Consider the following 57,671-nt stretch of genomic DNA (forward strand, 5'->3'; position numbering starts at 1 on the left):
AGAGCCGCCGACAGATCTCAGCCAAGACAGCAACCGCGTCGGTCAGCACACCGGGTCAGACGACCCCCGATGACGCCACCCCCATCCTCACTGTCAGCCGGACAGTCCCGCCAGCCGCCGGACCACCAGCAGCCCCGCGTCCCCGCCGGGCCAGTGCCGCACCAGGGCCTCGTCCCCGGCGCGGCGGACCACCGAGCGCAGCGCCCAGGCGACCACCACCACGTCGTCGGCGTAGCCCAGCACCGGGACCACGTCGGGCACCAGGTCCACCGGGGAGAGCAGGTAGGCCACCAGCAGCCACAGCCGGACCCGCACACCCCGCGGCAGCGTCCGGTCGCCGGCCAGTCGGCGCACCAGCCGGACCAGGTCGGGCAGCAGACGCAGCGCGTCCCGCACGGTCAACCCGTCGGGCCGGCGCACCCACAGCAGGGCGAGCGCCACGAGCCACAGGGAGAGCAGACCACCCAGCAGGGCGAGCGCGCCCAACCACCAGGTCACCGGTCCGCCGCCGGTCGCTGCAGCGGCTGTGACGGGCTGCCGCACGCGCCGCGGCACGTGACGTGCCGGGACCCGACCCCGGCGCGGGTGCGGTGGATGGCGGGGCGGGCGGGCAGCACGTGGTGAGCATGACGGCCCACGGGCCCCAGGGGGCACACCACACCCCGGGGACTCGATGTGTCGGGGCACCCGCCGTAAGGTCCTCACCCGTGCCAACCATCGCCCCGCTGAAGGTCCAGGTCGTCGCGCAGACGCAGTTCACCCCGCCGGCCGACGTGCCGTGGGAGACCGACGTCGACGGGGGACAGGCCCTGGCCGAGTTCGCCGGCCGCGCCTGCTACCAGTCCTGGACCAAGCCGAACCCGGCCACCGCCAGCAACGCCGGGTACCTGAGGCACATCCTCGAGGTCGGCCACCTGTCGGTGCTCGAGCACGGCACGGTGTCCATGTACCTCACCGGTGTCTCCCGCTCGCTGACCCACGAGCTCATCCGGCACCGGCACTTCTCCTACAGCCAGCTCTCCCAGCGGTACGTCCCCGAGCGGGACGCCGCGTTCGTCGAGCCCGGCGTCATCGCCGAGGACCCCGAGCTGCACCGGCTGTTCACCGAGGCGGCCGACGCGTCGCTGAAGGCCTACACCGACCTGCTGGAGGGCCTGGAGACCCGGTTCGCCGACGTCCCCAACGCCACGCTGCGCCGCAAGCAGGCCCGCCAGGCCGCCCGCTCGGTGCTGCCCAACGCCACCGAGACCCGCATCGTCGTCACCGGCAACTACCGCGCGTGGCGGCACTTCGTCGCCATGCGCGCCAGCGAGCACGCCGACGTGGAGATCCGTGAGCTCGCCGTCCTGTGCCTGCGCGAGCTGCAGCGGGTCGCCGGCAACGTGTTCGACGACTTCCGGATCAGCTCGCTGGCCGACGGGACCGAGGTCGCCGCCAGCCCGTACGTCAGCGAGGGCTGAGCCGGCGGCTCACCGGGTGGGGACGGCGGCTCCGGCCGCAGCCCACAGCGCCTCCACCCGGGCCGCGACCTCGGTCGCGGTGCCGGAGGCGTCCACCTCGGCGTCGACGTCCCGGACCACGGCGCTCTCCGCGTGCAGGGCCTCCAGCTCGGGCCCGGTGAACGGGGAGCCGGCCGAACGGGCGCGGGCGACGTCCAGGGGCACCCGCAGCGCCACGACGAACGGCGTGGCCGCAGACGTCCGGTAGACCTCGGCGACGGGAGCCCGGACGACGTCGACGAGGACGACCTCGACGCCCGCGGCGACGAACGAGGACGCGAGCAGGCACGCCTGCACCGCGGCCAGCCGGTGCTGGCCCTCGCCGGCGCCGGGGCGCCACGGGTCGACCGCCCCGGTGCGCACCAGGGCGCGGACGTCGTCGACCTCCACGACGGCGCACAGTGCGCGGCCGGCGGCGAGGGTCGCCGCGAGCGTCGACTTGCCCGCCGACGGGGGGCCGGTGACCAGCAGTGGCCGGCGCAGCGGCGGCACCGGCGTCCCGCCGTCGGTGGTGGGGGCGGCGGGGGCGTCCGGGGGGAGGGTCACGGCCGCATCCTGCCCGGGGCGTCCGAGGGCCGCCCGCCCGGGCAGGAGCGGCCAGCTGCCCGGCAGCGGCCCGGCAGCGGCCCGCGACCGGTCGGTAAGTTCGACCCATGTCCTCACCCGTCCCGGCCACCGGAGCCCGCGACCCCCGGCGGCCCTTCGGTCGCGTGCTCAGCGCCATGGTCACGCCGATGACCGAGGACGGCACGGTCGACCTGGCCGGCGCCCAGGAGCTGGCCGCGCACCTGGTGGACCGCTGCGCGCACGACGGCCTGGTGGTCAACGGCACGACGGGGGAGTCCCCGACGCTCAGCGACGCCGAACAGCGCTCGGTGCTCGAGGTGGTGCTCGACGCCGTGGGCGACCGGGCGGTCGTCGTCGCCGGGGTGGGCACCAACGACACCGCGCACTCGATCGACAAGGCGCGGGACGCCGAGCGTCTCGGGGCGCACGCGCTGATGGCCGTGACGCCGTACTACAACAAGCCGCCACAGTCCGGGCTGCTCCGGCACTTCACCTCGATCGCGGACAGCACCGACCTGCCGGTGATGCTCTACGACATCCCGCCGCGTTCGGTGGTGCCGATCGAGGTGGCGACCCTGGTCCGGGCCGCTGAGCACCCGCGGATCGTCGCGGTCAAGGACGCCAAGGGCGACCTGCCGGCCGTTGCCTGGACGCTGGCCCGCACCGACCTCGCCTACTACAGCGGTGAGGACGCGCTGAACCTCCCGCTGCTGGCCCTCGGTGCGGTCGGCGTGGTGAGCGTCGTCGGGCACCTCGTGGGGCCGCGGCTGGCCGAGCTGATCGCTGCCGTCGAGGCCGGGGACCTGGTGCGGGCTCGCGAGGTCAACACCTCGCTGCTGCCGGTCTACACCGGGGTCTTCCGCACCCAGGGCGCGATCCTGGTCAAGGCCGCGCTGCGGCTGCAGGGCCTGCCCTCGGGTCCGGTCCGCCCGCCCCTGGTCGACGCCACCGAGGAGGAGGTGGCCCAGCTCCGCCGCGACCTCGCCGAGGGCGGCGTGCAGCTGTGAGCGGCCCGCTGCCCAGCACGGCCCACCTGGGGCTGACCGACCCGCCACCGCTGCCCACGGGCGCGTTGCGGGTCGTCCCCGTCGGCGGGCTGGGCGAGATCGGCCGGAACATGGCCGTGCTCGAGTTCGACGGCGCGCTGCTGGTCATCGACTGCGGCCTGCTGTTCCCCGAGGCCGACCAGCCCGGCATCGACCTGGTGCTGCCCGACTTCAGCGTCATCGCCGACCGGATCGACGACGTCGTGGGCGTCGTCCTCACCCACGGGCACGAGGACCACATCGGCGCGGTGCCCTACCTGCTGCGGCTGCGGGCGGACCTGCCGCTGATCGGCTCACGGTTCACCCTGGCCCTGGTGGCGGCGAAGCTCCGCGAGCACCGGATCGAGCCGGTTCTCGTCGAGGTCACCGCCGGTGACCACCATCAAGCCGGGCCGTTCGACACCGAGTACGTCTGCGTCAACCACTCCATCCCCGACGCGCTGGCCGTCGCCGTGCACACCCCGGCCGGCACGCTGGTGCACACCGGTGACTTCAAGATGGACCAGCTGCCGCTGGACGGCCGGGTCACCGACCTGGCCACCTTCGCCCGGCTCGGGGACGCCGGGGTCGACCTGCTGCTCAGCGACTCGACCAACGCCGAGGTGCCCGGCTTCGTCACCAGCGAGCGGTCCATCGGCCCGGTCGTGGACGGCGTGTTCGCCCGCGCCGGGCAGCGGCTGATCGTCTCCAGCTTCGCCAGCCACGTGCACCGCATCCAGCAGGTGCTCGACAGTGCCGTCCGGCACCGGCGCAAGGTCGCCCTCGTCGGACGCTCGATGGTGCGCAACATGGGCCTGGCCCAGGAGCTGGGGCTGCTGCACGTCGAGGCGGGCCTGGTGGTCACCCTCGAGGAGGCCCTGCAGATGCCGCCGGCCCAGGTGGTGCTGGTCAGCACCGGCTCCCAGGGTGAGCCGCTGAGCGCACTGGGCCGGATGGCCCGCGGCGACCACGCCCAGGTCACGATCACCGCCGGGGACACCGTGCTGCTGGCCAGCTCGCTGGTGCCCGGCAACGAGACCGCGGTCTACGGCGTCATCAACGGGCTGACCCGGCTGGGCGCGACCGTGGTGCACAAGGAGACCGCCCGGGTGCACGTGTCCGGCCACGCGCCCGCGGGGGAGCTGCGCACCCTGCTGCAGGTCACCCGGCCCAGGCACCTGCTGCCCGTCCACGGGGAGTGGCGGCACCTGCGGGCGCATGCCGCGATCGCCGCCGAGACCGGGATGCGGGCCGACCAGGTGCTGCTGGCCGAGGACGGCGTCGTCGTCGACCTGGTGGACGGCCGGGCCTCGATCGTCGGCCGGGTGCCCATCGGCGACGTCTACGTCGACGGGCTCGGCGTCGGCGAGGTGGGCGAGGAGTCGCTGCAGGCCCGCCGGATCCTCGGGGAGGAGGGCTTCGTCGCCATCACCGTGGTGGTGGAGCCCACGACGGGCACCCTGGTGCGACCGGTGCACCTGACCGCCCGCGGGTTCGCCGACGACCCCACGGCCTTCGACCCCGCGCTGGCCCTGGTGGAGACGGCGCTGCGGGCGGCGCTGGCCGACGGCCCGGTGGAGGCCCAGAAGCTGTCCCGGGTCGTCCGCCGCACCGTCGGCACCTGGGTGGCCCAGACCCACCGCCGCCGGCCGATGATCGTGCCGACGGTGCTCGAGGTCTGACCCGGGGTCTGACCGCCCCCGACCTCAGCGGACCGTGATCGGGGTGATCCCCTCGGCCGCGGGCAGCTCGAAGCCGAAAACCTGAGCGTAGAAGGACAGCTCGCCGTCCAGCGCCGCCCGGATGTTGGCAGCCTGCCGGAAGCCGTGCTGCTCCCCGGGGAAGAGCAGGTAGGCGTGCGGCACCCCCTTGTCCCGCAGGGCCGCGACCATGGTCTCGGCCTGCTCGGGCGGCACGATCCGGTCCTCCGCACCCTGGAAGACCGCCAGCGGGGTGGAGAGCCGGTCGACCGCGTGGATGGGGGAGCGCTCGGTGTAGACGGCCTCGCCCGCCGGCCAGGGGGCGATCAGCCCGTCGAGGTACCGGGACTCGAACGAGTGCGTGTCCGCGGCCAGGGCCGCCAGGTCGGCCACGCCGTAGTGGCTGGCACCCGCGGCGAACACCCCGGGGCGGAAGGTGAGCGCGGCCAGCGTCGTGTACCCACCGGCCGAGCCGCCGCGGACGACCGCCCGGGCCGGGTCGACGCGCAGCGCCCCGGGCGCGTCGGGGGAGGACAGGTACCGCACGCAGGCCACGACGTCGTCCAGGTCGGCGATGCCCCACCGGCCCTGCAGCGCGTCCCGGTAGGCCCGGCCGTAGCCGGTGGACCCGCGGTAGTCGACGTCGGCGACGGCGAACCCGCGCGAGGTCCAGTACTGGGTGCCCAGCGTGAGCACCGGCGAGGCCGCGGACGTCGGACCGCCGTGCACGACCACCACCAGCGGCGGGAGCTCGCCGGGCGGCGCGGTGACGTCGGGGTTGGTGGGCGGGTAGACCAGCGCGTGCGCCTCCGTGACGCCGGAGCCGTCGTCGGTGGTCGGGAAGGTGACGTGCACCGGCCGGGAGAACCACGCCGGGTCCAGCTCCTGCGGGGCCGGGCGGAGTTCCTCGACCGTGCCCGCGTCGACGTCGACCCGGGCGACGACGGGCTTCGTCGTGGGGCCGCCGGCGACACACACCACGGCGGTGCCGTCGGCGCGCAGCTGGCCGAAGGAGGCGTACGGGGTGTCGACCTCGCGCAGCCGCCCGTCGGCGGTCAGGACGGCGAGCCGGTCGGCGCCGTCCCGGCCGACGGCCAGCACCAGCCGGCCGTCGGGCAGCTCGGTGAAGCGGCTGGCACCGAACACCCACTGCGGACCGGTCAGGTCGCTGCCGGTGTCCAGCAGCAGCTCGGGTCCCGTCCCCGGGCGCCACCGGTACAGCGCCCACACCCCGGTGCGGTCGGCGGTGAAGAGCAGTGAGCCGTCCGCGGACCAGACCGGCTGCACGACGGACTCCGGACGGGCCCCCGACCGACCGCCGGCGACGACGGTGTCCCGCCCGTCCGGTGCGCGCACGACGAGCTCGGCGGCGTCCCAGGGCATGTCCGGGTGCTGCCACTGCAACCAGCACAGCGACCCGTCCGGGCCCAGCCGCGGGTCGGACACGAAGTCGGGGCCGGTGACCAGCACGTCGACGGTGCCGTCGAGTGCGACGGTGACGACCTCGTGCACCACCTCGGCGGCGTCCCCGGAGGCCGTGTGGGTCTCCCGCACGGCGAGCACCAGGCCGCCGGGGGTGACCGTCAGGTCGGCGAAGCGCACCCCGGCCGGGATCTCCGGGGCCGCGGTCAGCGCCTCGGGCTCCCCGCCGCCGGGCAGGACCCGGTACAGCCGCTGGTCGCCGAAGTCGGTGAAGAAGACCGTGCCCCCGTCGACCGCCCAGGAGCCACCGCCGTACTCGTGCACCCGGGTGCGGGCGTTCCAGGGCGCCGGCAGCAGGTCGGTGGTCGTCCCGTCGGCCGCACGGTGCACCAGCACCGTGCGCCCGCCCTCGGACGCCCGGCCCTCCGCCCACCAGACGCCGTCGTCCACCACGGCCACCTCGCCGAGGCGCGCCGCGCCCTGCACCACCAGCTCGGAGGTGATCGGGGTGGGCCAGCTGCCGAACGGGTGCGTCTGCATGCCGCGACGGTAGCCAGCGGGTCCGACAGGAGCGCCCGGCAGACACGCAGTCCCGCCTGCCACACGAGCACCACGCACTCGCCTACCGTCGGCGACATGCCTGCGCGCGCGTCCACCCCGAGCCGGCGGCCGGCGGCCGGCGGCTCGTCGCGGAGCCGCCCGGCCACCACGTCCGCCAAGAAGAAGGCGCCCGCCAAGCGGGCCACGGGCACCCGTGCCCCGGCCAAGCGCGGCTCCACCACCGCGGCCCGTCGTCCGGCCGCGAAGCCGCGCCGCTCGATCGGCGCCGGGCTCTGGTCGGCCGCCAGCGGCAGCTGGTCGTTGCTGGCCCGCGGCGCCGGTGGCCTCGCCCGCTCCGTCGCCCGGCCCGACGAGGCCGAGCCGCTGGCCCCCGAACACCGCCGTGACGGCGTCGGCCTCGCCGTCCTCGGGCTGGCGATCGTGCTGGGCGTCACCGCCTACGTCGGCGACGTCGGCCCGGTCGGGTCCGGCATCGCCGGTGCCTTCCGCTGGGCCTTCGGCGCGCTCACCTACGTGCTGCCCGTGGTCCTGCTGGTGGGTGCGGTGCGGCTGCTGCGCCACGGGCCCAAGCCCGAGGCGCGCGGCCGGCTGGTCATCGGCTGGGTCTGCGTGGTGCTGCCGGTGCTGGGCATCGCGCACCTGGTCACCGGTTCCCCGGCCGACGACGCCGGTCGCGACGCCGGCGGCGGTCTGGTCGGCTGGGCCATCGGCAACCCGGTGGGGGCCGGCGTCGGCCCCGTCGTGGGCGTCGCCCTGCTGCTGCTCGCGGTCTTCTTCGGCGTCCTGGTCATCACCGCCACCCCCGTGCACCAGGTGCCCGAGCGGTTGCGCGGCTGGCTGGACCGGGTCACCGGTCGCGCCGAGGACGACGAGGAGTACGACGAGGACGAGTACGAGGAGTTCGACGACGGCCTGGACGTCGTCGAGCCCGAGCCGGTCGTCAAGCCCCGCCGCAGCCGCGCCAAGGCCGCACTGGAGACCCTGACCGGGGCCGACTCGACGGACACCGGCGTCGTGGACACCGGCGCCCTGGACGGCGCGGCGGACGCCGTCGCCGTCGAGCCGGTGGGCACCGCCTCGCTGCGCCGTCCCCCCGTGGTCGACCGCACGCTCAAGCCCGTCGAGCTGGAGCCGATGCCGCAGGGCGACTCCGAGCAGCTGCAGATCGAGCCGGTCGAGGGCGACTACGTCCTGCCCTCGCTGAACACGCTGCGCGCCGGCACCCCGCCGCGCGCCCGCTCCAAGTCCAACGACGTCGCCATCGAGGCGATCACCGGGGTGCTGGAGCAGTTCAACGTCGACGCTGCGGTCACCGGGTTCACCCGCGGACCGACCGTCACCCGCTACGAGGTCGAGCTGGGGCCCGCGGTCAAGGTCGAGAAGATCACCGCGCTGACCCGCAACCTGGCCTACGCCGTCGCCAACGACAACATCCGGATCCTGGCGCCGATCCCCGGAAAGTCCGCCGTGGGCATCGAGGTGCCCAACACCGACCGCGAGACCGTCAGCCTCGGCGACGTCATGCGCTCGGGGGCGGCCAAGCAGGACCCGCACCCGATGCTGGTCGGGCTGGGCAAGGACATCGAGGGCGGCTTCGTCTGCGCCAACCTGGCGAAGATGCCGCACCTGCTGGTGGCCGGTGCCACCGGTGCCGGCAAGTCCTCCTGCATCAACTCGCTGCTGACCTCGCTGCTGCTGCGGGCCACGCCCGACCAGCTGCGGATGATCCTCATCGACCCCAAGATGGTCGAGCTCACGCCCTACGACGGCATCCCGCACCTGATCACGCCGATCATCACCGACCCCAAGAAGGCCGCCACCGCGCTGGCCTGGCTGGTCGAGGAGATGGAGCAGCGCTACCAGGACATGCGCGCCACCGGCGTCCGGCACATCGACGACTTCAACAAGAAGGTCGAGCGCGGGGAGATCACCGCGCCGCCCGGGTCCGAGCGGGTCTACCGGCCCTACCCCTACATCCTGGCGATCGTCGACGAGCTGGCCGACCTGATGATGGTCGCTCCCCGCGACGTCGAGGAGTCGATCGTCCGGATCACCCAGAAGGCCCGTGCGGCCGGCATCCACCTGGTGCTGGCGACCCAGCGGCCCTCGGTCGACGTCGTCACCGGGCTGATCAAGGCCAACGTGCCCTCGCGGCTGGCCTTCTCCACCTCCAGCCTCACCGACAGCCGGGTCATCCTCGACCAGCCCGGCGCGGAGAAGCTGATCGGCATGGGCGACGCCCTGTTCCTGCCGATCGGCGCCGGCAAGCCCATCCGCGTGCAGGGCGCCTACGTCTCCGACAGCGAGATCGAGGCGGTCGTCGAGTTCACCAAGCGGCAGGCCGAGCCCGACTACCGGCAGGAGGTCGTCGAGAAGGCCGGCGGCGAGCAGAAGGAGATCGACGAGGACATCGGCGGGGACCTGGAGCTGCTGGTCCAGGCCGTCGAGCTCGTCGTCACCAGCCAGTTCGGGTCGACCTCGATGCTGCAGCGCAAGCTCCGGGTCGGGTTCGCCAAGGCCGGCCGGCTGATGGACCTGATGGAGAGCCGCGGGATCGTCGGCCCGTCGGAGGGTTCCAAGGCCCGCGACGTGCTGCTCAAGCCCGATGACCTGCCCGGCACCCTCATGCTGCTCCGCGGCGGCGGAGAAGGATGACAGCGGCGCCTACGATGTCCGGGTGACTGTTGTGCCCGCTGGACCTGCCCTGCCTCTCGCCGACCTCCCCGCCGGAGCCCGCAAGGTCGCCATGGTGACCCTGGGCTGTGCCCGCAACGAGGTCGACTCCGAGGAGCTGGCCGGCCGGCTGTCGGCCGACGGGTACGAGCTGGTCACCGACGCCGAGGACGCCGACGCCGTCCTGGTCAACACCTGCGGCTTCATCGAGACGGCCAAGAAGGACTCCGTCGACGCGATCCTGGAGGCCACCGGCAGCGGTGCGCACGTGGTCGCGGTGGGCTGCATGGCCGAGCGGTACGGCACCGAGCTGGCCGGGGCGCTGCCCGAGGCCACGGTGCTGGGCTTCGACGACTACGAGGCCATCGGCGACCGACTGGACGACGTCCTGGCCGGGCGTCCGCTGGTGCCGCACACCCCGCGTGACCGTCGCACCCTGCTGCCGATCAGCCCGGCCGACCGCACCCGGGCCGCGATCTCGCCGGAGGCACCCGCCATCCCCGGGCACGACTGGCTCAAGCGCACCCGGCTGGCCAGCGGCCCCTCGGCCGCGCTGAAGCTGGCCAGCGGCTGCGACCGGCGCTGCGCCTTCTGCGCCATCCCCACCTTCCGTGGCGCGTTCGTCTCCCGCCCGGTCGCCGAGGTCCTCGGCGAGGCGCACTGGCTGGCGGGCCAGGGCGTGACCGAGCTGGTCCTGGTGAGCGAGAACTCGACCTCCTACGGCAAGGACATCGGCGACCTGCGCACGCTGGAGAAGCTGCTGCCCCAGCTGGCCGCGATCGAGGGCCTGGTCCGGGTGCGGGTGGCCTACCTGCAGCCGGCCGAGCTGCGGCCGGGCCTGCTGGAGACCATCGCCGGCACCCCGGGCATCGCGCCCTACTTCGACCTGTCCTTCCAGCACAGCTCGCCGACCCTGCTGCGCCGGATGCGCCGCTTCGGCGGCACCGAGGACTTCCTCGCCCTCATCGACCGGGCCCGCGCCATCGCCCCCACCGCCGGCTTCCGCACCAACGTCATCCTCGGGTTCCCCGGCGAGACCGAGGCCGACGTCGCCGAGCTGGAGCGCTTCCTGACCGCGGGCCGCCTGGACGCCGTCGGGGTGTTCGGCTACTCCGACGAGGAGGGCACCGAGGGTGCCCGCCTGGACGGCCACCTGCCCCAGCACGAGGTCGACGCACGGGTCGCCCGGATCACCGACCTGGTCGAGGAGCTCACCGCGCAGCGCGCCGAGGAGCGGATCGGCGAGGACGTCGAGGTGCTGCTCACCGAGCCGCTGGCCGGGGAGCCCGGCAGCTGGACCGGCCACGCCGCCCACCAGGACCCCGACGCCGACGGCCAGACCACCGTCGTCGGCGTCCCGCTGGACGCGACCCCCGGCCAGGTCGTGCCGGCCCGGGTCACCGGCACCGAGGGCGTCGACCTCGTGGCCGCCTGTCTCGTCCCCGCGGCCGCCTGACCCGGCAGTGACCCCCCGATGAGCAGCGTCGTCCCGGACCCGGCCGCCACCCCGCCCTCCACGGCGCGGTTGGTGAACCTGCCCAACGCACTGACCGTGCTGCGGCTGGCCGTGGTCCCGCTGTTCGCCTGGCTGCTGCTGGCCGACGGCGGCATGGACGAGGCCCGCCGCTGGTGGGCGACGCTGTTCTTCGCCCTGGCGATCATCACCGACCGCTACGACGGGATGATCGCCCGCCGACGCAACCAGGTCACCGAGTTCGGCAAGCTGGCCGATCCGATCGCGGACAAGGCGCTGACCGGGTCCGCGCTCATCGGGCTCTCGGTGCTGGACCTGCTGCCGTGGTGGGTGACGCTGGCGATCCTGGTCCGGGAACTGGGCGTCACCGTGCTCCGGTTCTGGGTCATCCGGCACGGGGTGATCGCCAGCAGCCGCGGCGGCAAGGCCAAGACGGTGCTGCAGGCGCTGGCCATCGGCTTCTACCTGTCCCCGCTGACCGGGTTCATGGGCACGGTGCGCTGGTGGCTGATGGCTGCGGCGCTGGCCCTGACCCTGGTCACCGGGTTCGACTACGTCGTCCGGGCGCTGCGGCTGCGGCGGACCAGCGCCCGCGCCATGCGGTCCGCGGCTGCGCGGCGCGCCGCAGCGGCCGGCGAGAACGCCACCGAGCGCCGCGACACCGCGGCCTGAGCCCGTGACCACGCCGACCGCCGCCGACCTGCACGCCGCCCTGCTGGGCCGGGGCGAGACCGTCGCGGCCGCCGAGTCGCTCACCGCCGGGCTGTTCTGCGCGACGCTGGCCGGCGTGCCCGGGGCCAGTGCCACGCTGCGCGGGGGAGCGGTGGTCTACGCGACGGACCTCAAGGCCACCCTCGCCGGGGTCGACGCCGACCTGCTGTCCCGGGTGGGCCCGGTGGCCCGGGAGACCGCGGCCGCGCTGGCCGAGGGGATCGCCGCCCGCTGCGGGGCGACCTGGGGCGTGGGGCTGACCGGGGTCGCCGGCCCCGACCCCGTCGACGACCACCCGCCGGGCACCGTGTTCCTCGGTCTGGCCGGGCCCGGGGGCACCATCGTGTCGCTGCTGCGCCTGACCGGCGACCGGGCCGCGGTGCGCGAGGCCACCGTCCAGGCCGCCGTCGCGGGGCTGCTCGACCGGCTGGGGTGAGGGCGGGAACGCCCGCCCCCGCCGTGGCGTTACGCCATCAGCGGACGCGGCACGGCCCACCGGGTCGAGGACCCGTCGTCCGCGTAGCGTGAGAGCACGGTGACACCGACGGCCCGACCGTCGTGTCGCCACTGCATCCAGCGAGACAGGAGACGGCCATGACGCTGCTGCGCACCCAGCTCGGCGACACCCTGCGCGGCCACCGCCTGCGTCAGCGCCGCACCCTGCGCGACGTCTCCGGCGCGGCGCGGGTCAGCCTCGGCTACCTCTCGGAGGTCGAGCGGGGCCAGAAGGAGGCCTCCTCGGAGCTGCTGGCCTCCATCTGCGACGCCCTCGACGTCGAGCTCGCCGACCTGCTCGCCCAGGTCAGCCAGGAGCTCCGCACCGCCGACGAGGCCCGCCGCCCGGTCCGCCCGCTGGTCCCCGCGGCGACCCCCGCCCCCGAGCCTGCGCTCGCGCTGGTCGGTGTGGACGGTCCGGTCACCACCCGGCGCCGCGGCGCGGTCGCGCTCGCCGCCTGAGTGGTCAGGTCGAGGTCATCCGGCCAGTGACACCGCCAGGTCGGGGTCGAACTGCCCCGACACGGTGCCCGCGCCGATGCCGCAGTCCCCGTCGGACTCCCCGGGGGGCTTGACCCACAGCAGTGCGTCGACGTCGTCCCCCAGGCCGGGGGAGGACGTGGGCGGCTGACCGGTCCGCTGGCCCGCGGGGTTGCACCACACCCGGGTGCCCGTGCCGTTGCGGCTGGTGTCCACGACGAGGCCCAGCCGCTGCCCGGTCCGGTCGGCGAGCTCCCGGGCGGTGGCCCGGCCGAACTCCACCGCTGTCGACGTCTCGGTGTAGTTGGACACGCCGAGTGCGATGCCGTGGGCGTCGGCGATGCCCGCTGCGACCAGCCGGTCGGCCAGCTCGGCGGCGGCGATGGACCAGTTGGCGGCCGAACCGTCCAGGTAGACCCGTGCCCGCGGTGCCCGCTGCGCCAGGACGGCGGTGGCGTCGGCCAGCAGGGCCTCCCGCTCGGTGACCTGGTCGCCGGTCAGGCAGTCGAAGTGCACCAGGGAGTCCGGCTCCAGGACCACGACGGCCCGACGGCCGCCCAACCCGTCGGCAAAGGACCGGATCCAGGCGCGGTAGGTGTCGGCGTCGGCGGCCCCGCCGGAGGAGTACTGGCCGCAGTCCCGGTCGGGGATCGCGTAGGCGACCAGGGTGGGGGTGGCGCCGACGATGGAGGCCGCGTCGACGTAGGCGTCGACCTGTGAGCGCACGGCCTCGGTGGGGTCGGTGAACCAGCGGGCGACCGGCCGGGCGGCGACGGCGTCGGCGACGGCCGGGGTGCGCGGGTCGTCCGGGTGGGCGGCCACCCACTGGAGGGCCTGGGCGTCGGGGTTGCCGTAGAGCCGGGTGCCCGGGGCCAGGGTGGGGGAGTCCCCGCCGGCGAGCTGGCGCAGGGCGAAGGCCCCGGTGTCCGGGCGGGTGCCGAACCACCCGAGGGTCCCCAGGACCGCCACCAGCAGCAGCACCAGGAGCCGGCGTCGGGGACGGCGGCCGTGGTCGGGACGCCGCTGCGGACGGCGACGGTCGGTGCGGGACACGGGGCTCCTCCGGGGGCGCCCGTGGCCGGTCCACCGAGCCCACCCACGCTAGGTGAGCGGGCCCGCTGGGCGCGCCACCCGGGCGGGTGACCCCGTCCCGGGCGGTCGGCCGGGGCCGCGACACGGTCGTCGTCCGAGGCCCCGGTCCTTGACCCTGGGTAGGGGCAATGAGACACAGGGTGCATGCAGCCGATCCCGTTGCCCGACCGCTACGCCCCGCGCCCCGTGGCCGACGCCTCGACGGGCGTGCTCTCGGCCGTCCGCGACCTCGACGGGCCCGCCACCGACGCCGGCGAGGACGCCCCCACCGGCACCCACGCCACCGTCGTCTTCGAAGGCCTCCCGCCGCTGCGCCCGGCCGCCCCCGGCCACCGGGCCGGGGAGCACACCCGCTCCGGCAACGCCATGGGCCGCACCCGCCGCGGCCTGCTCGCCGGCGCCGCCACCGCCTTCGCCGACCAGGGCCTGCGCAAGACCACGATGCAGCACGTCGCCGCCGCCGCCGGCGTCGCCAAGGCCACGCTGTACAACCACTTCCGCACCAAGGACGACGTCGCCGCGGCCCTGCTCGACGACGAGCTGCAGCGCCTGGTCGGCCTGGCCGGCGAGCTGCCCCGTGGGGCGGCCCTGGGCCGGCTGGCCGAGGAGGTCGGCGCGCACCCGGTGCTGCGTCGGCTCGCGGTGAGCGAGCCCGAGGTGCTGGCCCGGCTGCTGCTGGCCGAGGACCGGCTCGTGGTGGCCGACCTGGCCCGCGCCCTGCAGGTCGAGCGGGACGCCGCCACGCTGGTGCTGCGCTGGCTGTCGGGCCTGGTGCTCCGCCCGGGCACCGCCGCCGAGCGGGCCCGGCAGGCCGCGGCGCTGGAGCACGTGCTCGGCTGACCCGCGCACCGCGCGCACCGGGCCCGGGCGGCAGCTGCCGCCCGGGCCCGTGACGTGGCACCGTCGTCCCGGGCCCCGTTCGACCGGCCCGTTCGACCGGCCCGTGCGGCCGGCCCCGTCCGACCGACCCCGGAGTCCCCATGCGCTTCCTGTTCCGACCGCCGGCGACGGAGGCAGCGGCCCTGCTGCACCTGCCCTGGGACTCCCCGTTGTCCGAGTGGGACCCCTCGGTGCTCCTGGACGTGCCGCAACGGGGCATCTCCCGGCACGTGGTCCGCTTCGTGGCCACCGAGGGCCGGGTGTACGCGCTCAAGGAGATCACCGAGTCCCTCGCCCGGCGGGAGTACCGCCTGCTGGGGGAGTTCGAGTCCGACGGGCTGCCCTCGGTCTCGGTGCTGGGGATCTGCGTGGACCGCCCCGACGACCAGGAGGCGATCCTGGTGACCCGGTACCTCGAGTACTCGATGTCCTACCGGCACCTGTTCTCCAGCCCCCGCAGCCAGCACTCGACGTCCCAGCTGCTGGACACCCTGGTCGTGCTGCTGGTCCGGCTGCACCTGTCGGGGGTGTTCTGGGGCGACTGCTCGCTGTCCAACACGCTCTTCCGGCCCGACGCCGACGGGCTGACCGCGTACCTGGTCGACGCCGAGACGGCCGAGCGGCACCCGCAGCTGTCCCGCGGGATGCGCCAGCACGACGTCGAGCTGGCCCGGGAACGGGTGGGCGCGGAGCTGCTGGACCTGCAGTTCGGCGGGCTGCTGTCCCCGGAGATCAGCCCGGTCGACGTCGCCGACGCCCTGCCGGAGCGCTACGCCGCGCTGTGGGACGCCGTCACCCGTGAGGAGGTGTTCCGGCTCGACGAGCAGCGGTACCGGGTGGCCGAGCGGCTGCAGTGGCTCAACGAGCTGGGCTTCGACGCCGGTGAGGTGGAGCTGGTGCACACCCCCGAGGGCGCCCGGCTCCGGGTGGACACCCGGGTCGCCGAGCCGGGCCAGAACCGTCGCGAGCTGCTGCGGCTCACCGGCCTGGAGGTGCAGGAGAACCAGGCGCGGCGGCTGCTCAACGACGTCCGCAGCCACCGGGCGTGGCTGGAGCAGAAGGAGGGCCGCCCGGTGCCGGAGGCGGTGGCCGCGCACCGTTGGCTCGCCGACGTCTACGTGCCCGTGGTGGAGGCGATCCCCCCGCACCTGGCCGGTCGCCTCGCCCCCGCGCAGGTCTTCCACGAGGTGCTGGAGCACCGGTGGTTCCTGTCCGAGCAGGCCGGCCGGGACGTCGGGACGACGGCCGCGCTCGCCTCCTACCTGGACCACGAACTGCCCAAGACCCCCGCGGACCAGACGACGCCGTCGGTGCTGGCCTCGCCCGGTGGCGCGTCGTCCTGACCTGACCGATCAACCGGGTCGACGCCCGGCGCGCAGCGTGATCGACAGCTCCGGACGGGGCTCTGACCAGGCCGGACCGAGCACACCCGGACGGGTCCCCACGGACTCCCACACGGCGCTGGCAACGAACTGGCAACAGCCTGGACTCCAGCTTGACGGCGCACTTGACCTGGGTCACAGTCGCCGGACCGGGTGGTGATCAACACGCCGCCCGGCCCGCCGCGGCCCACCGGCCGCTGGACGTCGACGGAGGCGGTTGCAGGGTGCCTGAGAGCGCAGACCAGACCAGGGGACGGCGAACCGCCGTGCCGCGGGGGAGGGCCCGGCGGGCGTTGGGGGCGGGCGCTGCGGCGGTCGTCCTGGCGTCCGGGCTGGCCGCCTGCGGCAGCGGCGACAGCGGGGTCCCCGAGCTCGTCTGGTACACGAACCCCGACTCCGGCGGGCAGGCCGAGCTGGCCGCCCGGTGCACGGAGGCCGCTGGTGGTCGGTACACGATCACCACCTCGGTGCTGCCCCGCGAGGCCAGCGCGCAGCGCGAGCAGCTGGTCCGCCGGCTGGCGGCCAACGACGCCTCGATCGACATCATGAGCCTGGACCCGCCGTTCATCCCGGAGTTCGCCCAGGCCGGCTTCCTGGCCCCGGTGCCCGAGGACGTCGCCGAGCGGGTCACCGAGGACGTCGTGGAGAGCGCCATCGAGGGCTCCACCTGGGACGACGAGCTGGTCGCCGTCCCGTGGTGGGCCAACACCCAGGTGCTCTGGTACCGCACGTCGGTCGCCGAGGCCGCCGGGCTGGACATGACCCAGCCGGTCACCTGGGACCAGCTGATCACCGCCGCGCAGGACCAGGACGTGCTGCTGGGTGTGCAGGGCATCCGGGCCGAGGCGCTGACCGTGTGGTTCAACGCCCTCATCGAGAGCGCCGGCGGTTCGATCATCGCCGAGAACTCCACCGACCCCGAGCAGATCCAGCTGGGCCTGACGTCGGAGGAGGGCATCCGGGCCGCCGAGGTCATGCGCGACATCTCGACCTCCGGCCAGGTCGGGCCGGCACTGTCGACCGCCAACGAGGACTCCACGGCCACCGGCTTCGAGTCCGACCAGGGCGGCTTCATGGTCAACTACCCGTTCGTCTACCCCCGCGGCCTGGCCGCGGTGGAGGCCGGGACGCTGGACCAGTCCGTCGTCGACGACTACGCGGCCGCGGTCTACCCCCAGGTCGACGAGGGCGTCGAGGCCGCCCCGCCCTACGGCGGGATCAACCTGGGCGTCGGGGCCTACAGCGAGCACACCGACCTGGCCTACGAGGCCACCGAGTGCATCACCACGACGGAGAACCAGGCCTACTACTTCGTCAGCAACGGCAACCCGGCCTCCGACACCGCGGTCTACGACGACCCCGAGGTGCTCGAGGAGTTCCCCCAGGCGCCGGTGATCCTGCAGTCCCTGCAGCAGGCCGCACCCCGCCCGCAGACCCCGTACTACAGCGAGGTCTCGGGCGGGCTGCAGCGCGAGTACCACCCCACCGCCGCCATCGACCCCGAGCAGACGCCGCAGGACGCGACCGAGCTCATCGAAGCCGTCCTGCGGAAGGAGCAGCTGCTGTGAGTACGACGACGCTCCCGCCGGCGCCGAAGACCGAGCCGGTCTCCAAGCCCAAGGCGTTCGTGAGCGACCGGGCCAAGGCCGAGCGCAAGCTCGGCTGGATGCTGGCCGGCCCGGCGCTGGCGGTGATGCTGCTGGTCACCGCGTACCCGATCGCCCAGGCGTTCTACGACTCGCTGTTCGACTACCGGCTCACCGACCCGGAGAACCGCTCGTTCACCGGTCTGAGCAACTACCTGGTGATCCTCACCGACTCGCTGTGGTGGACCGCGATCCTCGTGACGGCCTTCATCACCGTGGTCACCGTGGCCGTCGAGCTGGTGCTCGGCTTCGCCCTGGCGATGGTGATGAACAAGGCGCTGAAGGCGATCCGGCCGTTCCTGCGGGCGGTCATCCTCATCCCCTACGCCGTCATCACCGTGGTCTCGGCGTTCGCCTGGCAGTTCGCCTTCGACATCAACACCGGGTTCGTCAACAGCTGGTTCGCCTGGATCCCCGGTGTCGGCGCCGACACCGACTGGTTCGGTGACACCGGGACGTCGCTGTTCGTCATCTGCCTGGCCGAGATCTGGAAGACCACCCCGTTCATCTCGCTGCTCCTGCTGGCCGGTCTGGCCCAGGTGCCCGAGGTGCTGCAGGAGGCCGCCCAGGTCGACGGGGCCACCTGGTGGCAGCGGATGCGCCGGGTGACGCTGCCGAACATGAAGGCCGCGATCATGGTCGCGCTGCTGTTCCGCACGCTGGACGCCTTCCGCGTCTTCGACTCGATCTTCGTGATGACGGCGGGGGCCAACAACACCGAGTCGGTGTCGTTCCTGGCCTACCGGCAGACCATCTCCCGGCTGGAGATCGGGCTGGGTTCGGCGGTCTCGGTGCTGCTGTTCATCGTCGTGGTGCTGATCGCGTTCATCTTCATCAAGGGCTTCAAGGTCGACCTGGCCCAGGCACGAGGGGACGGCTGATGTCGACCAAGGAGAAGAGCTGGTGGATCGTCGCCGGCGTCGCGATCGCCCTCTACGCGCTGTCGCCCATCGCGTGGATCGTGTCGCTGTCGTTCAAGGCGCCCAGTGACCTGGCCAACGGCTCGTTCTTGCCGACGGTGTTCTCCACCGAGAACTACGGCCTTATCCTGAACGGGGAGGCCAGCGACCTGTTCCTGCCGGCGCTGCGCAACAGCTTCGGCATCTGCCTGATCGCGACCTTCATCAGCTGCGTGCTGTCGATGTTCGCGGCCTACGCGATCGCCCGGCTGGACTTCCCGGGCAAGAAGTTCATCCTCGGGACGGCGCTGGCGGTGGCCATCTTCCCGGTCATCTCGATCGTCACGCCGCTGTTCAACCTGTGGCGCCAGATCGGGCTGTACGACACCTGGCCCGGGCTGATCATCCCCTACCTGTCGCTGACCCTGCCGCTGTCGATCTGGACCATGTCGGCGTTCTTCCGCGAGATCCCCTGGGAGATGGAGCAGGCCGCCCAGGTCGACGGGGCCACCACCTGGCAGGCGTTCCGCAAGGTGATCGTGCCGCTGGCGGCGCCCGGGGTGTTCACCACCGCGATCATCGCCTTCTTCATCGCCTGGAACGACTTCGTCTACGGCATCTCGCTGACCTCGACCGGCGCCTCCCGGCCGGTCCCGGCCGCGCTGGGCCTGTTCTCCGGGGCCTCGCAGTTCGAGGACCCCACCGGCGCGATCGCCGCGGCCGCCGTCATCGTGACGATCCCCGTCGTCGTGCTGGTGCTGGTCTTCCAGCGCCGCATCGTCGCCGGCCTGACCAACGGTGCCGTCAAGGGCTGACCGGCCCACCCCTCAGCCCGACCCCCGACCTCGCAAGGAGTCCACGATGGCCTCGATCCAGATGAAGAACATCGTCAAGAAGTACGGCGACGGGTTCCCCGCCGTGAACGACATCAGCCTGGACATCGCCGACGGCGAGTTCATGATCCTGGTGGGCCCCTCCGGCTGCGGGAAGTCCACGCTGCTGCGGATGATCGTGGGGCTGGAGGACATCACCTCCGGCGACATGGTCATCGGCGGCGACCGGGTCAACGACAAGGCCCCGCGGGACCGCAACCTGTCGATGGTCTTCCAGAACTACGCCCTCTACCCGCACATGAGCGTCTACGAGAACATCGCCTTCCCGCTGCGGCTGGCCAAGACCCCCGACGACAAGGTGGACCGCCTGGTCAAGGAGGCCGCCGACGTCCTGGAGCTGCACGAGCACCTGGAGCGCAAGCCGGCCAACCTCTCCGGTGGCCAGCGCCAGCGGGTGGCCATGGGCCGCGCGATCGTACGGCAGGCCGAGGCCTTCCTCTTCGACGAGCCGCTGTCCAACCTGGACGCCAAGCTGCGCGGGCAGATGCGCACCGAGATCGCCCGGCTGCAGCGCCGGCTGGGCATCACCACCGTCTACGTCACCCACGACCAGACGGAGGCCATGACCCTGGGCGACCGGGTCTGCGTGCTGCGCAAGGGCTCCATCCAGCAGGTCGCCTCCCCGCGCGAGCTGTACGAGCAGCCGGTCAACCTGTTCGTCGCCGGGTTCATCGGCTCGCCGCCGATGAACTTCCTGCCGGCCACGGTGCAGGGGTCCACGCTGACGACGCCCTTCGGCACCATCGAGCTCGACGAGCGCCGGGCGGCGGCGGTCGCCGGTCACGACCTGCTGCTGGTCGGCATCCGCCCGGAGTACTTCGAGGACGCCTCGCTCGTCGACGACGCCAAGAAGCACCTGGGGTCCACGTTCACCGCCCGGGTCGACGTCACCGAGTGGCTGGGCGACCAGCAGTACGCCTACATCCCCTACGACGCCCCGGACACCATCCGGGACCGGCTGCGGGAGCTGTCCAAGGAACTGGACAGCGAGGAGCTGCGCACCCAGGCGATCGTCTCGATCGACGCCTCGAGCCGGATCCGCGAGGGCCGGGACGCCGAGTTCTGGCTCGACAGCCGCAAGGTGCACGTCTTCGACCCGGAGTCCGGGGTCAACCTGACCCGCGACGAGCAGGCCGGGGCCGAGCTGACCCGGATGGCCGACGAGGACCGGCAGGAGCAGGTCGCCGAGGCGGCCGGCGGACTGACCGGTGAGCGCACCGGCGGGTCGGGCAGCACCGCCGCCTGACCGGCTGCACGACGAAGGCCCCGCACCTGCCGGTGCGGGGCCCTCGTCGTGCGTGCGGGTCCTACCCGCGGGCGGCGTCGAGCTCCGCCCGGGTCGGCGGGTCCGCCCCCACCCGGGTGCAGCACAGTGCCGCCACCAGCGCCGCGTCGGCGACGACCCGCTCCAGCAGGTCCTCCGGCACCGCGTCCAGCGCGGCCCGGGTGGTCACCCCGGCCTCCAGCAGACCGGTGAGCAGGCCCGCGGCGAGGGAGTCCCCGGCCCCCACGGTGTCGGCGACGGTCACCGTCGGCGGGGTGTGCCGCAGCAGGGGGCGGCCGGGCCGGGCCACCCGCAGCGGGGCACCGCCATCGGTCAGCACCAGCAGGGCCGGGCCACGCTCGGCCCACCGCTGCGCGGCCTCGTCCAGGCCGGCCTCGTCCTGTGCGGTCCCCGGCTCCAGCCAGGCCAGGTCCTCGGCGCTCACCTTGACCACGTCGGCGACGGCGAGCAGGCGCTCCAGCCGCGCCCGGACGGCGTCCCCGGTGTTGCCGAAGCCCTCGGCCAGCGAGACGCGCACGTTGGGGTCGACGCTGACCAGCGCGGACCCGTCGGCGTGCAGGCGCTCGGCCAGCCCGGCGACGGCCTCGCTGCCCGGTGCGGTCCAGGAGGAGATCGACCCGACGTGCAGCGCGTTGCTCCCGGCCGGCCACGCGGCAGCGACCTCGTCGTCGGTCCACTGCCAGTCGGCGGCGCCGAGCACGTGGAAGCCGTAGTCGGCTGACCCGTCGGGAGCCAGACCCACCACGGCCAGGCTGACCGGGTCGCCGGAGGTGACCGACCGGCTCACGTCGACACCGGCGAGCTCCGCGTGCCGCCGCAGGTTGCCGGCCAACGGCCCGGTGCCGAACCGGGCCAGCAGGTGCACCGGGTGCCCCAGGCGCCCGGCGGCGACGGCGACGTTGAGGGCGTTGCCGCCCGGGCGGGCCACGAACTGCGGGGCGGTGCCCTCGTCCCCGGCGTCGGCCCCGGGCACCGGGATGAGGTCGACGATGAGCTCGCCGAGGACGGTCAGCATGGGCCGGACCCTAGCGGCGCGCCACCCTCCGGGGTGCCGTGGTGGTGCGGGGCCGCGGTGTGCTGGGACGATGGAGGACGACGTCGTCGCCCGCGGCGCGCGCCGGCCCGCCCGGGACGTGTGCACCGGACCAGGAGGAACCATGCCCAACCCGTTCGTGAAGTTCTGGAAGTACCTCACGGCGTCGGCGAACGCGCAGATCGACGAGCGTGCCGACCCCAAGATCCAGATCGCACAGGCGATCGAGGGTGAGCAGCAGCGTCACCAGTCGCTGGCCAACCAGGCCGCGGCGGTGCTGGGCAACCAGCGTCAGCTGGAGATGCGGCTCAGCCGCCAGCTCACCGAGGTCGAGCAGCTGCAGGGCTCGGCCCAGCAGGCCCTGGCCCTCGCCGACCAGACCCGCTCCGCCGGTGACCCCGCCAAGGCCGCCGAGTACGAGAACGCCGCCCAGGCCTTCGCCACCCAGCTGGTCAGCGCCGAGCAGTCCGTCGAGGACCTCAAGCGCAGCCACGACGAGGCCCTCCAGGCCGCCGAGCAGGCCAAGGGCGCCGTCGAGCAGAGCCGGATGCGGTTGCAGACGATCCTGGCCGAGCGCACCAAGCTGCTGTCCCAGCTGGAGCAGGCCAAGATGCAGGAGCAGGTGTCCGCCTCGATCAAGAGCGTCAACGAGCTCTCCGCGCCGGGCAACACGCCCAACCTGGGCGAGGTCCGCGACAAGATCGAGCGTCGGTACGCCAACGCCCTCGGTCAGGCCGAGCTGGCGCAGAACTCGGTCGAGGGCCGGATGCTCGAGGTGCAGAAGGCCACCCTCGACGTCGCCGGTGCCTCACGCCTGCAGCAGATCCGCGCCGGGATGGGCGGGGGTGCCGGAGCGGGCCAGCAGGCCGTCACCGGTGGCACCCAGCCGGCCGGCGCCATCGGCCAGGGCACCCCGCAGGGCCAGCCGGCCGAGCAGCCGGTCGCCCAGCCCGTGGAGCGCCCGGAGTCGCACAGCTGACACCGGTACCGCCCGCGCCGACGGCCGTCGTCCCCTCCGGGGGACGGCGGCCGTCAGCGTCTCAGTACCGGGCCCGACGGGCCTCGGTGCCGGGCAGACCGGTCCGGGCCCGCGGGTCCACCGGCTGTGGCTCGGCCTGGCAGCGGGGGCACCACCAGGTGACCCGCTCCTGCAGGTCCGGGCCCTGGTCGCCGAGCTGGATCGTCGTCCCGCAGCGGCGGCAGGGGCGGCCCTTGCGGCCGGCCACCCAGTGGTCCTGGCCGCGGCGCAGGTCCCCGGTGGTGGCCTGCTCGGGACGGTCGCGGTTGAGCAGCATCAGCGCGCGACCCCGCTCGACGAGCCCGGGCAAGTCCGGGACGTCGGCCACCCGGGCCCACGGGTTGACCCCGGCGAGGAAGAGCGTCTCGACCTTGTAGAGGTTCCCCAGTCCGGCGAGGTTGCGCTGGTCCAGCACGGCGACGCCGATCTGCTCGTCGGGCCGGGCGCGCAGTCGGCGCAGCGCCTCCTCCAGGTCCCAGTCCGGGCCCAGCACGTCCGGGCCCAGGTGGCCGACGACCGAGGCCTCGTCGGCGGTGGGCACGATCGTCATGTCGTGCAGCCGGTACCCGACGCACTGCCACTCGCTGGTGGTCAGCAGGGCCCGGATGCTGAACGCCGGACCACCGCGCCAGGGCGTGCCGGGCCGGTAGAGGTGCCAGCTGCCGTCCATCCGGTAGTGCGTGCGCAGGGTGCGGCCGTCGGCGAAGCGGATGAGCATGTGCTTGCCCCGGGGGACCACCTCGGTGACGGTGGCGCCCGCCAGGTCGACCGCGGCCAGCTGGGGCACACGCAACTCGCCGCGGGTGAGGGTGGCGCCGTGCAGCACCGCGTCCATCCGCTTGGCCGCCAACCAGACGGTGTCTCCCTCGGGCACCGCCCCATGGTCCCCGGGTTGTGAGCCCCCCGACACCCGGGAACGGATGAGGGTCTCTCAGCGCTGAGGCATCTCGTGCGCACCCGATTCAGCGAGAACACCGTGGCGGCCCAGCCCGTCACCGTGACGGCGGCCCGGGTCGTGCGGCCCGAGCGTCGCGAGGCCTTCGAGCAGTGGGCCACCGAGGTGCAGGCGCTGGCCGCCACCTTCCCCGGTCACCTGGGGTCCTCGACACTGCGCCCGGGACCCGGCAGCGACGAGTACCACTTGGTCTACCGGTTCGCCGACGCCGATGCGCTGGCCGGCTGGGAGCGCTCGCCGGAGCGGGCCGCGATGGTCGCCCGGCTCGGCGGGCTGGTGCAGGACGAGCGTTTCGCCCGGGTGTCGGGCCTGGAGGGCTTCTTCGCCGCCGCGACGCCGCCGGCCCCGGCCTGGCGGATCGTGCTGCTGACGGTGCTCGGGGTCTTCCTGCTCACCTCGACGTTCCACCTGCTGCTCGAGCCGCTGGTGGCCGACTGGCCGTGGCCGGTCCGGTTGCTGTCCTCGGCGCTGGTCGTCGTCACCGGCCTGCGCTTCGTGGTGATGCCGGCCCTGACCCGGGTCTCCGGCCGCTGGCTGCGTCCGGCCTCACGCTCCTAGACCCTCCCGGGGAGGTCCGTGCTGGGGGACGCTGTCCGGCGTGCCCCGCCGCCGCTCTCCCGTGCCCGACACCCAGCCGGTCACGGTGACCGCGGCCCGGCTGGTGCGCCCGGACCAGGCCGAGTACTTCGAGCGCTGGGCGGCCGAGATCATGGCGCTGGCCGGCACCTTCCCCGGTCACCTGGGCTCCACCCTGCTGCGCCCGGGGGCAGGTAGCACCGAGTACCACCTGGTCTACCGGTTCCACGACCGCGACGCCCTGGCCGGGTGGGAACGCTCCCCGGAGCGGCACGAGGCGCTGGCGCGGTGCAGCGGCATGGTGGACCGGTCGCGGTACTCCCGGGTCAGCGGCCTGGAGAGCTTCTTCACCGCCCCCGACCGCGCCGACGGGCCCTCCCGGACCCGGCTGACCCTGCTGACGATCACCGTGGTCTTCGGGCTGCAACTGGTGCTGCAGTCCCTCGTCGCACCCGTCGTCGGCCACTGGCCCCTCGTGCTGCGGGCGCTCTTCTACGCCTGCGTGGTGGTGCTCTCGCTGGGGTACGTGTTCATGCCCTTCCTGACCCGGCGGCTGGGTCGCTGGTTGCGTCCCCGACGGTGAGTCGACGGGTCGCCGGACGAGCCCGGTGACGGGCGGTCGGCGGGGGAGCAGTGGGTCCCTCGGGGCCGGCGGGGCACCTGGGGGGAGACGGAGCGCCGAGTCGCCGAGTCGAGGTGTCGAGGTGTCGACTCGGCGCCGGCGGTTCAGCCGCGCAGTCGCAGCCCCCGGGGGGTGGCGGAGAACCCGGCCGCCTGCAGTGCCTCGGTGAGCGGACCGGACTCGTGCACCGAGGCCCCGTCGGCCTTCTGCACCGTCATCCGGCCCAGCGCGCCGGCGGCGACCGCGTTGGACAGCGCGGTCGCGGCCTCCTTGAGCCGCGTCTCGTCCTCGGTCCAGGACAGCAGGGTCTTCCCGCCGCGCTCGACGTAGAGCGTCAGCTCGCCGTCCACGAGGACCACCAGGGCGCCGGCCTTGCGCCCGGCGCGGTGGCCGGTCTGGGCCCGCTTCTTCGTGGTGCCCTCGCCCAGGTCGACGGCCTCGACGTCCGGGTCGGCAGCACCGGGGGCGCCCGGGGCGCCGGGCCGCTCGGGCCACGGCAGGGCCGCGCCGTAGACGTTGGCCGGGTCGGTCGCGGCCAGCACGACGGCGGGGACCGGGTTCCGGTCGGGGCTGGCGAAGCTGCGCAGCCGGTCGATCGAGCCCGGGGTGCCGAACTGGGCGGCTCCGAGGGTCTCGACGAAGTAGCCGCGGCGGGCCCGGCCGTTCTCCTCGTGGGCCCGCAGGATCGGGTAGACCGCGGAGAAGCCCCCCAGCACCTGCTCGGCCATGACGGCGCCCCGGGTGAGCACCCCGTGCCGCTCCAGCAGCGACTCGGTGCGGGCGTTGTTCCGCTTGGTCGAGTTCGTCTCCAGGTCCGGCAGCCGGGACCAGCGGCCGGCGACCATGGGCGGCCCGGTCCGGCTGGGCATCGCCGGGCGGCCGACCCGGGTGCGTCCGTACCGGGTCCGGTCCAGCCTCGGCCGGGGCGCCGCCGGGGCCTTCTTGTGCGCTCCGCCGCCGGCCAACCGGGCCCGTAGCGGGGCCAGGGTGTCGTTGGTCAGCGCGCCGGCCCACACGAGGTCCCAGACCGTCTCGGCGAACGCCTGGTCGTCGGTGGCACCCACCCGGTCGGACAGGCCGCGGAAGAACAGCGCCTGCCCACCGGCGAGCTCCTCCAGCACCTGCTGGCCCACCCCGCCCTCGTCCTGGGCGCCGAGCGGCGGCTCGGGCAGCAGCAGGGAGGCCAGGTCGGCCGGGACCAGGGTGATCCAGCCGTCGCCGCCGGCCAGCCCGCCGGCGCCGGCCCACAGCACCTCACCGGCGCTGGTCAGCTCGTCGAGCATCCCCGGCTGGTAGCCCTGCACCCGGGAGGGCAGCACCAGCGACTCCAGCGCCGAGGCGGGCACCAGCGCGCCGGCCAGCTGCTCGACGACGGCCAGCACGCCGTCGACCCCGCGCATCCGGCTGCCCACCGACTGCCAGGACGGCGTGTACCGGGCCAGCGTCTCGATCGGGACGGGCTCGACCTCCTGACGCAGCTTGGCCAGGCTGCGCCGCCGGATGGAGCGCAGCACCTCGGCGTCGCACCACTCCTGGCCCACGCCACCGGGCCGGAACTCCCCGGTGACGATGCGGCCGGTGCCGACCAGGCGCCCGATCGTCGTGGTCACCACCGCGACGCCCAGGCCCAGCCGGTCGGCGACCTCACCGGGCACGAACGGGCCGTGCGTCCGGGCGTACCGGCCGACCAGGTCACCCAGGGGGTCGGCGACCGGCTCGGTGAACACCTCGGGCACCCCGACCGGGAGCGCGGTGCCCAGCGCGTCCCGGAACCGGCCGGCGTCCTCGATCGCGATGTGCCGGTCCTGCCCGGCGATGCGCACCCGCAGCGCGCGCCGGGACACGACCAGTTCCTCCAGCCACTTCTGGCTGACCCCCCGGGCGGCCGCCTCCTCGGTGGTCAGGTCGCCGACCACGCGCAGCAGGTCGGCGCCGGCGTCGACGTCGCGGGGGTGCCGATCGGTGGGCAGTCGCTGCAGCTCGGCTTCGATCTCGGTGAGCGCGTCGCCGTCGAGCAGCTCGCGCAGCTCGGAGCGGCCCAGCAGCTCGGCCAGCAGGCCGGTGTCCAGCGCCAGTGCCTGGGCGCGCCGCTCGGCCAGCGGGGCGTCGCCCTCGTAGATGAACTGACCGACGTAGCCGAACAGCAGCGACTGGGCGAAGGGTGAGGCGGACTGGGTCTGCACGTCGGCGACCCGCACCCGGCGGGAGCGCACGTCGCTCATCAGCTCGACCAGGCCCGGCACGTCGTAGACGTCCTGCAGCACCTCCCGGACCGCCTCCAGGGTGATCGGGAAGGAGGAGAACTCGCTGGCCACGCTGAGCAGCTGGGCTGCGCGCTGGCGCTGCTGCCACAGCGGGGTGCGCCGGCGCGGGTCGCGGCGGGGGAGCAGCAGCGCCCGGGCCGCGCACTCCCGGAAGCGGCTGGCGAACAGCGCCGAGTTGCCGACCTCGGCGGTGACCTCCCGCTCGACGTCGTCGGGGTCCAGGATCGCGAGGTCGGCCTCGGGCGGCTCGCCGGTGGTGTCGGGCAGCCGCAGCACGATGCCGTCGTCGGCGTGCATCGAGGCGACGTCCACCCCGTAGCGCTCCCGCAGCCGGGCGGCCAGCACGAGGGCCCACGGGGCGTTGACCTGGGCGCCGAAGGGGGAGTGCACCACCAGCCGCCAGTCGCCCAGCTCGTCGCGGAACCGCTCGACCAGCAGCGTGCGGTCGTCGGGCAGGTGGCCGGTGGCGGCCTTCTGCTCGGCCAGGTAGGCCTGCAGGTTGGCTGCGCCCCAGTCGTCCAGGCCGGCGGCCCGGGCCCGCTCGAGCCCGGCGGCCGGGGTGGCGCCGCCGACCTCGCGCAGGAACGCGCCCAGCGCCCGGCCCAGCTCCAGCGGGCGGCCCAGGGTGTCGCCGTGCCAGAACGGCATCTTCCCGGGCTGCCCGGGCGCGGGGGTGACGAGCACCCGGTCGTGGGTGATCTCCTCGATCCGCCACGAGGAGGAGCCCAGCAGGAAGACGTCGCCCACCCGGGACTCGTAGACCATCTCCTCGTCGAGCTCACCGACGCGCCGTCCACCGGTCTCCCCGCCGCCGGAGACGATGAAGACGCCGAAGAGCCCGCGGTCGGGGATCGTGCCGCCGCTGGTGACGGCGAGCCGCTGCGCGCCGGTGCGGGGGGTGAGGGTGTCGGTGACCCGGTCCCAGGTCAGCCGGGGCCGCAGCTCGGCGAAGGCGTCGGAGGGGTAGCGGCCGGCGAGCATGTCCAGCACCGCGTGCAGGGCGGAGTCCGGCAGCGAGGCGAACGCCGCCGAGCGGCGCAGGATCCCGGCGACCTCGTCGACCGTGACGCCCTCGCCGGTCTGCGGGGGCACCGCCACGATGGCGACGATCTGCTGGGCGAGCACGTCGAGGGGGTTGCGCAGGTAGCGGATGGACTCGATGTCGCCGGACTTCATCCGCTCGGCCACGACGGCGGACTGCACCAGGTCGCCGCGGAACTTGGGGAACAACACCCCGCGGCTGACCGCGCCGACCTGGTGCCCGGCCCGGCCCACCCGCTGCAGGCCCGAGGCCACGTTCGGCGGGGACTCGACCTGGATGACCAGGTCCACCGCGCCCATGTCGATGCCCAGCTCCAGCGAGGACGTGGCGACGACGGCAGGCAGCTGCCCGGACTTCAGCGCCTCCTCCACCACCGCGCGCTGCTCCCGCGAGACCGACCCGTGGTGGGCGGAGGCGACCGGCTTGGCGTCCGGCGGCAGCCCGCCGCCACCCCCGGACTGGGCCATCAGCTGCGCCGCGTCCGCCCCGGCGGGGACGGTCTCCCCGGTGGCCCGCTCGTAGGCCAGCTCGTTGAGCCGGCTGGTGAGCCGCTCGGCCAGCCGGCGCGAGTTGGCGAACACGATGGTGGAGCGGTGCGCCTCGATGAGGTCCAGCACCCGCTCCTCGACCGCCGGCCAGATCGAGGTCCGGGGCTGCCCCCCGGCGGCCGAGCCCTCCAGCTCGCCGGCGGGCTGGCCGAGCTGGCTCATGTCCTCGACCGGCACGACGACCGAGAGGTCCCACTTCTTGGTCGACGGCGGGGCGACGACCTGCACGGGCCGGCCACCGGCCAGGAAGGTCGACACCTCGTCGATCGGCCGCACCGTTGCCGACAGCCCGATCCGCTGCGCCGGCTTGTCCAGCAGCGTGTCCAACCGGTCCAGCGAGACGGCCATGTGCGCCCCGCGCTTGCTGGCGCAGACCGCGTGCACCTCGTCGATGATCACCGTCTCGACCCCGCGCAGGGCCTCCCGGGCCTGGCTGGTCAGCAGCAGGAACAGCGACTCCGGGGTGGTGATCAGGATGTCGGTGGGGCGGCGGACGAAGGCCCGGCGCTCGTCGGCGGGGGTGTCCCCGGACCTGATGCCGACGGTGATCTCCGGCCGGGGCAGGCCCAGTCGGGCGGCCGCCTGGCCGATGCCGGTCAGCGGGGCGCGCAGGTTGCGTTCCACGTCGACGGCCAGGGCCTTGAGCGGGGACACGTAGAGGACGCGGCAGCGGGTCTTCTCGTCGGCCGGTGGGGTGGAGGCCAGCCGGTCCAGCGACCACAGGAACGCCGCCAGGGTCTTGCCCGAGCCGGTCGGGGCCACGACGAGGGCGTGCTCACCGCTGCTGATCGCCTGCCAGGCACCCTCCTGCGCCGTCGTCGGGCGGTCGAAGGCGCCGGTGAACCAGGCCCTGGTGGGCTCGGAGAACCGGTCGAGCGCGGACGGCTGCTGTGCCACGTCCTCCAGTGTCCACAGGGGTACGACAGGACCGCCTGGTGGAGGGCTGGAAACAGTCAGCGCTGTCTGTCACTCTCGGGCCATGCGCCGTCACCTGTACGAGGCCGACCACGATGCCTTCCGCGACACCGCGCGGACCTTCCTGGCGAAGAACGTCGTGCCCTTCCACGACCAGTGGGAGCGCGACAGCATCGTGCCGCGCGAGGTCTGGACGGCCGGTGGCGCCCAGGGCCTGCTGGGGATGGACCTGCCCGAGGAGCATGGCGGGGGCGGGGTCCGGGACTTCCGCTACAACGCCGTCCTCGGGGAGGAGCTGCAGCGGATCGGCGCCAGCGGCGTCGGCTTCACCCTGCACAACGACGTCACCGGCCCCTACCTGCGGGACCTGGCCACGCCCGAGCAGCAGGCCCGGTGGCTGCCCGGGGTGTGCAGCGGTGAGCTCATCACCGCGATCGCGATGACCGAGCCGGGCACCGGCAGCGACCTGCAGGGCATCACGACCACCGCCCGGCGGGACGGCGAGGGCTGGGTGCTCAACGGCTCCAAGACGTTCATCACCAACGGCATCAACGCCGACCTGGTGATCGTGGTGGCCCGCACCGACCCCGACGCCCCGGCGTCCAGGGGCACCAGCCTGCTGGTGGTCGAGCGGGACCAGCCCGGCTTCGTGCGCGGCCGCAACCTGGACAAGGTCGGGCTCAAGGCCCAGGACACCGCGGAGCTGTTCTTCGAGGACGTGCGGGTGCCGGCGGAGAACCTGCTGGGCACCGAGGACAGGGGGTTCCTGCACCTGATGGAGAACCTGCCCCAGGAGCGGCTGTCGATCGCGGTCGGCGCGGTGGCGGCGGCCGAGACCGTGCTCGCGCAGACCGTCGAGTACGTCTCCACCCGCACGGCCTTCGGCAAGCCGGTGGGCAGCTTCCAGAACAGCCGGTTCGTCCTGGCCGAGCTGCAGACCGAGGTGTCGATCGCGCGCACCTTCGTCGACGAGTGCATCACCCAGCTCAACGCCGGCGACCTGACCGCCACGGACGCCGCGATGGCCAAGTGGTGGACGACGGACCTGCAGAACAAGGCCGCCGACCGCTGCCTGCAGCTGCACGGCGGCTACGGGTACATGACCGAGTACCCGGTGTCCAAGGCCTGGCGCGATGCCCGCGTGCAGTCCATCTACGGCGGCACGAACGAGATCATGAAGGAGATCGTCGGCCGGTCCATGGGCCTCTGACGCACGTCGCTGCCCGGGGCGCCCGGGTAGCGTGTCGGCGTGCGACTGCAGGAGTTCTGGACACGGATGCGGGAGCAGTTCGGCGACCTGCGGGCCGAGAGCATCAGCCGGGACCACCACTTCGCCGAGCTCGGTGGCCGCAGCGCGGTGGGCGCCATCGACGCCGGTGTCCAGGTGCGGACGGTCTGGTTGGCCGTCTGCGAGGAGTTCGACGTCCCGGCGCGGGTGCGCTGACCCGCACCGGGACGCCAGGGCTCAGCGGCCCAGGACGATCGCGACGTGCTCGGCCAGCGTGCGGGTGGGGCGGCCGGTGAGGGCGGAGATGCCCTTCCCGCCGGTGTCCAGCTCGCCGGCGGCGATGCCGGTGTCGATCGCGGCCACGAAGCCCGCGGTGCCCTCGTCCAGGCCGACGCCGGTCAGCAGGGCGACGTGCTCGTCGGTGGGCAGGTCCTGGTGGGTGACCCCGGTGCCGGTCTGCCGGCCGATCTCGGTGGCCAGGTCGGCCAGTGCCATGGGGGAGTCCCCGTCCAACTCGATGGTCGCCGGGGCGACCTCGGGGGCGGTGAGGACGGCGACGGCGGCCGCGGCGAAGTCCGCGCGCGACGCCGGCCAGACGACCCCGCCGTGGGTGCTGCCGGCCAGCCGGCCGGTGGCCGCTGCCTGCCCGATCGTGGCGTCGTAGTTCTCCCAGTACCAGTTGTTGCGCAGCACGACGACCGGCAGCCCGCTGTCGGCCAGCAGCTCCTCGGTGGCCTTGTGCTCGGGGGCCAGGACGAGGGAGCTGGTGAGCGCGCGGGGGGCGGAGGTGTAGGCGAGCAGCTGGACCCCGGCGGCCTTCGCAGCCTCGATGACGTTGGTGTGCTGGGCGACCCGCTGACCGACCTCGCTGCCCGACACCAGCAGCAGCCGGTCGGTGCCGGCGAGGGCGACGTCCAGCGAGGCGCGGTCGCTGTAGTCGGCGACGGTGACGACGACGCCCAGCTCGCTCAGGTCGGTGGCCCTGGCGGCGTCGCGGACGAGGGCGGTGACCTCGGCGGCCGGGGTGCCGGCCTCGAGCAGGCCGGTGACGACGAGACGGCCGAGCTGGCCGGTGGCTCCGGTGACGGTGATCATGGCACTTCCCTCTCGATGTGCACTAACTCCCGGTTAGTGCTTTCGACGAGAACGTACACTGGTCTGCACACCCGTCGAGAGGAGGGCGCCGTGAGCGTCAGCACGTCCGGCCCGCGCCCGTCCCCGGACCGCGCGGCGGACCCCGTCGAGCAGCTCGCTGCCGACGTCTTCTCGCGTCGGTGCACCTCGCGCGAGGCTCTGGAGCACGTCACCGGCAAGTGGTCGCTGCTGGCCCTGACGGCACTGCTGGACCAGCCGCACCGCTTCGGGGAGCTCCGCCGCCGGGTCGACGGGGTGAGCGAGAAGATGCTCTCCCAGAGCCTGCAGACCCTCGAGCGAGACGGCTGGGTGCACCGCGAGGTCCGCTCGACCATCCCGCCGCACGTGGAGTACCGGTTGACCGATGCCGGCCGCGAGCTGGCCCCCCGGCTGCTGGCGCTGATCACCTTCGTCGAGGCGGCCGTGCCCGCGGTGCACGCCGCCCGGGCGGAGCACGACACCCGGGACTGAGCTCCCGCTCCCTGGGCGACACGCCCGTCCGGCGTGTCGCTGGATTCGAACAGGTGTTCGTCCTACCGTTGTCGTCCACAGGCCGATCGTGGATCCACAGATCCCTCCGACCGTCCGGTTTTGTCGGACCCCCGCCCTAACGTCGGTCCCGACCCGCTCAGCAGCTGGACGACTCACCAGCGCGACGAACCCGAAGGTGGACCCCATGGCAACCCTGGACCGCGACAAGGCCCTCGACATGGCCCTCGCCCAGATCGACAAGCAGTTCGGCAAGGGCTCCGTCATGCGCCTGGGCGACTCGCCCGAGGTCGCCATGAAGGTGATCCCGACCGGCTCGATCGCCCTCGACATCGCCCTGGGCGTGGGCGGCCTGCCCCGCGGCCGCGTGGTCGAGGTCTACGGCCCCGAGGCCTCGGGCAAGACGACGGTCGCCCTGCACGCGGTGGCCAACGCCCAGGCCTCCGGCGGCATCGTGGCCTTCATCGACGCCGAGCACGCGCTGGACCCCGACTACGCCCGCGCCATCGGCGTGGACACCGACGCCCTGCTGATCAGCCAGCCCGACACCGGTGAGCAGGCCCTGGAGATCGCGGACATGCTGATCCGCTCCGGCGCGCTGGACCTCATCGTCATCGACTCGGTCGCGGCCCTGGTGCCCCGCGCGGAGATCGAGGGCGAGATGGGTGACAGCCACGTCGGTCTGCAGGCCCGCCTCATGAGCCAGGCCCTCCGCAAGATCACCGGTGCGCTGAGCAACTCGGGCACGACCTGCATCTTCATCAACCAGCTGCGCGAGAAGGTGGGCGTGGTCTACGGCTCGCCCGAGGTCACCACCGGTGGCCGTGCGCTGAAGTTCTACTCCTCGGTCCGGCTGGACGTCCGCCGCATCGAGACCCTGAAGACGGGCACGGACGCCGTCGGCAGCCGGGTCCGGATCAAGGTCGTCAAGAACAAGGTGGCCGCGCCCTTCAAGCAGGCCGAGCTGGACCTCATCTGGGGCACCGGCTTCAGCCGTGAGGGCGGCCTCATCGACATCGGCGTCGAGCAGGGCTTCGTGCGCAAGTCCGGCGCTTGGTACACCTACGACGGCGACCAGCTGGGCCAGGGCAAGGAGAACGCCCGCGGCTTCCTCCGGGACAACCCGGACCTGGCCGACGAGATCGAGAAGAAGATCAAGGAGAAGCTCGGCATCGGTGCGCGGCTGGACGCGCCGGCCGCCGCCGCTCCCGCCGACTTCTGAGTCGGTCCGTGGCTCCCTCGGACCACGACCCCGCCCGGGACGTCGACAGCTGGGACCCCTGGGCCGACGAGAGCCAGGACCCGGCACCGTTCGCCGACCGCGACGAGGACCAGAGCGCGAGCTCCCGTCCTCGTCGCGGCGGGGAACGGGCGGTCGAGCGCGACGCGGACGTGTTGTCCGCCCCGCTGACCCCGTCGGTGTCCGCCGGCGGGGTGGTCGACCTCGACCAGCTCACCGGGGACACCCCGGCGCCCGAGCGGCCGGCCCGGCGTCGCTCGGCCGCGGGCGGGACGACGCGGTCGCGCAAGCCCACCGGACGTCCACCGGCGGCCCCGGTGGACGCGGGGGCAGCGGGCACGTCGGAGGAGTCCGGTCAGGAGGAGCCGACCGCCGCGCAGCGTCGCACGAGCTCCTCCCTCGGCAGCCCGAAGCGGGGCTCGGGCAACAGCTCGTTCGGGAGGCCGAAGCCCGGCTCCGGCAACAGCTCCTTCGCCCGGCCCGAACCGGGTGGCGCCTCCAGCTCCTTCGGTCAGCGCAGTGGCGCGGGGAGCTTCGGCAAGCGGTCCTCGGGCGGCAGCTCGTTCGGTGACGGCGGGTCCTCCGGGTTCGGCCGCAGCGGTGGCAAGAAGAAGTCGCGGCAGAAGACCTGGGGCATCCAGCTCGACGCCGAGATCGAGGAGCCCACCCCGGTGGACCCCGACGCCCCCCGCGTCTTCGACGCCGCGGCCGCTGCCGAGGAGGAGGCCGCCGACGAGCGGCGTCGTGCCCGGGCCGCCGGCGGTACCGGCGCCGCCCGCGGTCGCTCAGGTTCCTTCGACCGGCCTCGACGACCCGCCGGGGAACCGGCCCCCGAGCTCGAGGACCCCGAGGCCACTGCCCGCCAGCTCTGTCTCACCGCACTCACCGGTGCGGCGAAGACCCGCCAGCAGCTGGCCACCATGCTCGCCGAGCGCGACGTCCCCGAGGACGCCGCCACCGCCGTCCTGGACCGGTTCCAGGAGGTCGGGCTCGTCGACGACGCCGCCTACGCCGCGGCCTGGATCAGCTCCCGGCAGACCGGACGAGGGCTGTCCAAGCGGGCGCTGGCCCAGGAGCTGAAGACCAAGGGCATCGACCCCGAGGTGGCCGCGGTCGCCCTGGAGGCCGTGGACCCGCAGGACGAGTGGGACACCGCTCGCGCACTGGTCGCCAAGAAGGTGCCCTCGATGCGGCGGCTGGACACCGTGACCGCCACCCGGCGGCTCGTCGGGATGCTCGCCCGCAAGGGCTACGGCGGCGGGCTCGCGGCGATCGTCGTCCGGGAGGCCCTGGAAGCCGACGGCCAGGCCGAGGACGCCGCAGCCGTCGCCGACGACGCCCCGCCGGAGCTGCCCGACACCGGCGCGCCGACCGGGGACGTCGACGAGACGCCGGTGCGACTGGGTCGCTGGTCGGGCACGCCGCTGCTCGACGACGACACCGAGGTCGGCGAGGGCCTCACCCAGGACGCGGCCGCCCGGTCGGGTCCGGCGGCCCGGCGACGCAGCAGCTTCGGCAACCGCGGCCGCTGACGCCCGACCCCGCCCCAGGTGGGAGGGCGTCAGCGCTGCGCCCCGTCCGGCCGATCAGCTGCCGGCGGGGCGGAGCGGGATCAGTGCGCCAACCAGGCCGCGACGTCGACAGCGGTGCCGGCGGGGGAGTCCTCGTCCGCGACCAGCCACAGCGGGTCGGAGGGGCGGCCCTCGGTGAGCCACTGCTGGATGGCCACGTCGAACGCCGACGTGGTCGCCGCGAGCGCAGCCGTCCCACCGGCCGCCCCGACCGGAGGCGCAGCGGCAGCCGGGCCCAGGAACGTCACGTCGGACTCGTCGCCGTCGGACCAGCGCAGCACCACCCGGCAGCGCGAGCGCCGGTGACGGGCCGGCGGTACCGCTTCGCGGACGACCGCGGACTGGGCACCCGCCGCCGAGGCGAACCCCGGCGCCGCCGACCGGAGCCGGCTGACGAAGAGCTGCTCGGGATCCGCGACCGACCGGCTCGAGAGGGCCACCTCGTCGGTGGCGTGAGCGGGCAGGTCGTGCGGGGGCTGGGCGTGCGTGGGCTGGGCGCGCGGGGGCGGGGCGTGAGCGGGCAGGGCGTGCGCTGCTGGGTCGTCGTCCATGACCGGTCCAGTCTCACCCCGGACACGGCTCGGCCCCGGGAGCGGCGCGCTCCCGGGGCCGAGTGTGTGGCGTCAGACCCGCTGGGTGTCCCCGGCGACCGGCGGCGTCCCGGCGGTCATGTCCACGGCCGTGGTGGCGGCGACCTTGGCACTGCGGTCGGTCCGCTTCTCGATGGCCTTCGCCAGCTGGGACAGCAGCACGTTGACCACGATGTAGATCAGGCCGGCGGCCACGTAGAGCTGGAAGGTGTAGATCGGGCCGAACTGGAAGTTCAGCGTCTCCACCAGGCTCCGCGCGGTCCGCAGCAGCTCCAGGTAGCCCACGATGAAGCCCAGCGAGCTGTCCTTGAGCAGCACCACCAGCTGGGCCACCAGCACCGGCAGCATCCGGCGCACGGCCTGGGGCACCAGCACCGACGTCATGACCTGCCACTTGCGCAGACCCAGGCCGTAGGCGGCCTCGCTCTGCCCGCGGTCCACCGACAGGATCCCGGCCCGGATGATCTCGGCCAGCACCGCCATGTTGTAGAGCGTCAGGCCCAGCGCCAGCGCACCGAAGGCACTGATCGAGACACCGACCTGGGGCAGGAAGAGGAAGCAGAACAGGATCAGCACCAGCAGCGGCACCGCACGGAAGAACTCGATGACCACGGTCACCGGCACCCGCACCCACACGTGGTCCGACAGGCGGCCCACGGCGAGGAACGCGCCCAGCACGGTCGCGGCGACCATCCCGACGGCGGCCACCTGCAGGGTGTTCAGCAGCGCCTCCAGCAGCCGCTGGGGCACGTTGGTGCGGGTGTCGAAGAGCACCGCCCAGCGGGAGGGGTCCAGCTGGCCGTTGCTGCCCAGCCGCCAGAGCACCAGGCCCACCAGGACGGCCACGACGACGCCGCCCAGGACGGTGCCCAGGCGCTGCCGGCGACGGGCCTTCGGGCCGGGGACGTCGAACAGGACGCTGGTCATCGCAGGACCGCCAGTCGACGCTCGAGGACACGGATCCCCCATGCGGAGGGGAGCGTGATGATCAGGTAGCCGACCACCACCGCGGCGAAGACCAGCACGAGCTGGTCGGCGTTGGCGTTGGCCAGCCGCTGCAGCGTGGCGGTGAGGTCGGTGACCGCGAAGCCGGCGGCGATGGAGGTGTTCTTCGCCAGCGCGATCCACACGTTGCCCAGCGGCGGCACGACGGTGCGGAAGGCCTGGGGGAGCACCACGGTGGTCAGGCTCTGCCGGAAGTCCAGCCCGAGTGCCCGCGCGGCCTCGGCCTGCCCGGGCGGCACGGCGTTGATGCCAGACCGCAGCGCCTCGCAGACGAAGGCGGCGGTGTAGAGCGACAGCGCGGCGACCGCGGTGATGAACCGGCTGGGGAACTGCAGGTCGATCTGCACGATCCCGAACGCCAGGAAGAAGAAGACGACGGTGAGGGGCGTGTTGCGGAAGGTCTCGACGTAGAACGTCGCCAGCCCTCGCAGTGCCACCACCGGGCTCACCCGCATGGCCACCAGCACGGTGCCCAGCACGAGGGCCAGCAGTCCGCTGACCACGGTCAGGGCCAGGGTGGTCAGGAAGGCGTCCCGCAGCAGCGGGAAGTTGTCGGCCAGGAACGACACCCGGGCTCCTCTCGGTCAGTGGGGGTGGCGCGACCGGGGCCGCCGACGACCCGTCAGGTCGCCGGCGGCCCCGGTCGGTGGATCAGTAGCGGTCGACGGCCGGCGGCTCGGGCGCCGGCTCACCGGTGATGGCACCGGCGGTGGCGTCCCAGGCGGCCTCCCACGAACCGTCCTCGAAGGACTGCTCGAGGGTGTCGTTGAGGAAGTCGCGGAACTCGGTGTCGCCCAGGGTCAGGCCGATGCCGTAGGGCTCCTCGGTGAACGGGTTGCCGACGAGCTCGAAGGCGTCCGGGTTCCCGGCGACGAGGCCGGTGAGGATGACGTTGTCCGTCGTCACGGCGTCGACGTTGCCGTTGAGCAGGTCGTCGGCGCACTTGGAGTAGACGTCGTACAGCGTGAGGGTGGCCTCGGGGTAGTTCGTCCGGATGTTCTCCGCGGGGGTCGAGCCCTCGACCGAGCAGACGTTGAGGCCGGCGAGGTCGTCGGGGCCCTCGATGCCCTCGGGGTTGCCCGAGGCGACCATGATGTCCTGCCCGGCCTCGTAGTACGGCCCGGCGAAGTCCACGACCTGCTTGCGGGTGTCGTTGATCGTGTACGTCGCGATGACGATGTCGACCTGGCCGTTCTGGATGAAGGGCTCGCGGTTCGCCGACACGGTCTCGGTGAACTCGATCTGGTCCTCGGACAGGCCCAGCTCGGCGGCGATGATCTTCGCCATCTCGACGTCGAAGCCCTCGGGGGTGCCCTCGGTGTTGGCCAGGCCGAAGCCGGGCTGGTCGATCTTGGTGCCGACGCGGAGCACGCCGGCCTCGTTGATCTCGGCCATGGTGGTGCCGGCCTCGAAGGAGACGTCCTCCTGGACCTCGACGGTGTTCTCCGCCGCGTCCTGGGCCTGGTCGCCGGCTTCGCTGGAGCAGCCGGTGAGCACGACGCCGAGAGCTGCGGCCGCAGCCGCGTACCTGGTGAGACGCATGTGTCCTCTTCTCGTGGGGGTGCGGTGGGTCAGTGGTTGAGGATCTTGGACAGGAAGTCCTTGGCCCGGTCGCTGGTGGGGGCCGTGAAGAAGGTCTCGGGGTCGCTGGACTCGACGATCCGGCCGCCGTCCATGAACACGACCCGGTTGGCGGCCCGGCGGGCGAAGCCCATCTCGTGGGTGACCACGACCATCGTCATGCCGTCGGCGGCGAGCCCGACCATGACCTCGAGGACCTCGTTGATCATCTCGGGGTCCAGGGCGGAGGTGGGCTCGTCGAAGAGCATCACCTTGGGGTCCATGGCCAGTGCGCGGGCGATGGCCACGCGCTGCTGCTGCCCGCCGGAGAGCTGGGCGGGCACCTTGTCGGCCTGGTGGCCCACGCCGACCCGGTCCAGCAGTTCCCGGGCGCGCTTCTCGGCGGCTGCCTTGGACTGCTTGCGGACCTTGATTGGGCCCAGCGTGACGTTCTCGAGGATCGTCTTGTGGGCGAAGAGGTTGAAGCTCTGGAACACCATGCCGACGTCGCTGCGCAGCGCCGCCAGCTCCTTGCCCTCGGCGGGCAGCGGGGTCCCGTCGATGGTGATCTCGCCCTGCTCGATGGACTCGAGGCGGTTGATCGTGCGGCACAGGGTCGACTTGCCCGACCCGGACGGACCGATGACGACGACGACCTCGCCGCGGTCGATGGTCAGGTCGACGTCCTGCAACACGTGCAGATCGCCGAACCACTTGTTGACACCGGTCAGGCGGACGAGCGGATCTGTCGTGGTCGGGCTGGTCACGATCGCCGACCCTAGGGTGGCCCCGGTTCCGGGAACGGGCCCTGGCGATCACGAAGCTGTAACGAAGCTGCGGCGTCGTCGTGAGTTCCCGGTGACCACGAGGCGTCGGTCACGCTCTCCCGCCCACGGCTGGGCGCCGTACCCTCGCTGTCGTCATGACGAGCACCCAGACCGAGCCGAGCCACCGCACCTACCGGGTCCGCACCTACGGCTGCCAGATGAACGTGCACGACTCCGAGCGCCTGTCGGGCCTGCTGGAGGACGCCGGCTACACCGCGGCCGGTGACGGCGACGAGGCCGACGTGGTCGTGCTGAACACGTGCGCCGTGCGGGAGAACGCGGACAACAAGCTGTACGGCAACCTGGGTCAGCTGCGGCCGGTGAAGGCCGGGCACCCCGGCATGCAGATCGCCGTGGGCGGCTGCCTGGCCCAGAAGGACCGGGCCACCATCGTGGACCGCGCCCCCTGGGTCGACGTCGTCTTCGGCACCCACAACGTGGGCTCGCTGCCGGCGCTGCTGGACCGTGCCCGGCACAACGCGGAGGCCCAGGTCGAGATCAAGGAGGCATTGGAGGTCTTCCCGAGCTCCCTGCCGGCCAAGCGGGACAGTGCCCACTCGGGCTGGGTGTCGATCAGCGTGGGCTGCAACAACACCTGCACGTTCTGCATCGTGCCGGCGCTGCGCGGGAAGGAGCGCGACCGCCGGCCCGGGGACGTGCTCGCCGAGGTGCAGGCGCTGGTCGACCAGGGCGTGCTCGAGGTGACCCTGCTGGGGCAGAACGTCAACGCCTACGGCGTCGAGTTCCGCGAGCGGGGCGCCTTCGCCGACCTGCTGCGCTCCGCCGGCCGGATCGAGGGACTGGAGCGCATCCGGTTCACCAGCCCGCACCCGCGCGAGTTCACCGACGACGTCATCGAGGCGATGGCGCAGACCCCGGCGGTCTGCCACCAGCTGCACATGCCGCTGCAGTCCGGCTCCGACGACGTGCTGCGCCGGATGCGGCGCGGCTACCGGGCCGAGCGCTACCTGGGGATCATCGACCGGGTGCGGGCCGCGATGCCCGATGCCGCGATCACCACCGACGTCATCGTGGGGTTCCCCGGGGAGACCGAGGCGGACTTCCAGGGCACCCTGGACGTCGTCGCGGCCAGCCGGTTCTCCAGCGCGTTCACCTTCCAGTACTCCAAGCGACCCGGCACGCCGGCCGCCGACATGGAGGGCCAGCTGCCCAAGGAGGTCGTGCAGGAGCGCTACATGCGCCTCACCGCTCTCCAGGACGAGATCAGCTGGGCCGAGAACCAGGCCATCGTCGGCCGCACCGTCGAGCTGCTGGTGGCCTCGGGGGAGGGCAGCAAGGACGCCGACCGCGGCCGGCTGTCCGGCCGGGCCCGGGACGGCCGGCTGGTGCACTTCGCCTCGGCGCCGGGCGTGCGCCCCGGTGACGTCGTCGAGACGGTGGTGACCGGCGGCAAGCCGCACTTCCTGCTCGCTGACGGCCCCCTGCTCTCGCACCGCCGCACCCGCGCCGGGGACGCCGGGGAGGCCGGCGTGCGCCCGACGACGACGGGGGTCGGGCTCGGCATGCCGGGCATCGGGCTGCCGGCCCCGCTGCCGGCGGCCGTCGGCTGCGCCTGACCCCGGAGACCGACGAGCCCCCCACCGGCATCCGGTGGGGGGCTCGTCGGGCAGTGCGGGGGATCAGCGGCGGGAGCCGGCCTTCTCCGCGGCGGCCAGGAACTCCTGGCGGCTGGCGAGGTTGGCCTCGGCGTCGGCGATCCGCTTGGCGTCACCGGCGGCGCGGGCCTTGGTGAGCTGCTCCTGCGCCTTCTCCGCCGCCGCGCGCAGCGAGGTCAGCATCGGGTTCTCGGCCACGGCCCGGGGGCGGAAGCCCTCGGCGGCGCCGCGCACCTTCTCCTCGACGGCCTGCATGCGGTCCTCCAGGGAGCGCATGACCTCGCGCGGCACGTGGCCGATCGCGTCGTAGCGCTCCTGGATCTTGCGCAGCGCGGCCTGGGCGCCACGGAGGTCGCGGGTCGGGTCGATCTTCTCGGCCTCGGCCAGCAGCGCCTCCTTCTGCTCCTGGTTGCCCTTCTGCTCGGAGTTGCGTGCCTTGTCGGACTCCGCGCGGGCGGCGAAGAAGACGTCCTGGGCGGCCCGGAACTTCTTCCACAGGTCGTCGTCGGTGTCCCGGCCGGTGCGGGGCACGGCCTTCCAGCGGTCCATCAGCGCCCGCATCGCGGCGCTGGTCGGGCCCCACTCGGTGGAGGTCGACAGCTTCTCCGCCTCGGCGATGAGCTCGCTCTTGGCGGCGCGCGACTCCCCGCGCTGCACGTCGAGGGCGGCGAAGTGCGAGCCGCGACGGCGGCCGAAGGCGTCCCGGGCGGCGGCGAAGCGCGTCCACAGCGCCTCGTCGGTCTTCCGGTCGATGCCCTTGATCGTCTTCCACTCCTCGACGATCGCCTTCAGGCGGTCGCCGGCGGCCTTCCACTGGCTGGACTCGGCGGCGATCTGCTCCGCCTCGGCGGCCAGGGCCTCCTTCTTGGCGATCTGCTCGACGCGGGCGGCGGCCTTCTCGGCGCGGCTCACGGCGGCAGCGCCCTCGGCGGCGTCGATGATCGTGCCGAGGCGGGAGGCCAGGGCCGGGAGGTCACCGACGACGTCGGCGGTCGGCACCTGCTCGGCCAGCGCCTGCGCCTTGGTGCGGATCTCACCGGGGTTGCCGGTGTGCGCCCGCAGCCGGGCCTCCAGCAGGCCGACCTCGGTGGCCAGGTCGTCGTAGCGACGGCCGTAGTGGGCCAGGCCCTCGGCGGGCTCGCCGGCCTGCCAGGACCCGACGACGCGCTCGCCGCCGTCGGCGGTGCGCACGTAGACGGTGCCGTCGTCGTCGACCCGGCCCCACGTCGAGGGGTCCGAGGCCGGGGCGCGGGGCTGCGGCGGGGTGGGCACCCGGGCCGGGGCGGGGGTGGCGACGTCGGCGGTCTCGCCGGTCACCTCGGCGGAGGCGGTCCCGGTGCCCTCGGTGGCCGTGGGGTCGCCGGCGGCACCGTCGGGCGCGGGGGAGGCGACGGCGTCGGAGGCCTCGGTGACCTCGGCCTCGGAGGGGACGACGACCGGCTCCTCGACGGCGGCGCCGTCGGGGGCCTCGGAGGTGGCGTCGGTGGTCTCGGCGGTCTCGCTGACGTCGAGCAGGTCACCCTCGGCGGGCACGTCGGCCGCGGCCAGCACCTCGGCGGCGTCGGGGACCTCGACCGGGTCGGCCGGGGCCTCGGTCGCGTCCTCGGACGAGGCTCCGGTGGAGGCCTCGGTGAGGGCCTCGGTGGAGGGCGGGGCGTCGCTCGTCGGGTCGGCCACCGCGGCGTCCGCGGGGGCGTCCGCGGACGGGGTGCCGGCCTCGGGGGTCACCGCCTCGGACCCGCCCGGGGTCGCCTCGGACGCCGGCGTCACCCCGGTCGTCGACTCCTCGTTCGGCTGCTGCGCTCCGTCTGCGGTGTTCTCCGTGCTCGACACACCCCGAGTCTCCCACGTGCGATCGGCGACACTCCCCCCGTGAGTCCCGACGCCACGTCCTCCCGCCCCGTGGCGGTCGCGTTCTGTCCGCACCCGCCGCTGCTGCTGCCCGCGCTGGAGGGAGCACCGACCCCGGCGACCGACCGGTTGCGGATCGCGTGCTCCGACGTCGTGGCCACCGTCCTGGGGGTGGACCCCGACGTCGTCCTCGTGGTGGGGGAGGGCCCCAACGGCGTGCGGTACGGCGACGGGGACGCCGGGGACCTGCGGCCCTGGGGCGCCACGGGCCGCCAGCCGTTCTCGGGTCGGGTCCGGCCCGGGGGCCGCGAGCTGCCGCTGGCCCACACGGTCGCCGCCTGGCTGCTGGACCGCGCCGGGTACGCCGGGACCCGGTTGGGGGTGGCCCCCGACGACCTGGACGCGGCGTTGCTCGACCTGCCGGGACCGGTGGCGCTGCTGGCGATGGGCGACGGGTCCGCGCGCCGCTCCGACAAGGCCCCCGGGCACCTGGACCCGGCCGCCGAGGGCTTCGACGCCGCGGTCGCCGACGCCCTCGCCGCCGGGGACGCCGGTGCCCTGGCAGCGCTGGACCCGGTCGAGGGGGACCGGCTGATGGCCTCGGGCACCGCGACCTGGCGGGCGGTCGGGGCGGCGCTGGCCGGCGTCCCCACCACGGCCCGGCTGGTGCACGCCGCCGCACCGCACGGCGTCGGCTACCTCGTCGCCGACTGGGTGCTGGCGCACGTCCCGGACGGCGTCCCGGGCTGGCTGACCCGGGGGGAGGGGTGAGCGGGCCGCCGGTCGTCGCCGTCGTCGGGCCGACCGCCACGGGCAAGACCGCCCTGGCGGTGGCGCTGGCGCACCGGCTGGGTGGTGAGGTCGTCAACGCCGACTCGATGCAGCTCTACCGCGGCATGGACGTCGGCACCGCCAAGCCGACCCCGGCCGAACGGGACGGCGTGCCGCACCACCTGATGGACCTGTGGCACGTCCGGGAGCCCGCCAGCGTGGCCGAGTACCGGGACCGCGCCCGGGCCGAGATCGACCGGCTCCGCACCGCGGGGACCGTGCCGCTGCTGGTCGGCGGGTCCGGCCTGTACGTGCGGGCGGTCCTCGACGAGCTGGACTTCCCCGGCACCGACCCGGCCGTCCGCGCGCGGCTGGAGGCCGAGCTGGCCGACGTCGGGTCGGGCGTGCTGCACGCCCGGCTGGCGCAGGTCGACCCGGCCGCGGCGGCCGCCGTCCTGCCCAGCAACGGACGCCGGCTGGTGCGGGCCCTCGAGGTCGTCGAGATCACCGGGCGCCCCTTCACCGCCTCGATGCCCCAGCCGCGCCCGCACTACCCGGCGGTCACGATCGGCCTGGACCGGGAGCCTGCCGAGCTCGACGAGCGGGTCGCGGTGCGGGTGGACCGGATGTGGGACGCCGGTCTGGTGGAGGAGGTGACGGCGCTGGCGGCCGACGGCCTCCGGGAGGGGCCGACGGCCTCCCGGGCGCTGGGCTACGCGCAGGTGCTCCGCCAGCTGGACGGCGAGCTGACCCCCGAGGCGGCCCGGGAGGAGACGGTGCGCACCACCCGGCGCTTCGTCCGCCGGCAACGGTCCTGGTTCCGCCGTGACGCCGCCACGACGTGGCTGGACGCCGGCGACCCGGACCTGCTGTCCCGGGCGCTCTCTACGATCGGGGCGTGACTGGACCGCGGGTGCTCAAGGGGCACGGCACCGAGAACGACTTCGTCGTGCTCCCCGACCCCGACGGTGACGTCTGGCCCGAGAGCCGGCTGGACGGCGCGCTGGTCCGCCGGCTGTGCGACCGGCAGGGTGGGCTGGGTGCCGACGGCGTGCTCCGGGTCGTCCGCAGCGAGCACGTGCCCGACGCCGCCGCCGTCCTGGGGGACGCCCTCGGTGACTGCACCTGGTTCATGGACCACCGCAACGCCGACGGCTCGCACGCCGAGATGTGCGGCAACGGGATCCGGGTCTACCTGCACGTCCTGCTCACCGAGGGGCTGCTGTCCCGCGCGGAGGCCCTGGCCGGGGTGCTCGTGGGCACCCGCGGCGGGCCGCGCCGGGTCGGGCTGGGGGAGTCGGGCTACCGGGTGGAGATGGGTGCGGCGCGCCCCTTCGGCCGCGGTGAGGCCCAGCTGGGTGGCCGGCTGTTCCCCGGGATCGGCGTCTCCATGGGCAACCCGCACCTGGCCTGCCTGACCGACGTGGCGGTCGACTCGCTGGACCTGACGGTGCAGCCGCGGGTCGACGCCGCGCTGTTCCCCGAGGGCGTCAACGTCGAGCTGGTCAACGTGCTCGACGCGCAGGAGGGGCCGGCGGGCACCACCGCCCACGTCCGGCTGCGGGTCTTCGAGCGGGGCGTGGGGGAGACCCGCTCGTGCGGCACCGGTGCCTGCGCGGCGGCGTACGCGGCCCTGGAGGCCGGCGGCCGGGACGCCGGCACGGTCACCGTCGACGTGCCGGGCGGCCGGCTGACCGTGGAGGTCGCCCCGGACAGCACGGTGCTGTCCGGGCCGGCCGTCGTCGTCAGCAGCGGGACGCTGACTGCGGAGTGGCTGGGGGCCTAGACCGCGTCCGCGCCGTCCGCGGGGGGCTTGTCGCCGGCCCGGTCGGCGTCGTCCCCGGGGGGCGGGCTCTGCGCGGGACGGCGCTGGCTGCTGCCCGGGTCGTAGCTGCCGTGCTCGGGCAGCGTGCCCGCGGCGGAGAACAGGTCGCGCGGCGGGTCCAGGCCCGCCGGGTCGCGGCCCGGGTCGTCGTCGGTGCCGGGTGTGGTGTCCGGGGTGGTGTCCTCGGTGGTCTCGTCGGTCATGCCGGGGGGCTACCCGGTGACGCCGCGGACGACTCCTGCACCGGCCCGGCGTCCCACTCGTCGGGCAGGTCGCGCATGCCCGCCAGCGGGCTCAGCAGCACCGGCAGGGCGGCCAGCAGCTGGCCGGCGACGGCCACCCACAGCGCCGGGACGACGCCGACCGCCGTCCCCAGCACCCCGCCCAGCAGCCCGCCGACCGGCATGGTGCCGAAGACCAGGAACCGGACCGAGGCGTTCATCCGGCCCAGCAGGCCCGGTGGGCACAGCCGCTGCCGGAAGCTGACCTGCACGACGTTGTAGACCACCACCGCCCAGCTGCCGGCGATGCTGCCGCCCACGAGCAGGGCCAGCCGGACGGTGCCCTCGGCCAGCGACGCGAGCGGGGTGAGGGAGGCGGCGAGCCCGAAGGCCACCGCGGACAGCGGGATGGTCCGGCCGTCCCCGACCCACCGGGCGAACGGCGCCGCCGTGCCGGCGCCGAGCAGGCCGCCGGCGGCACCGGCGGACAGCACCAGACCGAGGGTGGACTCCGAGAGCCCCAGCGTCCGCAGGACGTAGATCGCCAGCAGCGTGCCGGTGATCGCCCCGAAGAGGTTGCCGGTGCCGGTGCACGCCACGATCCGGCGCAGCAGCGGGTGGCCCACGACGAAGGCCAGGCCCTCCCGGACCTCGACCCGCAGCCGGCGGCGGGAGCTGCGCGCGGGCACGACGTCCCCGTGGTGGATCCGGCCGACCGCGGCCGCCGACAGCAGGTAGCCCACCGCCGTCACCACGATCAGCAGCGGGGCGGCCACCACCCGCAGCAGGACCCCGGCCAGCCCGGGCCCGGCGACCTGGGCGACGGCCCGGCTGATCTCCAGCTTCCCGTTGCCGTCGGTGAGTTGGCTGCGGTCGACCAGTGAGGGCAGGTAGCTCTGGTAGGCGACGTCGAAGAAGACGGTGGCGGTCCCGACGACGGCGGCCACCACGAACAGCTGCCCGAGGGTCAGCGCGTCCAGCAGGTACGCCACCGGGATGGTCAGCAGCGCCAGCGCCCGGACGACGTCGGCCCGCACCAGCACCCGTTGCCGGCGCCACCGGTCCACCCACGCACCGGCCGGGAGCGCGATGAGCAGGAACGCCGCCGTCTCCAGCGCCGTCAGCACGCCCATCTCCAGCGGGCTGGCCCCGAGCACCGCGACGGCGACCACCGGGAGGGCGACGCCGACGACCTGGGTGCCGACGTGGCTGGCGGTCTCGGCGACCCACAGCTGCCGGAAGCCGCGGTGCCGCCAGAGGCTGCGGGGGGCGGTCACGGGGGCAGCCTGCTGCGCCGGTCCGGCCACGGTCAACGGGGTCCCCTGGGCTCCGGGCACCCGCTGTACGGGCGCGAGATGCACCCCGTGGGATGACCTGGGAGCTCCCCGGCGTTGTCACCAGCAGGAAGTCAGGTGCCCCGGAGGCCGGGGCGTGACACGCTGGGAGACGATGACGACAGCACAGAACCGGGCCATCCTCGAGGACGCCGCCGCACGCGCCGACAAGGCAGCCGTGACGGCGCTCCCGACCGAGACCCGGCCCGCCCCGCGCGGGCAGTGGGACACCCCCGACGAGACGACCGGCTCCTACGCGCTCGAGGAGCGCGGGGCCCTGCGTCGCGTCGCCGGGCTGTCCACCGAGCTCGCCGACGTCACCGAGGTCGAGTACCGCCAGCTGCGCCTGGAGCGCGTCGTGCTGGTCGGGGTCTGGACCGAGGGGACGGCCGCCGACGCCGACCGGTCGCTCGCCGAGCTGGCCGCCCTGGCCCAGACGGCGGGCTCCGAGGTGCTCGAGGCGGTCAGCCAGCGCCGGGACAAGCCCGACGCCGGCACCTACGTGGGCTCGGGCAAGGCCGCGGAGATCCGCGAGATCGTGGCCGCGACCGGCGCCGACACGGTGATCTGCGACGGCGAGCTGACCCCCGGTCAGCTCAACCAGCTGGAGAAGATCCTCAAGGTCAAGGTGGTCGACCGGACCGCGCTGATCCTGGACATCTTCGCCCAGCACGCCTCCAGCCGGGAGGGCAAGGCCCAGGTCGAGCTCGCCCAGATGCAGTACATGCTGCCGCGGCTGCGCGGGTGGGGTGAGTCGCTGTCCCGGCAGGCCGGTGGTCGTGTCGCCGGCGGTGGCGGCATCGGCACCCGTGGTCCCGGTGAGACCAAGATCGAGACCGACCGGCGGCGGATCCGGGCCCGGGTGAGCAAGCTGCGCCGGGAGATCGCCGGCATGGCGACCGCCCGGACCACGCAGCGCAACAGCCGGGACCGCAACCAGACCCCCTCGGTCGCGATCGCCGGGTACACCAACGCCGGGAAGTCGAGCCTGCTCAACCAGCTCACCGACGCCGGTGTCCTGGTCCAGGACGCGCTCTTCGCCACCCTGGACCCGACGGTCCGCCGGGCCGAGACGCCCGACGGCCGGGACTACACGCTCACCGACACCGTGGGCTTCGTGCGGCACCTGCCGCACCAGTTGATCGACGCCTTCCGCTCGACGCTGGAGGAGGTGGCCGCCGCCGACCTGCTGGTGCACGTCGTCGACGGCTCCGACCCCGACCCGCTGGGCCAGATCGACGCGGTGCACGTGGTGCTCTCCGAGATCGACGCGGCCTCGGTGCCCGAGCTCATCGTGGTGAACAAGATCGACGCGATGGACGAGGACGACGTCCTCACCCTGCGTCAGGCGCTGCCCGGTGCGCACTGGGTCTCGGCCCGCACGGGGGAGGGGATGGCGGCCCTGCGCGACGTCATCGCCGCCCGGCTCCCGCACCCCGACGTGGACGTCGACGTGCTCGTGCCCTTCGACCGGGGTGACCTGGTCGCCCGGGTCCACCGCGACGGCGAGGTCCTCAGCGAGGACTTCTCCTCCGAGGGCACCCGGTTGCACGCCCGTGTCGACGGCGCCCTCGCCGCCGCCCTGGGCGAGTTCGTGGCCCCGGTCGCCTGACGGCGACCGGCTGACCCCGGCACCTCCCCGCCGTCGCCCGGCGGCGGGGAGGTCACGGGATGGTCACGGAACTGCCGGTACGGTGGCGAGGTGACGACCGCCCCTGCCGCTGCCCCGTCCCGGGGACCGGCGGTCATCGGCGTGGGCCGGCCGGCCTGGTGGTCGGTGGGGCTGGCGGTCGTGGTCACCGTGCTCGTGACGGTCGACCTGCTCGCGCGGGGCACGCTGGAGCGGATGGACCTGCAGGTCTCGGAGGTCGTCAGCTCCTGGGGGCTGCGTGACTCGGTCCTCTACTGGCCGGTGTGGGTCCTCACCCAGGCCGGCGGGCGGGTCACCATCCTGCTCGTCCTCGCCGTGCTGGTGGGGTGGACCTGCATCCGGCAGCGGACGATCGTCCCGCTGCTCCGGGTGCTGGTCGCGCTGGCCCTGCTGACCGCGGTGGTCTACGCCTTCAAGTTCGGCACCGGCCGCACCGCGCCGGCCTACCCGGGGTCCTTCTTCCACCGCGACGGCGCCTCGTACCCCTCGGGGCACGTCGCCAACGCCGTCCTGATGTGGGGCGTGGCCCGGTGGCAGGCGGTCGAGTCCGGTCTTCCCGCAGCGGTCCAGCGTGGCCTCTGGGTGCTCAGCGTCTTCGGTCCCGTTGTGACGGGTGTGGCCATGGTGGCCCTTGACTTCCACTGGGTCACCGATGCCGTGGTCGGGGCGGCTGTGGGCCTCGTCCTGCTGGGCGTGGTGCACGCACTCGACGCAATCGTCCTGTCACGCTTCGTACGTGCCCGAGCCGGTCGACCGACTGTCTGAGGCCCCCGTCCGCCGGTCGAGGGCCCTGGTGGCGACCCTCGCGGCCGCCGGCCTCCTGCTCGGCCCCTTCCTCCCCGGGTCCTTCCTCTCCCCGGGGCTGGCCCAGGCGCCCGGCGAGGTCGTCACCGCCGCCGCCGAGGAGACCGTCGCGCCCTACAGCGAGCCGACGACACCGTGCTCGGTGACCGACGCGCGCCTGCCGGAGATCTCCGGGCTGGCCACCTCCGGTGACACGACGCTGGCGATGAACGACGGCGGGGACGCCGTCACCGTGTACGTGCTGGACGCCGCCTGCACGGTCGTCGCCGAGCGCACGGCCGCCGTGGACCCCTACGACCCCGAGGACATGGCGCTCGCCGCCGACGGGACCGTCTGGATCGCCGACACCGGCGACAACCGGGCCACCCGGGAGACCGTCGCGCTGATCGCGCTGCGCCCCGACGGTGCCGCGGAGGTCTTCCGGCTCTCCTACCCCGACGGCGCGCACGACTCCGAGGCGCTGCTCCTCGCCCCCGACGGCACCCCCTACCTGGTGACCAAGGAGGTCCTGGGCAGCAGTGGCGTCTACCGCCCCGCCACGGCCCTCGACGCCGGCACGACCGTCGCGCTGGAGCGGGTCGGGGACCTGACGCTGGAGCTGACCGGCACGTCGGGCGGCCCGGTGGGCCGCGCCGGGCAGCTGATGGTGACCGGTGGCGCGGTCAGTGCCGACGGCGCCGCTGTGGCGGTGCGCACCTACACCGACGTGCTGGTCTGGCCCCTGGCCGGTTCCGACGTCGCAGGCGCCCTGGCGACGCCGCCGGCCCGGGTCGCGCTGCCGGACTCCCCGCAGGGCGAAGCCGTCACGTTCGCGGCCGACGGGCGCAGTCTCGTGGTCTCCGGCGAAGGGCTCCCGGCCGCGGTGACCGTCGTCCCGGCTGTGGGCGCGCTCGCCCCGGCTGCAGCCACCGGCCCGGCAGCCGTCTCCGCGCAGGCCCTGACCGAGGACGGCAGCACCGGCCTGTCGCCCTGGACGGCCGGGCTCATCGCAGCGGTCGCCGCGGCGGTGCTGGTCTGGACGACGGGCAAGCTCCGCCGCCGCTGACCTCCTGCGCCACGGGGCGGACGCCGGTCGAGGCGCCCGACCCGAGGCCGGTGGGGGTGGTCCAGCTGCCTCAGACGCGACGCAGGACGGTCACCACACGGCCCAGGACCGTGGCGTCGTCCCCCGGGATGGGCTCGAAGGCCGGGTTGTGCGGCATCAGCCACACGTGGCCGTCGCGCCGCTTGTAGGTCTTGACGGTCGCCTCACCGTCGATCATCGCAGCGACGATCTCGCCGTTCTCGGCCGTGGCCTGCTGGCGGACGACGACCCAGTCGCCGTCGCAGATGGCGGCCTCGATCATCGACTCGCCGGTGACCTTGAGCATGAAGAGCGTGCCCTCGCCGACGAGCTCCTTGGGGAGCGGGAAGACGTCCTCCACGGCCTGCTCGGCCAGCACCGGGCCACCGGCGGCGATCCGGCCGACGAGGGGGACGTAGGTCGGCACCGGGGCGCTGGGGTCGTCGACGCCGCTGCCGGCGCCCGCCCCGGCGAGCGCGGCGGGGGAGGAGTCGGCGTCGGGGTGGTCCCCGGGCAGCCGGACGTCCAGGGCGCGCGGCCGGTTGGGGTCCCGGCGCAGCCAGCCCTTCTTCTGCAGGACCGAGAGCTGGTGGGCCACCGAGGACGCCGAGGACAGGCCCACGGCTTCCCCGATCTCGCGCACGGAGGGCGGGTAGCCGCGACGCTCGATCGAGTCGCGGATGACCTCCAGGACGCGGCGCTGACGCTGGGTCAGGCCGTCGCCGGCCTCGCTGCGGTCGGGGAACTCCCGCACCGACGCGCCGGTCGCCTCCTCGGCGGCCCCGGTGGTGGCCGGCGTGCGGGCCGCCTTGGCCCGCCGCGTCGCCGTCGACCGCTTGGTCGTCGCCGTGCCGCCGTCGCCCGGTGTGCCCTCGACCGCCACGTGTCCTCCTCGCCGGCTGCGTCCCCGCAGCTCTCTGGCCGACGGCCGGACACCCGTCCTCCGGGCGCTCCCGTGAGGGTCCGCCCGGCGCGACGGTGGCCGTCGTGATCGACACGGACAGTAACCCCCTCGGCGCCGTCGTTCAAACAGGTGTTCGAAGGACACGCCGTGTCCGCTCGATTTTGTCGGACCCCTCGGGTAGACATCGCACAGACGTTCGAATCGACACCCGTTCGATCACCTTCCCCCGACGTCGGCGACCCACCAGGAGCGATGACGATGGCCACCACGCAGCGCAGCACTCCCTCTCCCCGCGGCAACCACCCGGCCGGCCGCGCCCTGCTCGCCGCGGGGGACCGCCCGGGCGGGGTGCGCGCGGTCGGGTCGGCCCGGGCGGCCGGGGAGTCGCCGGTCGAGCTCCCGGAGCAGGCGGCCCCGGGTGGGGCTCCCGGGACCGGTGAGCGGCTCGCCGAGGTCCTGCCCTTCCCGGTCCGCAGGTCGGACCGCGGGTCCCGGTCGTCGGTCGAGCACGAACCGGTCGCACCCCTGCGACTGACCCGCCGTGGTCGCCGGGTCGTCGCCGGCCTGGTCCTCGTGGGCGGTCTCGGACTGGCGGCCCTGCTGGGTCCGGCCGTCGTCGGCCCGCAGGGCCCCGGGCTGGCGCTGGCGGGGGAGAGCAGCGTCGTGGTGCAGCCGGGGGACACCCTGTGGTCGATCGCCAGCGCGATCGCCCCGGACGAGGACCCGCGCGGCGTCGTCGACGCGCTGTGGGCGGCCAACGACCTCGAGGGTGCGGGCCTCGTGCCCGGGCAGGTGCTGCTCGTCCCCTGAGTCCGGCCGGCACCCGCGCGCCGCCCGGTCGGCGCTCCGATCGGGGTTGGAGGAGACGCTGTCACGAGGGCGTGGCCGCGCTGCTCACGAGCCGGGTCCCGGGCCAGGTGAGGCCCCCGGTCACCACCACGTCCTGTCGCCCGCCCTCCCGTGCTCCCGGCTGCCCCACGCTCGCGGCCTGCGCCTCCCTCTGGGAGCACACCTCCACGCGTCCCCGCCACTGGTGCTCGTCCGTCCCGTCGCCGTCCTCGGCCCGGCTCGGGTCCCCGCAGGAGGGCGCTCGGATGGCTGCGATCCAGGCCCCGCTGCTCCGTCCCGCCTCGTTCCGACCCGCCGCGCACCGGCCGCCTCGCTCAGGCCCGCCTCTTTCCGTCACGCCTCGCTGCCTCGCCTCGCCTCGCCTCGCCTCGCCCCGGTGTGCGCTGTGGCCCGTCGGCCCGGCCCCTCCTCCGGGCGTCGGTCTCCTGGTGGTCACACGTGCCGTCCGCCGTGGGCCTCGGGGTCGGTCCCCGGGGCACACCGGCTCGCCTGATGACCGCCCCGGCGCGCGACGCGCCGACGTCCGCCACGGTTCTCGCCAGCCGCGGCGGGGGCTGCTGTGAGGTGCTGTGCGAGCTGCGGTGCAGGTGGGGTCGGGGTGCCTGGCGGGGCGGGTCGACCACAACAGGTAGTGGTGGAAGACGACACGCGCACCAGGGCTTGCACACCAGTAGGGGTGCGGGGCTACTCTCACCACAACATCTAGTAGTTACACAGATGTCGTTCCATCCACAGGGTTGTCCCCAGGAAGCCCCCGGGTTGTCCACCGGATGTCCCCGGGATCGTCCACAGACGCCCCGCGGAGTCGCCCGGGCACGGTGCCACGGCACCTGCCGGAGGACCTGCCCGACACGCCCCCACCGACCCGCCCGGACCCGAGAGGAGACACCGCGATGCGCTGCCCGTTCTGCCACAACCCGGACAGCCGGGTCGTCGACTCCCGGGAGACCGACGAGGGTGCGACGACCCGTCGCCGGCGGTCCTGCCCCGGCTGCGGTCGGCGGTTCACCACCGTCGAGGAGGCCGTCCTCGCCGTCGTCAAGCGCTCGGGGGTGACCGAGCCCTTCAACCGGTCCAAGGTCATCGCGGGTGTGCGACGGGCCTGCCAGGGCCGCCCGGTCGACGAGGACCAGCTCGCCGTGCTGGCCGCCCAGGTCGAGGACGCGGTGCGCTGCACCGGGTCGGCCGAGGTGCCCAGCAACGAGGTGGGCCTGGCGATCCTGCGGCCCCTGCGGGACCTCGACGAGGTCGCCTACCTGCGCTTCGCGAGCGTCTACCGCTCCTTCACCTCCGCGGCGGACTTCGAGAAGGAGATCACCGAGATGCGGCGGGCGCACGCGCTCGCCGCCACCGGGAGCTTCGTGCCCGGCACGGGCCGGCCACGGGCCGTCCCGGACCCCGTCGTGGCCGACCCGGCCGTCGGTACGGACTTCCCGGCCGGGACCACCACGCCGTCCGACCGCCCGTCGCCGGAGACCGCCGCCCCGCCCGGCGCCGGAGGCCCCGGCTCCTGACCGCGCCGGACGTGGACCTCTTCCCCGCCACGTCCGCCCCGGCACCGTCGCCGGGCCAGCACCTGCACGCACGAGACCAGCACCGCAGCGCGCCCGCTCCACCGAAATGTCAGCAGCACCCGCTAGAACACCAGCCCGGGGCCCCACCCCGGTGCGCCACACGACCCCAGGGGGAGTCTTGACCGAGACCACCGACCGCATCTCGTCCGGCCGCAAGCGTGCGAGCAAGGCGTCCGACCGCAAGGGCCTGAAGATCGCCCGGGTCTTCACCACCGAGGGCGTCCACCCCTACGACGAGGTGACCTGGGAGCGTCGTGACGTCGTCATGACCAACTGGCGCGACGGCTCGATCAACTTCGAGCAGCGCGGCGTCGAGTTCCCGGCCGAGTGGTCGATCAACGCCACCAACATCGTGACCACGAAGTACTTCCGTGGCGCCGTCGGGACCCCGCAGCGGGAGACCAGCCTGCGTCAGCTCATCGACCGGGTCGTGCTCACCTACACCGAGGCCGGCCGCGAGCACGGGTACTTCACGACCGAGTCCGACGCCGAGCTCTTCGAGCACGAGCTGACCTGGATGCTGCTGCACCAGGTGTTCAGCTTCAACTCACCCGTCTGGTTCAACGTGGGCACCTCGAGCCCCCAGCAGGTCAGCGCCTGCTTCATCCTCGCCGTCGACGACACGATGGACTCGATCCTCAACTGGTACCGCGAGGAGGGCCTGATCTTCAAGGGCGGCTCCGGTGCCGGCCTGAACCTCTCCCGCATCCGCTCCTCCAAGGAGCTGCTGTCCTCCGGTGGCACGGCCTCGGGCCCGGTGTCCTTCATGCGTGGGGCCGACGCCTCCGCCGGGACCATCAAGTCCGGTGGCGCCACCCGCCGCGCGGCGAAGATGGTCGTGCTGGACATCGACCACCCCGACATCGAGGAGTTCGTCGAGACCAAGGCGCGCGAGGAGGACAAGATCCGCGCGCTGCGCGACGCCGGCTACGACATGGACCTGGGCGGCCGGGACATCACCAGCGTCCAGTACCAGAACGCCAACAACTCGGTCCGGGTGAACGAGGAGTTCATGCGCGCCGTCGAGGACGGCACCCCGTTCGGGCTGCGCTCGCGCACCGACGGCTCGGTCCTGGAGACCGTCGACGCCAAGGAGCTCTTCCGCAAGGTCACCACCGCCGCGTGGGAGTGCGCCGACCCGGGCATCCAGTACGACGACACGATCAACGACTGGCACACCAACCCCGAGACCGGGCGGATCAACGCGTCCAACCCCTGCTCGGAGTACATGAGCCTGGACAACAGCTCGTGCAACCTGGCCTCGCTGAACCTCATGAAGTTCCTGCGGGCCGACGGCACGTTCGACTCCGGGCGGTTCACCCGTTCCGTCGAGCTGATCATCACCGCGATGGACATCTCGATCTGCTTCGCCGACTTCCCGACGGCGCCCATCGGCGACACCACCCGGGCCTACCGCCAGCTGGGCATCGGCTACGCCAACCTCGGCGCGCTGCTGATGGCCACCGGCCACGCCTACGACTCCCGCGGTGGCCAGACCCTGGCCGCGGCGATCACCTCGCTGATGACCGGCACCGCCTACCGCCGCTCGGCCGAGCTGGCCGGTGTCGTCGGTGCCTACGAGGGCTACGCCCGCAACGCCTCGGCGCACGCCCGGGTCATGCGCAAGCACTCGGCCGCCAACGACGCGATCCGCCCCGTCGGCGCCGACGACGCCGACGTGCTCAAGGCCGCGACCGCCCAGTGGCAGGACTGCCTGGCGATCGGTGCCGAGAACGGCTGGCGCAACGCACAGGCCTCCGTGCTGGCCCCCACCGGCACCATCGGCTTCATGATGGACTGCGACACGACCGGCATCGAGCCGGACTTCTCGCTGGTCAAGTTCAAGAAGCTGGTCGGCGGCGGCTCCATGCAGATCGTCAACCAGACGGTCCCGAGGGCGCTGAAGAGCCTGGGCTACCAGGACGAGCAGGTCGAGGCGATCGTCGAGTACATCGCCGAGCACGGCCACGTCGTCGACGCCCCCACGCTGCGCCCCGAGCACTACGAGGTCTTCGACTGCGCCATGGGCGAGCGGTCCATCTCCCCGATGGGCCACGTCCGGATGATGGCCGCGGTCCAGCCCTTCATCTCCGGTGCCATCTCCAAGACGGTCAACATGCCCGAGTCGGCGACCATCGAGGACGTCGAGAACATCTACTTCCAGGGCTGGAAGCTCGGCATCAAGGCCCTCGCCATCTACCGCGACAACTGCAAGGTCGGCCAGCCGCTGTCCGGGGGCAAGGGCAAGAACGACGGCACCAAGGCCGAGGTCGCCGAGGTGGCCGCCCCGGTCGCCGCGACCATGGCCCACCCGGTGCGCAAGCGCCTGCCCAAGAAGCGGACCAGCGTCACGACCTCGTTCTCCGTCGCCGGGGCCGAGGGCTACATGACCGCCGGCATGTACGAGGACGGCAGTCTGGGCGAGGTCTTCCTCAAGCTGGGCAAGCAGGGCTCGACCCTGGCCGGCGTCATGGACGCCTTCTCGATCGGCATCTCGCTGGCGCTGCAGCACGGTGTGCCTCTGGAGACCTACATCTCCAAGTTCACCAACATGCGCTTCGAGCCCGCCGGCATGACCGACGACCCGGACATCCGGATCGCCCAGTCGGTGATGGACTACATCTTCCGTCGCCTGGCGCTGGACCACCTGTCCGTCGAGAAGCGCGCCAACCTGGGCATCTTCACCGCCGAGGAGCGCGCTGCGCAGGTGTCGGGCTACGGCTCGGCCTCCACCACCTCGGTGGAGGAGGAGGTCGACCTGGAGGCGCTGCGCGGCTCCGCGCCGACCGAGGTCGCCAAGGTCGAGGCGCCCGCCGCCAAGGCCCCCACCTCGATCAAGGAGGCCCACTCCTCGGCCGAGCTGCTCGAGCTGGTCACCGGGACTGCCACCGACGCGCCGCTGTGCATGACCTGCGGCACGAAGATGCGCCCGGCCGGCAGCTGCTACGTCTGCGAGGGCTGCGGCTCCACCAGCGGCTGCAGCTGATAGCGGATCTCAGGATTCTGTCACCAGAATCTCAGGATTCTGACACCGCGTTCTCAGGATTCTGTCACCAGTGATCTCAGCACTTTGTCACCAGTGACGGAGCGAAAGTAAGAGGGGCGGGCGACCGGTTGGTCGCCCGCCCCTCTGGCTTTGCTGTAGGCGCTACTCGATGTCGGGAAGTACGAGACGCATGTCGAAGGTCGGCCGGTACTGGGCTTGGTCGTCGAGTTCGATGCAACCCATGTTCCCGAGCGCGCCGAGCGGGAGTTTCTCCTGCTGACCGACGTTGCGGTGGAACACCGGCTCGCTGTTTGGTGATGCGCCGGAGGGTGTGGGCCTGCGATGCCTTGAGGCCGGAGGTCGTGGTCTGGAGCCGACCGATGGCCTGGCCCAGCGACTTTGCTGAGTCTTCCAGGAGTTCGAGGACCGCGCCTAAGGGGCCGAGGCTGCGATCTTGCTGCTGCAGCAGGACATGAGCCCGCGCTCCGACGCGCCTCGCATCCTCTTCCCGCGTCTGGACAAGCAGATCCAGCCGCAGCCGTTCACTCTGTCTGACGTTGCCGATGACGACGCCCGCCTCGGTGGCCTGAACTATCGGTCGGAGATCGCCAGCCCGCTCGACCGGGTCGGTCTCGTCGCTGAGCGCCGCGGCGAGGTCATCGACGTCACCCCGCGCAAACAGGCCGAAGACATCGCCGCCAGCCAGGAGATGCTGCCGGTCATCGACCTCATCACCGAGATGACCGGCCGAGTCCTCGGAAGCGGACTCGTCATCCCCGAGACGAAAGAAAAGAACGCCGTCCGCCGCCTCACCCGGGCGTTCCTTGCGGGGGCCGGAGTGGACGACCCTGAGACGGCCGAGTGGTCACAGCGCCGCGTCCAGGCCGCCACTGACGCGTTCCTTCACCTGGCCCGGGAGAAG

The 57,671-nt window shown here is 73.7% G+C and carries 51 protein-coding genes (1 of these 51 running past the window's edge); 33 read left to right on the forward strand and 18 right to left on the reverse strand.

What is annotated here, in order from left to right; genetic code table 11:
* Window positions 1-93 precede the first annotated feature (93 nt).
* Window positions 94-498, reverse strand: a complete 405-nt coding sequence (locus tag ASG41_RS06425; protein WP_056291601.1) for a YkvA family protein — start codon at window positions 496-498, stop codon at window positions 94-96.
* Window positions 499-707: 209 nt separating this feature from the next.
* On the opposite strand from ASG41_RS06425, the gene thyX reads away from it, so the two are divergent.
* Complete coding sequence (gene thyX / locus ASG41_RS06430; protein WP_056291483.1) at window positions 708-1,460, forward strand: FAD-dependent thymidylate synthase; 753 nt, start codon at window positions 708-710, stop codon at window positions 1,458-1,460.
* Between the two features lie 9 nt (window positions 1,461-1,469).
* Here thyX and ASG41_RS06435 read toward each other — a convergent pair whose 3' ends face one another.
* The gene (locus ASG41_RS06435) at window positions 1,470-2,045 is read right to left on the reverse strand and encodes a hypothetical protein (protein WP_056291485.1); all 576 of its coding nucleotides are present in this window, start codon (window positions 2,043-2,045) and stop codon (window positions 1,470-1,472) included.
* A gap of 107 nt (window positions 2,046-2,152) precedes the next feature.
* Between ASG41_RS06435 and dapA the strand changes: the two genes are divergently transcribed.
* Both dapA and ASG41_RS06445 read left to right on the forward strand, forming a co-directional pair.
* The gene (gene dapA, locus ASG41_RS06440) at window positions 2,153-3,073 is read left to right on the forward strand and encodes a 4-hydroxy-tetrahydrodipicolinate synthase (RefSeq protein WP_056291487.1); all 921 of its coding nucleotides are present in this window, start codon (window positions 2,153-2,155) and stop codon (window positions 3,071-3,073) included.
* A complete protein-coding gene (locus ASG41_RS06445; protein ID WP_082556648.1) occupies window positions 3,070-4,773 on the forward strand; it encodes a ribonuclease J in 1,704 nt (567 codons plus the stop codon). Before dapA ends, ASG41_RS06445 begins: the two co-directional genes overlap by 4 nt.
* Window positions 4,774-4,797: 24 nt before the next feature.
* Here the strand turns inward: ASG41_RS06445 and ASG41_RS06450 are convergent, their stop codons facing one another.
* Window positions 4,798-6,753: a S9 family peptidase gene (locus ASG41_RS06450; protein WP_056291490.1), complete on the reverse strand. Its 1,956-nt coding sequence runs from the start codon at window positions 6,751-6,753 to the stop codon at window positions 4,798-4,800.
* A 96-nt stretch (window positions 6,754-6,849) separates the two neighbouring features.
* On the opposite strand from ASG41_RS06450, the gene ASG41_RS06455 reads away from it, so the two are divergent.
* The 5 genes from ASG41_RS06455 (at window position 6,850) to ASG41_RS25195 (ending at window position 12,589) form a co-directional block, all read left to right on the forward strand.
* Window positions 6,850-9,429, forward strand: coding sequence for a DNA translocase FtsK (locus ASG41_RS06455; RefSeq protein WP_056291492.1), 2,580 nt, complete (start codon window positions 6,850-6,852; stop codon window positions 9,427-9,429).
* Between the two features lie 22 nt (window positions 9,430-9,451).
* The gene (gene rimO / locus ASG41_RS06460) at window positions 9,452-10,903 is read left to right on the forward strand and encodes a 30S ribosomal protein S12 methylthiotransferase RimO (RefSeq protein ID WP_235564566.1); all 1,452 of its coding nucleotides are present in this window, start codon (window positions 9,452-9,454) and stop codon (window positions 10,901-10,903) included.
* A gap of 18 nt (window positions 10,904-10,921) precedes the next feature.
* A complete protein-coding gene (pgsA, locus tag ASG41_RS06465) occupies window positions 10,922-11,593 on the forward strand; it encodes a CDP-diacylglycerol--glycerol-3-phosphate 3-phosphatidyltransferase (RefSeq protein ID WP_056291497.1) in 672 nt (223 codons plus the stop codon).
* Window positions 11,594-11,597: 4 nt separating this feature from the next.
* Window positions 11,598-12,068: a CinA family protein gene (locus ASG41_RS06470; protein WP_200938763.1), complete on the forward strand. Its 471-nt coding sequence runs from the start codon at window positions 11,598-11,600 to the stop codon at window positions 12,066-12,068.
* Window positions 12,069-12,226: 158 nt separating this feature from the next.
* Entirely contained in the window at window positions 12,227-12,589 is a 363-nt protein-coding gene (locus tag ASG41_RS25195) for a helix-turn-helix domain-containing protein (RefSeq protein ID WP_056291502.1), read from the forward strand.
* 15 nt (window positions 12,590-12,604) lie between these two features.
* On the opposite strand, the gene ASG41_RS06480 is transcribed toward ASG41_RS25195, so the two are convergent.
* Entirely contained in the window at window positions 12,605-13,660 is a 1,056-nt protein-coding gene (locus ASG41_RS06480; protein WP_056291505.1) for a glycoside hydrolase family 6 protein, read from the reverse strand.
* A gap of 183 nt (window positions 13,661-13,843) precedes the next feature.
* On the opposite strand from ASG41_RS06480, the gene ASG41_RS06485 reads away from it, so the two are divergent.
* The 6 genes from ASG41_RS06485 to ASG41_RS06510 all read left to right on the forward strand — a co-directional run bounded on the left by ASG41_RS06485 (window position 13,844) and on the right by ASG41_RS06510 (window position 20,644).
* On the forward strand, window positions 13,844-14,539 hold the full coding sequence (locus ASG41_RS06485) for a TetR/AcrR family transcriptional regulator (RefSeq protein WP_235564572.1): 696 nt from the start codon (window positions 13,844-13,846) through the stop codon (window positions 14,537-14,539).
* Between the two features lie 140 nt (window positions 14,540-14,679).
* On the forward strand, window positions 14,680-15,921 hold the full coding sequence (locus ASG41_RS06490; RefSeq protein ID WP_056291507.1) for a DUF4032 domain-containing protein: 1,242 nt from the start codon (window positions 14,680-14,682) through the stop codon (window positions 15,919-15,921).
* 305 nt (window positions 15,922-16,226) lie between these two features.
* Complete coding sequence (locus tag ASG41_RS06495) at window positions 16,227-17,528, forward strand: extracellular solute-binding protein (protein WP_235564574.1); 1,302 nt, start codon at window positions 16,227-16,229, stop codon at window positions 17,526-17,528.
* A complete protein-coding gene (locus tag ASG41_RS06500) occupies window positions 17,525-18,487 on the forward strand; it encodes a carbohydrate ABC transporter permease (protein ID WP_056291509.1) in 963 nt (320 codons plus the stop codon). The genes ASG41_RS06495 and ASG41_RS06500 overlap by 4 nt, the downstream gene beginning before the upstream one ends.
* Complete coding sequence (locus ASG41_RS06505) at window positions 18,487-19,320, forward strand: carbohydrate ABC transporter permease (protein ID WP_056291511.1); 834 nt, start codon at window positions 18,487-18,489, stop codon at window positions 19,318-19,320. The genes ASG41_RS06500 and ASG41_RS06505 overlap by 1 nt, the downstream gene beginning before the upstream one ends.
* Before the next feature lie 46 nt (window positions 19,321-19,366).
* Entirely contained in the window at window positions 19,367-20,644 is a 1,278-nt protein-coding gene (locus ASG41_RS06510) for an ABC transporter ATP-binding protein (RefSeq protein ID WP_056291513.1), read from the forward strand.
* A 61-nt stretch (window positions 20,645-20,705) separates the two neighbouring features.
* Here the strand turns inward: ASG41_RS06510 and ASG41_RS06515 are convergent, their stop codons facing one another.
* The gene (locus ASG41_RS06515; RefSeq protein WP_056291514.1) at window positions 20,706-21,698 is read right to left on the reverse strand and encodes a carbohydrate kinase family protein; all 993 of its coding nucleotides are present in this window, start codon (window positions 21,696-21,698) and stop codon (window positions 20,706-20,708) included.
* Between the two features lie 142 nt (window positions 21,699-21,840).
* On the opposite strand from ASG41_RS06515, the gene ASG41_RS06520 reads away from it, so the two are divergent.
* Window positions 21,841-22,695 carry a PspA/IM30 family protein gene (locus tag ASG41_RS06520; protein WP_056291516.1) on the forward strand — a complete coding sequence of 285 codons (855 nt, stop codon included), beginning with the start codon at window positions 21,841-21,843 and terminating at the stop codon, window positions 22,693-22,695.
* 61 nt (window positions 22,696-22,756) lie between these two features.
* Here ASG41_RS06520 and ASG41_RS06525 read toward each other — a convergent pair whose 3' ends face one another.
* Window positions 22,757-23,608 (reverse strand): DNA-formamidopyrimidine glycosylase family protein, encoded by an 852-nt coding sequence (locus ASG41_RS06525; protein ID WP_056291518.1) that lies wholly within the window; start codon window positions 23,606-23,608, stop codon window positions 22,757-22,759.
* 75 nt (window positions 23,609-23,683) lie between these two features.
* Between ASG41_RS06525 and ASG41_RS06530 the strand changes: the two genes are divergently transcribed.
* Both ASG41_RS06530 and ASG41_RS06535 read left to right on the forward strand, forming a co-directional pair.
* Window positions 23,684-24,247, forward strand: a complete 564-nt coding sequence (locus tag ASG41_RS06530) for an antibiotic biosynthesis monooxygenase (RefSeq protein WP_056291520.1) — start codon at window positions 23,684-23,686, stop codon at window positions 24,245-24,247.
* Between the two features lie 40 nt (window positions 24,248-24,287).
* A complete protein-coding gene (locus ASG41_RS06535) occupies window positions 24,288-24,848 on the forward strand; it encodes an antibiotic biosynthesis monooxygenase (RefSeq protein ID WP_162245537.1) in 561 nt (186 codons plus the stop codon).
* Between the two features lie 143 nt (window positions 24,849-24,991).
* Here ASG41_RS06535 and ASG41_RS06540 read toward each other — a convergent pair whose 3' ends face one another.
* Window positions 24,992-29,638: an ATP-dependent helicase gene (locus ASG41_RS06540; protein WP_056291525.1), complete on the reverse strand. Its 4,647-nt coding sequence runs from the start codon at window positions 29,636-29,638 to the stop codon at window positions 24,992-24,994.
* An 82-nt stretch (window positions 29,639-29,720) separates the two neighbouring features.
* On the opposite strand from ASG41_RS06540, the gene ASG41_RS06545 reads away from it, so the two are divergent.
* On the forward strand, window positions 29,721-30,866 hold the full coding sequence (locus ASG41_RS06545) for an acyl-CoA dehydrogenase family protein (RefSeq protein ID WP_056291528.1): 1,146 nt from the start codon (window positions 29,721-29,723) through the stop codon (window positions 30,864-30,866).
* A 39-nt stretch (window positions 30,867-30,905) separates the two neighbouring features.
* Window positions 30,906-31,100, forward strand: coding sequence for a DUF3046 domain-containing protein (locus tag ASG41_RS06550; protein ID WP_056291530.1), 195 nt, complete (start codon window positions 30,906-30,908; stop codon window positions 31,098-31,100).
* A gap of 21 nt (window positions 31,101-31,121) precedes the next feature.
* Here ASG41_RS06550 and ASG41_RS06555 read toward each other — a convergent pair whose 3' ends face one another.
* Complete coding sequence (locus tag ASG41_RS06555; RefSeq protein WP_056291531.1) at window positions 31,122-31,979, reverse strand: NAD(P)H-binding protein; 858 nt, start codon at window positions 31,977-31,979, stop codon at window positions 31,122-31,124.
* Between the two features lie 90 nt (window positions 31,980-32,069).
* Between ASG41_RS06555 and ASG41_RS06560 the strand changes: the two genes are divergently transcribed.
* The 3 genes from ASG41_RS06560 to ASG41_RS24585 all read left to right on the forward strand — a co-directional run bounded on the left by ASG41_RS06560 (window position 32,070) and on the right by ASG41_RS24585 (window position 35,279).
* The gene (locus ASG41_RS06560; protein WP_056291533.1) at window positions 32,070-32,489 is read left to right on the forward strand and encodes a helix-turn-helix domain-containing protein; all 420 of its coding nucleotides are present in this window, start codon (window positions 32,070-32,072) and stop codon (window positions 32,487-32,489) included.
* Between the two features lie 205 nt (window positions 32,490-32,694).
* Window positions 32,695-33,729, forward strand: coding sequence for a recombinase RecA (recA, locus tag ASG41_RS06565; protein ID WP_056291535.1), 1,035 nt, complete (start codon window positions 32,695-32,697; stop codon window positions 33,727-33,729).
* A gap of 8 nt (window positions 33,730-33,737) precedes the next feature.
* Window positions 33,738-35,279: a RecX family transcriptional regulator gene (locus ASG41_RS24585; protein WP_056291537.1), complete on the forward strand. Its 1,542-nt coding sequence runs from the start codon at window positions 33,738-33,740 to the stop codon at window positions 35,277-35,279.
* Between the two features lie 80 nt (window positions 35,280-35,359).
* Here the strand turns inward: ASG41_RS24585 and ASG41_RS06575 are convergent, their stop codons facing one another.
* The 5 genes from ASG41_RS06575 to ASG41_RS06595 form a co-directional block, all read right to left on the reverse strand.
* Window positions 35,360-35,869 carry a hypothetical protein gene (locus ASG41_RS06575; RefSeq protein WP_056291539.1) on the reverse strand — a complete coding sequence of 170 codons (510 nt, stop codon included), beginning with the start codon at window positions 35,867-35,869 and terminating at the stop codon, window positions 35,360-35,362.
* A gap of 72 nt (window positions 35,870-35,941) precedes the next feature.
* Window positions 35,942-36,835, reverse strand: coding sequence for an amino acid ABC transporter permease (locus ASG41_RS06580; RefSeq protein ID WP_056291541.1), 894 nt, complete (start codon window positions 36,833-36,835; stop codon window positions 35,942-35,944).
* Window positions 36,832-37,482: an amino acid ABC transporter permease gene (locus tag ASG41_RS06585; RefSeq protein ID WP_056291543.1), complete on the reverse strand. Its 651-nt coding sequence runs from the start codon at window positions 37,480-37,482 to the stop codon at window positions 36,832-36,834. The genes ASG41_RS06580 and ASG41_RS06585 overlap by 4 nt, the downstream gene beginning before the upstream one ends.
* An 82-nt stretch (window positions 37,483-37,564) precedes the next feature.
* Complete coding sequence (locus ASG41_RS06590; RefSeq protein WP_056291546.1) at window positions 37,565-38,455, reverse strand: glutamate ABC transporter substrate-binding protein; 891 nt, start codon at window positions 38,453-38,455, stop codon at window positions 37,565-37,567.
* A gap of 29 nt (window positions 38,456-38,484) precedes the next feature.
* Window positions 38,485-39,240, reverse strand: coding sequence for an amino acid ABC transporter ATP-binding protein (locus tag ASG41_RS06595; protein WP_056291548.1), 756 nt, complete (start codon window positions 39,238-39,240; stop codon window positions 38,485-38,487).
* Between the two features lie 155 nt (window positions 39,241-39,395).
* Here ASG41_RS06595 and miaB point away from each other — a divergent pair, with 155 nt between their 5' ends.
* Complete coding sequence (gene miaB / locus ASG41_RS06600) at window positions 39,396-40,877, forward strand: tRNA (N6-isopentenyl adenosine(37)-C2)-methylthiotransferase MiaB (protein ID WP_056291549.1); 1,482 nt, start codon at window positions 39,396-39,398, stop codon at window positions 40,875-40,877.
* Window positions 40,878-40,940: 63 nt separating this feature from the next.
* Here the strand turns inward: miaB and ASG41_RS06605 are convergent, their stop codons facing one another.
* On the reverse strand, window positions 40,941-42,749 hold the full coding sequence (locus ASG41_RS06605; RefSeq protein WP_082556654.1) for a DUF349 domain-containing protein: 1,809 nt from the start codon (window positions 42,747-42,749) through the stop codon (window positions 40,941-40,943).
* A 39-nt stretch (window positions 42,750-42,788) separates the two neighbouring features.
* On the opposite strand from ASG41_RS06605, the gene ASG41_RS06610 reads away from it, so the two are divergent.
* Genes ASG41_RS06610 through dapF form a run of 3 tightly spaced genes read left to right on the forward strand, consistent with a single transcriptional unit; the run spans window position 42,789 to window position 45,324 of the window.
* Window positions 42,789-43,538 (forward strand): hypothetical protein, encoded by a 750-nt coding sequence (locus ASG41_RS06610; RefSeq protein WP_157519107.1) that lies wholly within the window; start codon window positions 42,789-42,791, stop codon window positions 43,536-43,538.
* On the forward strand, window positions 43,535-44,440 hold the full coding sequence (miaA, locus tag ASG41_RS06615; protein ID WP_056291551.1) for a tRNA (adenosine(37)-N6)-dimethylallyltransferase MiaA: 906 nt from the start codon (window positions 43,535-43,537) through the stop codon (window positions 44,438-44,440). The genes ASG41_RS06610 and miaA overlap by 4 nt, the downstream gene beginning before the upstream one ends.
* Window positions 44,437-45,324 carry a diaminopimelate epimerase gene (gene dapF / locus ASG41_RS06620; protein WP_235564577.1) on the forward strand — a complete coding sequence of 296 codons (888 nt, stop codon included), beginning with the start codon at window positions 44,437-44,439 and terminating at the stop codon, window positions 45,322-45,324. Before miaA ends, dapF begins: the two co-directional genes overlap by 4 nt.
* Here the strand turns inward: dapF and ASG41_RS06625 are convergent.
* On the reverse strand, window positions 45,321-45,566 hold the full coding sequence (locus tag ASG41_RS06625; protein WP_056291555.1) for a hypothetical protein: 246 nt from the start codon (window positions 45,564-45,566) through the stop codon (window positions 45,321-45,323). The genes dapF and ASG41_RS06625 overlap by 4 nt on opposite strands.
* On the reverse strand, window positions 45,563-46,861 hold the full coding sequence (locus ASG41_RS06630) for an MFS transporter (RefSeq protein WP_056291621.1): 1,299 nt from the start codon (window positions 46,859-46,861) through the stop codon (window positions 45,563-45,565). The genes ASG41_RS06625 and ASG41_RS06630 overlap by 4 nt, the downstream gene beginning before the upstream one ends.
* Before the next feature lie 172 nt (window positions 46,862-47,033).
* On the opposite strand from ASG41_RS06630, the gene hflX reads away from it, so the two are divergent.
* From hflX to ASG41_RS06645, 3 genes are all read left to right on the forward strand, one after another.
* Window positions 47,034-48,530, forward strand: coding sequence for a GTPase HflX (gene hflX, locus ASG41_RS06635; RefSeq protein ID WP_056291557.1), 1,497 nt, complete (start codon window positions 47,034-47,036; stop codon window positions 48,528-48,530).
* A gap of 90 nt (window positions 48,531-48,620) precedes the next feature.
* The gene (locus ASG41_RS06640) at window positions 48,621-49,334 is read left to right on the forward strand and encodes a phosphatase PAP2 family protein (protein WP_235564578.1); all 714 of its coding nucleotides are present in this window, start codon (window positions 48,621-48,623) and stop codon (window positions 49,332-49,334) included.
* 28 nt (window positions 49,335-49,362) lie between these two features.
* Window positions 49,363-50,418 carry a hypothetical protein gene (locus ASG41_RS06645; RefSeq protein WP_235564580.1) on the forward strand — a complete coding sequence of 352 codons (1,056 nt, stop codon included), beginning with the start codon at window positions 49,363-49,365 and terminating at the stop codon, window positions 50,416-50,418.
* A 70-nt stretch (window positions 50,419-50,488) separates the two neighbouring features.
* Here the strand turns inward: ASG41_RS06645 and lexA are convergent, their stop codons facing one another.
* On the reverse strand, window positions 50,489-51,190 hold the full coding sequence (lexA, locus tag ASG41_RS06650; protein WP_056291627.1) for a transcriptional repressor LexA: 702 nt from the start codon (window positions 51,188-51,190) through the stop codon (window positions 50,489-50,491).
* 408 nt (window positions 51,191-51,598) lie between these two features.
* On the opposite strand from lexA, the gene ASG41_RS24185 reads away from it, so the two are divergent.
* The 3 genes from ASG41_RS24185 to ASG41_RS06665 all read left to right on the forward strand — a co-directional run bounded on the left by ASG41_RS24185 (window position 51,599) and on the right by ASG41_RS06665 (window position 56,749).
* On the forward strand, window positions 51,599-52,150 hold the full coding sequence (locus ASG41_RS24185) for a LysM peptidoglycan-binding domain-containing protein (RefSeq protein ID WP_082556662.1): 552 nt from the start codon (window positions 51,599-51,601) through the stop codon (window positions 52,148-52,150).
* Window positions 52,151-53,082: 932 nt separating this feature from the next.
* Window positions 53,083-53,703 carry a transcriptional regulator NrdR gene (nrdR, locus tag ASG41_RS06660; protein WP_082556656.1) on the forward strand — a complete coding sequence of 207 codons (621 nt, stop codon included), beginning with the start codon at window positions 53,083-53,085 and terminating at the stop codon, window positions 53,701-53,703.
* Between the two features lie 178 nt (window positions 53,704-53,881).
* Window positions 53,882-56,749: a vitamin B12-dependent ribonucleotide reductase gene (locus ASG41_RS06665; protein ID WP_056291563.1), complete on the forward strand. Its 2,868-nt coding sequence runs from the start codon at window positions 53,882-53,884 to the stop codon at window positions 56,747-56,749.
* Window positions 56,750-56,911: 162 nt separating this feature from the next.
* Here the strand turns inward: ASG41_RS06665 and ASG41_RS23460 are convergent, their stop codons facing one another.
* Entirely contained in the window at window positions 56,912-57,049 is a 138-nt protein-coding gene (locus tag ASG41_RS23460; RefSeq protein WP_157519109.1) for a hypothetical protein, read from the reverse strand.
* A gap of 154 nt (window positions 57,050-57,203) precedes the next feature.
* Here ASG41_RS23460 and ASG41_RS06670 point away from each other — a divergent pair, with 154 nt between their 5' ends.
* A protein-coding gene (locus ASG41_RS06670; RefSeq protein ID WP_056291565.1) for a hypothetical protein crosses the window boundary here: on the forward strand, window positions 57,204-57,671 show its start. The gene runs 570 nt beyond the window's last position; the window shows 468 of its 1,038 coding nt (coding positions 1-468); its start codon is at window positions 57,204-57,206; its stop codon lies off the right edge, out of view.

Source organism: Modestobacter sp. Leaf380 (assembly GCF_001424485.1).
In the GTDB taxonomy this organism is placed as follows: Bacteria; Actinomycetota; Actinomycetes; order Mycobacteriales; family Geodermatophilaceae; genus Klenkia.

Coding starts and splice junctions, on each gene's coding strand:
- dapA (WP_056291487.1), top strand. CDS start 2,153: ATGTCCTCACCCGTCCCGGCCACCGGAGCCCGCGACCCCCGGCGGCCC.
- ASG41_RS06450 (WP_056291490.1), bottom strand. CDS start 6,753: ATGCAGACGCACCCGTTCGGCAGCTGGCCCACCCCGATCACCTCCGAG.
- ASG41_RS06455 (WP_056291492.1), top strand. CDS start 6,850: ATGCCTGCGCGCGCGTCCACCCCGAGCCGGCGGCCGGCGGCCGGCGGC.
- pgsA (WP_056291497.1), top strand. CDS start 10,922: ATGAGCAGCGTCGTCCCGGACCCGGCCGCCACCCCGCCCTCCACGGCG.
- ASG41_RS25195 (WP_056291502.1), top strand. CDS start 12,227: ATGACGCTGCTGCGCACCCAGCTCGGCGACACCCTGCGCGGCCACCGC.
- ASG41_RS06485 (WP_235564572.1), top strand. CDS start 13,844: ATGCAGCCGATCCCGTTGCCCGACCGCTACGCCCCGCGCCCCGTGGCC.
- ASG41_RS06490 (WP_056291507.1), top strand. CDS start 14,680: ATGCGCTTCCTGTTCCGACCGCCGGCGACGGAGGCAGCGGCCCTGCTG.
- ASG41_RS06505 (WP_056291511.1), top strand. CDS start 18,487: ATGTCGACCAAGGAGAAGAGCTGGTGGATCGTCGCCGGCGTCGCGATC.
- ASG41_RS06510 (WP_056291513.1), top strand. CDS start 19,367: ATGGCCTCGATCCAGATGAAGAACATCGTCAAGAAGTACGGCGACGGG.
- ASG41_RS06515 (WP_056291514.1), bottom strand. CDS start 21,698: ATGCTGACCGTCCTCGGCGAGCTCATCGTCGACCTCATCCCGGTGCCC.
- ASG41_RS06520 (WP_056291516.1), top strand. CDS start 21,841: ATGCCCAACCCGTTCGTGAAGTTCTGGAAGTACCTCACGGCGTCGGCG.
- ASG41_RS06545 (WP_056291528.1), top strand. CDS start 29,721: ATGCGCCGTCACCTGTACGAGGCCGACCACGATGCCTTCCGCGACACC.
- ASG41_RS06555 (WP_056291531.1), bottom strand. CDS start 31,979: ATGATCACCGTCACCGGAGCCACCGGCCAGCTCGGCCGTCTCGTCGTC.
- recA (WP_056291535.1), top strand. CDS start 32,695: ATGGCAACCCTGGACCGCGACAAGGCCCTCGACATGGCCCTCGCCCAG.
- ASG41_RS06575 (WP_056291539.1), bottom strand. CDS start 35,869: ATGGACGACGACCCAGCAGCGCACGCCCTGCCCGCTCACGCCCCGCCC.
- ASG41_RS06580 (WP_056291541.1), bottom strand. CDS start 36,835: ATGACCAGCGTCCTGTTCGACGTCCCCGGCCCGAAGGCCCGTCGCCGG.
- ASG41_RS06590 (WP_056291546.1), bottom strand. CDS start 38,455: ATGCGTCTCACCAGGTACGCGGCTGCGGCCGCAGCTCTCGGCGTCGTG.
- miaB (WP_056291549.1), top strand. CDS start 39,396: ATGACGAGCACCCAGACCGAGCCGAGCCACCGCACCTACCGGGTCCGC.
- ASG41_RS06625 (WP_056291555.1), bottom strand. CDS start 45,566: ATGACCGACGAGACCACCGAGGACACCACCCCGGACACCACACCCGGC.
- hflX (WP_056291557.1), top strand. CDS start 47,034: ATGACGACAGCACAGAACCGGGCCATCCTCGAGGACGCCGCCGCACGC.
- ASG41_RS24185 (WP_082556662.1), top strand. CDS start 51,599: ATGGCCACCACGCAGCGCAGCACTCCCTCTCCCCGCGGCAACCACCCG.
- nrdR (WP_082556656.1), top strand. CDS start 53,083: ATGCGCTGCCCGTTCTGCCACAACCCGGACAGCCGGGTCGTCGACTCC.